Annotated in this window: 54 protein-coding genes and 4 tRNA genes (1 of these 58 running past the window's edge); 5 read left to right on the forward strand and 53 right to left on the reverse strand. The window is 55.3% G+C overall.

Going from position 1 to position 46,113, the window contains the following annotated elements:
• The 4 genes in view from IEQ42_RS16725 to IEQ42_RS16740 are tightly spaced (at most 17 nt apart) and all read left to right on the forward strand, a layout consistent with a single transcriptional unit that may run on beyond the window.
• Positions 1–459 carry the 3' portion of a DUF2491 family protein gene (locus IEQ42_RS16725; RefSeq protein WP_210704222.1) on the forward strand. It extends 192 nt beyond the left edge of the window, so only the last 459 of its 651 coding nucleotides appear in the window; its start codon lies off the left edge, out of view; it ends in the stop codon at positions 457–459.
• A 15-nt stretch (positions 460–474) separates the two neighbouring features.
• A complete protein-coding gene (locus IEQ42_RS16730; RefSeq protein ID WP_042561324.1) occupies positions 475–900 on the forward strand; it encodes a DUF350 domain-containing protein in 426 nt (141 codons plus the stop codon).
• Positions 901–917: 17 nt separating this feature from the next.
• Complete coding sequence (locus IEQ42_RS16735) at positions 918–1,610, forward strand: DUF1190 domain-containing protein (RefSeq protein WP_210704223.1); 693 nt, start codon at positions 918–920, stop codon at positions 1,608–1,610.
• Positions 1,611–1,612: 2 nt separating this feature from the next.
• A complete protein-coding gene (locus tag IEQ42_RS16740) occupies positions 1,613–2,770 on the forward strand; it encodes a glutathionylspermidine synthase family protein (RefSeq protein WP_210704224.1) in 1,158 nt (385 codons plus the stop codon).
• A 78-nt stretch (positions 2,771–2,848) separates the two neighbouring features.
• Here the strand turns inward: IEQ42_RS16740 and IEQ42_RS16745 are convergent, their stop codons facing one another.
• From IEQ42_RS16745 to IEQ42_RS16755, 3 genes are all read right to left on the reverse strand, one after another.
• Positions 2,849–4,054, reverse strand: a complete 1,206-nt coding sequence (locus IEQ42_RS16745; protein ID WP_210704225.1) for an acyltransferase family protein — start codon at positions 4,052–4,054, stop codon at positions 2,849–2,851.
• A 262-nt stretch (positions 4,055–4,316) separates the two neighbouring features.
• The gene (locus IEQ42_RS16750; protein WP_042561333.1) at positions 4,317–4,841 is read right to left on the reverse strand and encodes a single-stranded DNA-binding protein; all 525 of its coding nucleotides are present in this window, start codon (positions 4,839–4,841) and stop codon (positions 4,317–4,319) included.
• A gap of 9 nt (positions 4,842–4,850) precedes the next feature.
• Positions 4,851–6,248, reverse strand: coding sequence for an MFS transporter (locus IEQ42_RS16755; RefSeq protein WP_042561334.1), 1,398 nt, complete (start codon positions 6,246–6,248; stop codon positions 4,851–4,853).
• Between the two features lie 191 nt (positions 6,249–6,439).
• On the opposite strand from IEQ42_RS16755, the gene uvrA reads away from it, so the two are divergent.
• Positions 6,440–9,274, forward strand: a complete 2,835-nt coding sequence (uvrA, locus tag IEQ42_RS16760; protein ID WP_042561335.1) for an excinuclease ABC subunit UvrA — start codon at positions 6,440–6,442, stop codon at positions 9,272–9,274.
• A 60-nt stretch (positions 9,275–9,334) separates the two neighbouring features.
• On the opposite strand, the gene bfr is transcribed toward uvrA, so the two are convergent.
• The 50 genes from bfr to birA all read right to left on the reverse strand — a co-directional run bounded on the left by bfr (position 9,335) and on the right by birA (position 45,911).
• Positions 9,335–9,802: a bacterioferritin gene (gene bfr / locus IEQ42_RS16765; RefSeq protein ID WP_047303712.1), complete on the reverse strand. Its 468-nt coding sequence runs from the start codon at positions 9,800–9,802 to the stop codon at positions 9,335–9,337.
• A gap of 149 nt (positions 9,803–9,951) precedes the next feature.
• Positions 9,952–11,406, reverse strand: coding sequence for a catalase (locus tag IEQ42_RS16770; protein ID WP_210704226.1), 1,455 nt, complete (start codon positions 11,404–11,406; stop codon positions 9,952–9,954).
• Between the two features lie 240 nt (positions 11,407–11,646).
• The gene (rplQ, locus tag IEQ42_RS16775) at positions 11,647–12,033 is read right to left on the reverse strand and encodes a 50S ribosomal protein L17 (protein WP_042561338.1); all 387 of its coding nucleotides are present in this window, start codon (positions 12,031–12,033) and stop codon (positions 11,647–11,649) included.
• A gap of 42 nt (positions 12,034–12,075) precedes the next feature.
• Positions 12,076–13,077: a DNA-directed RNA polymerase subunit alpha gene (locus IEQ42_RS16780; protein ID WP_003186012.1), complete on the reverse strand. Its 1,002-nt coding sequence runs from the start codon at positions 13,075–13,077 to the stop codon at positions 12,076–12,078.
• A gap of 22 nt (positions 13,078–13,099) precedes the next feature.
• On the reverse strand, positions 13,100–13,720 hold the full coding sequence (gene rpsD / locus IEQ42_RS16785) for a 30S ribosomal protein S4 (protein ID WP_003176404.1): 621 nt from the start codon (positions 13,718–13,720) through the stop codon (positions 13,100–13,102).
• A gap of 18 nt (positions 13,721–13,738) precedes the next feature.
• The gene (rpsK, locus tag IEQ42_RS16790) at positions 13,739–14,128 is read right to left on the reverse strand and encodes a 30S ribosomal protein S11 (protein WP_002555466.1); all 390 of its coding nucleotides are present in this window, start codon (positions 14,126–14,128) and stop codon (positions 13,739–13,741) included.
• Positions 14,129–14,158: 30 nt separating this feature from the next.
• Positions 14,159–14,515, reverse strand: a complete 357-nt coding sequence (gene rpsM, locus IEQ42_RS16795; RefSeq protein ID WP_210704227.1) for a 30S ribosomal protein S13 — start codon at positions 14,513–14,515, stop codon at positions 14,159–14,161.
• Positions 14,516–14,644: 129 nt separating this feature from the next.
• On the reverse strand, positions 14,645–14,761 hold the full coding sequence (gene rpmJ / locus IEQ42_RS16800; RefSeq protein ID WP_002555468.1) for a 50S ribosomal protein L36: 117 nt from the start codon (positions 14,759–14,761) through the stop codon (positions 14,645–14,647).
• A 27-nt stretch (positions 14,762–14,788) separates the two neighbouring features.
• Positions 14,789–16,117, reverse strand: a complete 1,329-nt coding sequence (secY, locus tag IEQ42_RS16805) for a preprotein translocase subunit SecY (RefSeq protein WP_042561339.1) — start codon at positions 16,115–16,117, stop codon at positions 14,789–14,791.
• Positions 16,118–16,555, reverse strand: coding sequence for a 50S ribosomal protein L15 (rplO, locus tag IEQ42_RS16810; RefSeq protein ID WP_042561340.1), 438 nt, complete (start codon positions 16,553–16,555; stop codon positions 16,118–16,120).
• Between the two features lie 3 nt (positions 16,556–16,558).
• A complete protein-coding gene (rpmD, locus tag IEQ42_RS16815) occupies positions 16,559–16,735 on the reverse strand; it encodes a 50S ribosomal protein L30 (RefSeq protein ID WP_003176408.1) in 177 nt (58 codons plus the stop codon).
• Positions 16,736–16,737: 2 nt separating this feature from the next.
• Positions 16,738–17,238, reverse strand: coding sequence for a 30S ribosomal protein S5 (gene rpsE, locus IEQ42_RS16820; RefSeq protein ID WP_003176409.1), 501 nt, complete (start codon positions 17,236–17,238; stop codon positions 16,738–16,740).
• A gap of 3 nt (positions 17,239–17,241) precedes the next feature.
• Positions 17,242–17,592, reverse strand: a complete 351-nt coding sequence (rplR, locus tag IEQ42_RS16825; RefSeq protein WP_003186037.1) for a 50S ribosomal protein L18 — start codon at positions 17,590–17,592, stop codon at positions 17,242–17,244.
• Between the two features lie 10 nt (positions 17,593–17,602).
• The gene (rplF, locus tag IEQ42_RS16830; protein WP_003176412.1) at positions 17,603–18,136 is read right to left on the reverse strand and encodes a 50S ribosomal protein L6; all 534 of its coding nucleotides are present in this window, start codon (positions 18,134–18,136) and stop codon (positions 17,603–17,605) included.
• A gap of 12 nt (positions 18,137–18,148) precedes the next feature.
• Entirely contained in the window at positions 18,149–18,541 is a 393-nt protein-coding gene (rpsH, locus tag IEQ42_RS16835; RefSeq protein ID WP_007966178.1) for a 30S ribosomal protein S8, read from the reverse strand.
• Positions 18,542–18,750: 209 nt separating this feature from the next.
• The gene (gene rpsN, locus IEQ42_RS16840; protein WP_003228726.1) at positions 18,751–19,056 is read right to left on the reverse strand and encodes a 30S ribosomal protein S14; all 306 of its coding nucleotides are present in this window, start codon (positions 19,054–19,056) and stop codon (positions 18,751–18,753) included.
• A gap of 13 nt (positions 19,057–19,069) precedes the next feature.
• The gene (gene rplE, locus IEQ42_RS16845; RefSeq protein ID WP_003210069.1) at positions 19,070–19,609 is read right to left on the reverse strand and encodes a 50S ribosomal protein L5; all 540 of its coding nucleotides are present in this window, start codon (positions 19,607–19,609) and stop codon (positions 19,070–19,072) included.
• A 20-nt stretch (positions 19,610–19,629) separates the two neighbouring features.
• Positions 19,630–19,944, reverse strand: a complete 315-nt coding sequence (gene rplX, locus IEQ42_RS16850) for a 50S ribosomal protein L24 (protein ID WP_042561341.1) — start codon at positions 19,942–19,944, stop codon at positions 19,630–19,632.
• 11 nt (positions 19,945–19,955) lie between these two features.
• Positions 19,956–20,324: a 50S ribosomal protein L14 gene (gene rplN, locus IEQ42_RS16855; protein WP_002555479.1), complete on the reverse strand. Its 369-nt coding sequence runs from the start codon at positions 20,322–20,324 to the stop codon at positions 19,956–19,958.
• Positions 20,325–20,347: 23 nt separating this feature from the next.
• On the reverse strand, positions 20,348–20,614 hold the full coding sequence (rpsQ, locus tag IEQ42_RS16860) for a 30S ribosomal protein S17 (RefSeq protein ID WP_003194644.1): 267 nt from the start codon (positions 20,612–20,614) through the stop codon (positions 20,348–20,350).
• A gap of 2 nt (positions 20,615–20,616) precedes the next feature.
• Complete coding sequence (gene rpmC / locus IEQ42_RS16865) at positions 20,617–20,808, reverse strand: 50S ribosomal protein L29 (RefSeq protein WP_002555481.1); 192 nt, start codon at positions 20,806–20,808, stop codon at positions 20,617–20,619.
• Positions 20,808–21,221 (reverse strand): 50S ribosomal protein L16, encoded by a 414-nt coding sequence (gene rplP, locus IEQ42_RS16870; RefSeq protein WP_003232424.1) that lies wholly within the window; start codon positions 21,219–21,221, stop codon positions 20,808–20,810. Before rplP ends, rpmC begins: the two co-directional genes overlap by 1 nt.
• A gap of 12 nt (positions 21,222–21,233) precedes the next feature.
• Positions 21,234–21,920, reverse strand: a complete 687-nt coding sequence (rpsC, locus tag IEQ42_RS16875) for a 30S ribosomal protein S3 (RefSeq protein WP_003176422.1) — start codon at positions 21,918–21,920, stop codon at positions 21,234–21,236.
• A 13-nt stretch (positions 21,921–21,933) separates the two neighbouring features.
• Positions 21,934–22,266, reverse strand: coding sequence for a 50S ribosomal protein L22 (gene rplV / locus IEQ42_RS16880; RefSeq protein ID WP_003103908.1), 333 nt, complete (start codon positions 22,264–22,266; stop codon positions 21,934–21,936).
• A gap of 11 nt (positions 22,267–22,277) precedes the next feature.
• Positions 22,278–22,553 carry a 30S ribosomal protein S19 gene (gene rpsS, locus IEQ42_RS16885; protein WP_003228731.1) on the reverse strand — a complete coding sequence of 92 codons (276 nt, stop codon included), beginning with the start codon at positions 22,551–22,553 and terminating at the stop codon, positions 22,278–22,280.
• A gap of 16 nt (positions 22,554–22,569) precedes the next feature.
• The gene (gene rplB, locus IEQ42_RS16890) at positions 22,570–23,394 is read right to left on the reverse strand and encodes a 50S ribosomal protein L2 (RefSeq protein WP_042561342.1); all 825 of its coding nucleotides are present in this window, start codon (positions 23,392–23,394) and stop codon (positions 22,570–22,572) included.
• 14 nt (positions 23,395–23,408) lie between these two features.
• Positions 23,409–23,708: a 50S ribosomal protein L23 gene (gene rplW, locus IEQ42_RS16895; protein WP_002555488.1), complete on the reverse strand. Its 300-nt coding sequence runs from the start codon at positions 23,706–23,708 to the stop codon at positions 23,409–23,411.
• Positions 23,705–24,307: a 50S ribosomal protein L4 gene (gene rplD / locus IEQ42_RS16900; protein ID WP_003228735.1), complete on the reverse strand. Its 603-nt coding sequence runs from the start codon at positions 24,305–24,307 to the stop codon at positions 23,705–23,707. Before rplD ends, rplW begins: the two co-directional genes overlap by 4 nt.
• 12 nt (positions 24,308–24,319) lie before the next feature.
• Positions 24,320–24,955: a 50S ribosomal protein L3 gene (gene rplC, locus IEQ42_RS16905; protein WP_007253310.1), complete on the reverse strand. Its 636-nt coding sequence runs from the start codon at positions 24,953–24,955 to the stop codon at positions 24,320–24,322.
• A gap of 80 nt (positions 24,956–25,035) precedes the next feature.
• Positions 25,036–25,347, reverse strand: a complete 312-nt coding sequence (rpsJ, locus tag IEQ42_RS16910; RefSeq protein WP_003186070.1) for a 30S ribosomal protein S10 — start codon at positions 25,345–25,347, stop codon at positions 25,036–25,038.
• Between the two features lie 154 nt (positions 25,348–25,501).
• Positions 25,502–26,695: an elongation factor Tu gene (gene tuf, locus IEQ42_RS16915; protein WP_210704228.1), complete on the reverse strand. Its 1,194-nt coding sequence runs from the start codon at positions 26,693–26,695 to the stop codon at positions 25,502–25,504.
• 31 nt (positions 26,696–26,726) lie between these two features.
• A complete protein-coding gene (fusA, locus tag IEQ42_RS16920; protein ID WP_210704229.1) occupies positions 26,727–28,832 on the reverse strand; it encodes an elongation factor G in 2,106 nt (701 codons plus the stop codon).
• 30 nt (positions 28,833–28,862) lie between these two features.
• Complete coding sequence (gene rpsG / locus IEQ42_RS16925; protein WP_007916467.1) at positions 28,863–29,336, reverse strand: 30S ribosomal protein S7; 474 nt, start codon at positions 29,334–29,336, stop codon at positions 28,863–28,865.
• A 107-nt stretch (positions 29,337–29,443) separates the two neighbouring features.
• Positions 29,444–29,815: a 30S ribosomal protein S12 gene (rpsL, locus tag IEQ42_RS16930; RefSeq protein ID WP_003186084.1), complete on the reverse strand. Its 372-nt coding sequence runs from the start codon at positions 29,813–29,815 to the stop codon at positions 29,444–29,446.
• 216 nt (positions 29,816–30,031) lie between these two features.
• The gene (gene rpoC, locus IEQ42_RS16935; RefSeq protein WP_042561345.1) at positions 30,032–34,231 is read right to left on the reverse strand and encodes a DNA-directed RNA polymerase subunit beta'; all 4,200 of its coding nucleotides are present in this window, start codon (positions 34,229–34,231) and stop codon (positions 30,032–30,034) included.
• Between the two features lie 64 nt (positions 34,232–34,295).
• Positions 34,296–38,369: a DNA-directed RNA polymerase subunit beta gene (gene rpoB, locus IEQ42_RS16940; RefSeq protein WP_042561346.1), complete on the reverse strand. Its 4,074-nt coding sequence runs from the start codon at positions 38,367–38,369 to the stop codon at positions 34,296–34,298.
• Positions 38,370–38,589: 220 nt separating this feature from the next.
• The gene (gene rplL / locus IEQ42_RS16945; RefSeq protein WP_007916477.1) at positions 38,590–38,955 is read right to left on the reverse strand and encodes a 50S ribosomal protein L7/L12; all 366 of its coding nucleotides are present in this window, start codon (positions 38,953–38,955) and stop codon (positions 38,590–38,592) included.
• A gap of 78 nt (positions 38,956–39,033) precedes the next feature.
• Positions 39,034–39,534: a 50S ribosomal protein L10 gene (gene rplJ, locus IEQ42_RS16950; protein WP_007916479.1), complete on the reverse strand. Its 501-nt coding sequence runs from the start codon at positions 39,532–39,534 to the stop codon at positions 39,034–39,036.
• A gap of 198 nt (positions 39,535–39,732) precedes the next feature.
• Positions 39,733–40,428 (reverse strand): 50S ribosomal protein L1, encoded by a 696-nt coding sequence (gene rplA, locus IEQ42_RS16955; RefSeq protein WP_042561348.1) that lies wholly within the window; start codon positions 40,426–40,428, stop codon positions 39,733–39,735.
• Positions 40,428–40,859, reverse strand: a complete 432-nt coding sequence (gene rplK / locus IEQ42_RS16960) for a 50S ribosomal protein L11 (RefSeq protein WP_042561349.1) — start codon at positions 40,857–40,859, stop codon at positions 40,428–40,430. The genes rplA and rplK overlap by 1 nt, the downstream gene beginning before the upstream one ends.
• 117 nt (positions 40,860–40,976) lie before the next feature.
• Entirely contained in the window at positions 40,977–41,510 is a 534-nt protein-coding gene (gene nusG / locus IEQ42_RS16965; protein ID WP_007916492.1) for a transcription termination/antitermination protein NusG, read from the reverse strand.
• Positions 41,511–41,519: 9 nt separating this feature from the next.
• Complete coding sequence (gene secE / locus IEQ42_RS16970) at positions 41,520–41,888, reverse strand: preprotein translocase subunit SecE (protein WP_042561350.1); 369 nt, start codon at positions 41,886–41,888, stop codon at positions 41,520–41,522.
• Between the two features lie 45 nt (positions 41,889–41,933).
• A tRNA-Trp gene (locus IEQ42_RS16975) sits at positions 41,934–42,009 on the reverse strand.
• Positions 42,010–42,062: 53 nt separating this feature from the next.
• Positions 42,063–43,256, reverse strand: a complete 1,194-nt coding sequence (tuf, locus tag IEQ42_RS16980) for an elongation factor Tu (RefSeq protein ID WP_210704230.1) — start codon at positions 43,254–43,256, stop codon at positions 42,063–42,065.
• 84 nt (positions 43,257–43,340) lie between these two features.
• Positions 43,341–43,416, reverse strand: a tRNA-Thr gene (locus IEQ42_RS16985).
• Between the two features lie 26 nt (positions 43,417–43,442).
• A tRNA-Gly gene (locus IEQ42_RS16990) sits at positions 43,443–43,516 on the reverse strand.
• A gap of 25 nt (positions 43,517–43,541) precedes the next feature.
• A tRNA-Tyr gene (locus tag IEQ42_RS16995) sits at positions 43,542–43,626 on the reverse strand.
• A gap of 144 nt (positions 43,627–43,770) precedes the next feature.
• Positions 43,771–44,208, reverse strand: coding sequence for a hypothetical protein (locus tag IEQ42_RS17000; protein WP_210704231.1), 438 nt, complete (start codon positions 44,206–44,208; stop codon positions 43,771–43,773).
• A gap of 7 nt (positions 44,209–44,215) precedes the next feature.
• Positions 44,216–44,968 carry a pantothenate kinase gene (locus IEQ42_RS17005; RefSeq protein ID WP_210704232.1) on the reverse strand — a complete coding sequence of 251 codons (753 nt, stop codon included), beginning with the start codon at positions 44,966–44,968 and terminating at the stop codon, positions 44,216–44,218.
• Positions 44,958–45,911 (reverse strand): bifunctional biotin--[acetyl-CoA-carboxylase] ligase/biotin operon repressor BirA, encoded by a 954-nt coding sequence (birA, locus tag IEQ42_RS17010; protein ID WP_210704233.1) that lies wholly within the window; start codon positions 45,909–45,911, stop codon positions 44,958–44,960. Before birA ends, IEQ42_RS17005 begins: the two co-directional genes overlap by 11 nt.
• Positions 45,912–46,113: the final 202 nt, after the last annotated feature.

Raw genomic sequence — 46,113 nt, forward strand, 5'->3', positions numbered from 1 at the left:
GTCGATCTTGGCCAGTCCAACAAACTGCACCGCTATTACATGAACGACGAGGATTTCTGGGTGCAGATCCACGTCACCGGCGATGACCAGATCGAATCCGTCACGCTGTTCAACTACCTCACGTACGTGACCGTCAAAAGCGATGCCGAACTGCAGCGCCTGGCCGGCCCCAACAGCCTGATTGGCCTGCCGACCTACACCCACGAAGGCGTCGAATACACCCGCGAGTGGGGCACCGAACAAGGCCAGACCGAACTGGTGCCGATGACCGAACACGTGGTCAATGTGGACGAAAGCTACACCATCAACCACCACTCGATGCTTTACGCACGCGAGACCGGCCTGACCGATCGCCGCGAACTGTTGCTGTTCTCCGTCGAACAGGATGAAGAAGGCACCGTCAGTCTGAGCACCTCGCTGGGCATCTCGTTGTACACGACTGACCTGAGCACCATTTAAATAAGGAAGTTTTCCATGCTGGAAGTGCTGGCCGTATCCCTTAACAAGACCGCGTTGACCGGTTTCATCGTCTACCTGATCGGCGCCGTGCTGCTGTTCATGCTGTTTCAATTCGTCTACACCCGCGTCACTCCGCACAAAGAGTTCGAGCTGATTCGTTCAGGCAACGCGGCCGCTGCCGTCGCGCTGGCCGGTGCAATCATCGGTTTCGCCATTCCCGCCAGCAACGTGATTGCCTTCTCGGTCAACGTTGTCGACTTCGTGGTTTGGGCGGTGATCGCCGCAGTGGTGCAACTGCTGGCGTTCCTTGGCACGACCCTGGTGCTCAAAGGTACTTCGCAGCGCATCGCCAACGGTGAAATGGCCGCTGGCATCTACGTCGCCGCCGTGGCGATTAGCGTTGGCATGCTCAACGCTGCGTGCATGACGCCGTCCAACTGATCGGCAGGAAGCCTGAGATGAAACGAAGTAAATACGTTCAGTTGTCCCTCGCAGCATCGGTGGCCATGGCCATCTCTGGCGAAGCGGCGGCAGTCGATCAGCCCCGCAACTTCCAGAGCGTGGAACAGTGCGTCGATGCCGAAGTCGCCGCTGATGTTTGCTCGAATGCTTACGTTGCGGCCCTGACCGAGCACCGACGCATCGCTCCGGCGTACGACGACAAAGCCAAATGCGATGCGGATTTTGCCGCCGACTGGTGTCAGAAAAATTCCGATGGCCGCTTCGTGCCGAAACTCGGTGGCTTCAAAGTGCCGCAGCCCGGTGAAGCCGCGCAAAATCTTGATGCCATCGCCGACGCGCAGATGCCGGCGGGTGACACAACATCCAGCAACGCGACCCAGAGCACCTCGCACTACTCCGGTGGTGGCGGCGGCAATGGCATGTTGACCGGATGGCTGATCGGCAATGCGATGAGCAACAATTCCAACCGCACGGTTTACCGCGACCGCGATACACGCCAGACCTACAACACTTCGACGCAGTACCGCAAAATCGAATCGGCACCGCGCAGCCAACCGGACTACGAGAGCACCAGAAGCAAACCGGTGAACGTCGCCTCCTCGACTTCCCGTGGCGGCTTCGGCAGCCAGTCCAGCGCGCGCAGCGGTTGGGGTGGCTGGGGTAGCAGTTCCGGTCGTTCGAGCAGCTGACCATGAAAAAGATCCACTGCGCCGAGCGCCCCGACTGGAAACAGACAGCCGAGCGCCTCGGCTTCATGTTCCACACCATCGACGACGAGCCCTACTGGGACGAAAGCGCGTACTACCAGTTCACGCTCGCGCAGATCGAAAATGATCTGGAAGACCCGACCACCGAACTGCACGAGATGTGCATGGACCTGGTCGACCGCGTAGTGCGCAGTGAAGAGTTGCTTGATCGACTGAGCATCCCGCCTGCGTACTACGACATGATCCGCACGTCCTGGCTGGAAGGTCATCCGCATCTGTACGGACGCATGGACTTTTCCTACAGCGGCAACGGTCCGGCAAAACTGCTGGAGCTCAACTACGACACCCCAACCAGCCTCTACGAAGCAGCGGCGTTCCAGTGGGGCTGGCTGGAGCAATGCATCGAGCGCGGCACGCTGCCGAGCCAGGCCGACCAGTTCAACAGCATCGACACCAAACTGCATCAAGCCTTCGCCGAGTTGCAGCTCAAGCGGCCGTTCTACTTCTCCTCGATGAAAGACTCGGTTGAAGACAAGGGCACCACGGACTACCTGCGCCTGATCGCGGAAAAAGTCGGCATCGAATCACGGCACATCGACATCGAGGACATTGGCCTCAGTGCCGACGGCCGTTTCGTCGACCTGCAGGATCGCTGGATCCCGCACCTGTTCAAGTTGCACGCCTGGGAGTTCATCTTCCACGAGCCGTTCGGCGCGGCAATTGCCGCGTGCGATACGCAGTTTTTCGAGCCGGCGTGGAAGGCGATCCTGTCGAACAAAGGCGCGTTGCCGTTGCTGTGGGAGTTGCACGAGGGCCATCCGAATCTGCTCGCGGCACACCTCGATCCGAATCCGGCCAGCGCCGTGCCCAAGGGCTGGGTGCGCAAGCCGTACTTTTCCCGGGAAGGCGCCAACATCGAGCTGCAAACCGCGGACGGCTTGATCGTCAAAGAAGACGGGCCTTACACCGATGCACCGTTCATCCTGCAGGAGTTTGCGCCGTTGCCGAAGTTTGACGACAGCTACACGCTGATCGGCTCCTGGGTAATTGGTGATCAAGCGGCGGGGATTGGTGTACGTGAGGACAACAGTCTGATTACCAAGGATTCGAGTCGGTTCTTGCCGCACCTGATCCTGGACTGAGCCGTTAAAAGCGCAAATTTTCAGCAACAAAAAACCCGTAGCGTGAAAGCGCTACGGGTTTTTTGTTTCTGGCCCCGGTTATGAAAGCTCGGTAGAGCGAGCCGGCGTATCCGCCAGAGGCTTTTCTTTGGGCGCCTCGTGGGTGCCGATGCCGGCCATTCTGCGGCGCGAGATTTCCGCCCCCCGACGGCGCAGTGGCGTCTCGACAAAGCGGTAGTTCAACTCACTGCACACGGCCATGATCGCCAATGCGGTGAGCACCATTTGCACCGTGAACTCTGGGCCCAGCGCTACGCCCCGCTCGCTGGCCACGCGGCTCCAGATTTCAGTGCTCAAGTGGTAGGCGAACATATGGATGACGTACAACGCATAGGAGCGCGACCCCAGCCATTGTCCGAACCCGCTCAACATCGCCGGGCAGTAAATGTAGCCTTTTTGATAACTGGAGAGCCAGACCAGGATCAATGCATTCAGCGCAATCAGCCCGACCGCGATCGGCATCGAGATCATCTGGCCGGCAATGGCGCCGAGCATGTAAAACAGAAACAGCGTGATGCCCAGTCGCTTGAACAGGCTGTCGCCCAGCGCCACAGGCTCGATTTGCTTGTACAAGGACGTGCGCGTGAACAGGCACAACAGAATGCCCCACATCATCGCGTCCAGCCGGAACGAGAAAAGCATCGGGGCGGGTGGCGCGCCAAAGCCATTGCGATCCAGAGGAAACTGCACGGCAATCAGCGCGATCAAGGCGATTACCCGCCAGCGCGTAGAGGTGATCAGCAACAGGAACAGCGGGAAGATAAAGTAGAACTGCTCTTCCAGCGCCAGGCTCCAGTACACCGAATTCGGCCCCAGCAGCACGCCATACTGGTTCGCCAGATTGCCCGAGAATGTAGCGACTGCGGTAAAGCTGCGCAGGTTCTCGAACCACGACTGGAATGCATTCGACTGGTTGAAGAAGATCGAGAACGCCAGCGGTATCAGCACCCATAGCCACGCGGTGGGCAGCAGACGATAAGCGCGACGGATCCAGAAAGAAGTAGCAGCGACGCCGAACCGGTTCTGTTCGCGATTCTTGTCGAAGTAATCGAGATAGGCCTTGCTGACCACGTAACCGGAAATACAGAAAAACAGATCCACCCCTGACCAGGGTGAGTACACATTCAGCAAACTCCCAAAGAACCCCGCATGGAACGGCAACATCAGAGTGATGTGAGCCAAAACCGTCATCAGGATCGCCACGCCGCGCAGGTACTCGATTTCCTTGTTCTTGCTACTGCTCATGGGTTTCTCTTGTTGTTATGGAACAGCCCCTACACCGGGGGACCTGTTCTTGCAGAAAATCGACTGGATCGCCAGTCGCCGGGACGGATCATGGATCGGCTTGGCCCTGCCTTCAAGACTCAGTACAAAACTTTACTGGTGCAATCGCCGGGACTGTTCAGTCATCTCTAGGAGCGCCCGCCACTTTCAGCCCTGCCAAAACCACAAAACCCCCGCAATGCGGGGGTTCTGAGGTTAAATCCGGAGCGATTCAGGATACGAATCAGAACGGAATATCGTCATCAAAGCTGTCGAAATCCGGAGCTGGTTGCGGCGCGGCTTGCTGTGGAGCCGGGGCCGAACGCTGTTGCGGAGCCGACTGCTGCGGGCGTGGAGCCTGCTGACGTGGCGCTGGAGCGGACTGCTGATAGTTGTTGCCGCCGCCTTGTTGCTCGCCCTGTTGTGGACGGCCGCCGAGCAGTTGCATGGTGCCTTGCATGTCGACCACGATTTCGGTGGTGTAACGCTTGATACCGTCTTTTTCCCACTCACGGGTCTGCAGCTTGCCTTCGATGTAAACCTGCGAGCCTTTACGCAGGTATTCGCCAGCGATTTCTGCAACCTTGCCAAACATCGAAACACGGTGCCATTCGGTCTTCTCGACCTTCTGACCGGTTTGCTTGTCGGTCCACTGTTCGCTGGTTGCCAGACTCAGGTTGGTCACGGCGTTACCGTTAGGCAGGTAGCGAACTTCGGGATCCTGGCCGCAAGTGCCGACCAATATGACTTTGTTAACCCCACGGGCCATAACGTTCTCCTAGGCTTCGCAAGCAGCCCCGGCCGGGTTGTTCACCAGGCGTTCGAGGGTGTCGCGATCCACTAATTCTTTGTCCAGTTTGATGTAAACAGCCGCTTCATCAGCAACTATCACTGCATCGGTTACCCCTACGAGGGCCTTTAGGCGCTCGACCAGACCCGCTTCGCGGATCGCCTCGGGCGACAACGGCAAGCGCAGGCTCGTCACGTAGGGAGGTTCGCGCATGGTAACAGCAAAGGCCAGCCATATGGCAGCCAGCCCGGCACATCCAAGGAACACAACCGACAGACCGCCATGCTGAAACAACCAGCCGCCGAGTATCCCGCCGAGAGCCGAACCGAGGAACTGGCTGGTGGAATACACGCCCATGGCCGTGCCCTTCCCACCCGCCGGTGAAACCTTGCTGATCAGCGACGGCAATGAAGCCTCCAGCAGATTGAACGCGGTGAAAAACACCACCGTGCCAATCACCAGAGCCCGCAAGCTGTCACCGAACTGCCAGAAGAATAGCTCAGTCAGCATCAGCGTCATGACGGCGCCGAGCAAAACTCGTTTCATTTTGCGTTTCTTCTCGCCATAGATGATGAACGGGATCATGGCGAAGAACGAAATCAGCAGTGCCGTCAGGTAGACCCACCAGTGCTGCTCCTTGGGCAAACCGGCTTTTTCCACCAGTGCCAGGGGCAGCGCGACGAAGCTCGACATCAACATGGCATGTAACACAAAGATGCCCAGATCCAGGCGCAACAGATCCGGATGCTTGAGCGTCGGCAGCAACGCCTGCCGCGCCACTCCCGACTCACGATGCTGCAATGGCCCGGTGGACTTGGGCACCATGAACATGACGATCACGATTCCGACCAGCGCCATCGCGCCAGTGGCGAGAAACAATCCGGACAAGCCGAAGGCACTGGTCAGCAGCGGCCCGACCACCATGGCCACGGCGAATGACAGGCCAATGGTCATGCCGATCATCGCCATCGCTTTGGTGCGGTGTTGTTCACGGGTCAGGTCAGACAGTAACGCCATGACCGCAGCGGAAATCGCCCCGGCGCCCTGCAGGATCCGCCCGGCGATCACGCCCCAGATCGAGTCGGCCTGAGAGGCCAGCACACTGCCGAGGGCGAAGACGATCAGCCCCAGATAAATCACTGGCCGGCGGCCGATGCGGTCGGAAATAAACCCGAACGGAATCTGGAAAATCGCCTGTGTCAGGCCGTAAGCGCCGATAGCCAACCCAATCAGGGCCGGGGTCGCTCCTGCCAGATCCATGCCGTAGGTCGCCAGTACCGGCAACACCATGAACATGCCAAGCATACGGAAGGCGAACACCAGGGCCAGACCGCTCGCTGCGCGGGTCTCGCTGCCACTCATGCGTTCGCTGTGGGGATCGTGCATGGAAAAACCTCGTGTGAACCGGCGGCGATTCTACCAGTCCCATCGAAAGACGGGGTATATCGCGACGCTTTGCCACGCATAGATGAAACTCTCTTCATACAAGGCAAAAAACGCTTGGTTTGATAGTGTGCATCCATCCAGTATTTGCCCGTATACTCCTACGTTTTCGACGCCCGCCGAGCGAGGCCACTTTGGACAAGATCCTGATACGTGGGGCCCGTACCCACAACCTGAAGAACATCGACCTGACCCTGCCACGGGACAAACTGATCGTCATCACCGGCCTGTCCGGATCCGGCAAGTCTTCCCTGGCCTTCGACACCCTGTACGCCGAAGGTCAGCGCCGCTATGTCGAATCCCTGTCGGCCTACGCCCGGCAGTTCCTGTCGATGATGGAAAAACCTGACGTCGACACCATTGAAGGCCTGTCGCCGGCAATCTCCATCGAACAGAAGTCGACCTCCCACAACCCGCGCTCCACGGTCGGCACCATCACCGAAATCTACGACTACCTGCGCCTGCTCTATGCACGCGTCGGTACGCCGCGCTGCCCGGATCACGATATTCCCCTGGAAGCGCAGACCGTCAGCCAAATGGTCGACCTGGTACTGGCGCAACCGGAAGGCAGCAAACTGATGCTGCTGGCACCGGTGATTCGCGAACGCAAAGGCGAGCACCTGTCGGTTTTTGAAGAACTGCGTGCGCAAGGTTTCGTCCGCGCCCGGGTCAATGGCCGGATCTGCGAGCTCGACGAGCTGCCGAAACTGGATAAACAGAAGAAGCACTCGATCGATGTAATCGTCGACCGCTTCAAGGTTCGCGCCGATCTGCAGCAACGTCTGGCAGAGTCTTTCGAGACCGCACTGAAACTCGCGGACGGCATTGCCCTCGTGGCGCCGATGGACGACGAACCGGGCGAAGAGATGATCTTCTCCGCACGCTTTGCCTGCCCGATCTGCGGCCATGCGATCAGCGAACTCGAGCCCAAACTGTTCTCTTTCAACAACCCGGCCGGCGCCTGCCCGACCTGCGATGGCCTGGGCGTTAAGCAATTCTTCGACATCAAGCGACTGGTCAATGGCGAACTGACGCTGGCCGAAGGCGCGATCCGCGGCTGGGACAGGCGTAACGTCTATTACTTCCAGATGCTTGGCTCGCTGGCCTCGCACTATGGTTTCAGTCTGGAGAAGCCGTTCAACGAACTGCCGGCCGATCAGCAGAAGTCCATCCTGCACGGCAGCGGCTCGCAGAACGTCGACTTCAAATACCTCAATGACCGTGGCGATATCGTCAAACGTTCGCACCCGTTCGAAGGCATCGTGCCGAACCTGGAGCGGCGTTACCGCGAGACCGAATCGGCGAGCGTGCGTGAAGAGCTGGCCAAGTTTCTCAGTACCCAGTCCTGCCCGGATTGCCGAGGCACCCGCCTGCGTCGCGAGGCGCGGCACGTATGGGTCGGCGAGAAAACTTTGCCGGCGGTGACCAACCTGCCAATCGGCGATGCCTGCGAGTATTTCGGCACGCTGAAGCTGACCGGTCGTCGTGGCGAAATTGCCGACAAGATCCTCAAGGAAATCCGCGAGCGTCTGCAGTTCCTGGTTAACGTCGGGCTGGACTACCTGTCGCTGGACCGCAGCGCGGACACCCTTTCCGGCGGTGAAGCCCAGCGGATTCGTCTGGCCAGCCAGATCGGTGCTGGCCTGGTAGGCGTGTTGTACATCCTCGACGAACCGTCGATCGGCCTGCACCAGCGCGATAACGACCGGCTGCTCGGTACACTCAAACATCTGCGCGATATCGGCAACACGGTGATCGTGGTCGAACACGACGAAGACGCCATCCGTTTGGCCGATTACGTGGTCGATATCGGTCCGGGCGCTGGCGTTCATGGCGGCCATATCGTCGCCGAAGGTACGCCCGCCGAAGTCATGGCGCACCCGGACTCGCTGACCGGCAAGTACCTCTCGGGCCGGGTGAAGATCGCAGTGCCAGCCAAGCGCACGCCACGCAACAAGAAGCTGACCCTGTCACTCAAGGGGGCGCGCGGCAACAACTTGCGCAATGTCGATCTGGAAATCCCGATCGGCCTGCTGACGTGCGTGACCGGTGTGTCCGGTTCGGGCAAATCGACGCTGATCAACAACACGCTGTTCCCACTGAGCGCTACGGCACTCAACGGTGCGACCACGCTGGAAGCTGCAGCACACGACAGCATCAAAGGTCTGGAACATCTCGACAAAGTCGTCGATATCGACCAGAGCCCGATCGGCCGTACGCCGCGCTCCAACCCGGCGACTTACACCGGGCTGTTCACGCCAATCCGCGAACTGTTCGCCGGCGTGCCGGAGTCACGCTCGCGTGGTTACGGGCCTGGTCGTTTCTCGTTCAACGTCAAGGGCGGTCGCTGCGAAGCGTGCCAAGGCGATGGTCTGATCAAAGTGGAAATGCACTTCCTGCCGGACATCTATGTGCCGTGCGACGTGTGCAAGAGCAAGCGCTACAACCGCGAAACCCTTGAGATCAAGTACAAGGGCAAGAACATCCACGAAACCCTCGAGATGACCATCGAGGAAGCACGGGTGTTCTTCGATGCGGTACCGGCACTGGCGCGCAAGCTGCAAACGCTGATGGATGTGGGGCTGTCGTACATCAAGCTCGGACAATCTGCGACCACGCTGTCCGGTGGTGAAGCGCAGCGGGTCAAGCTGTCACGCGAGCTATCCAAACGCGACACCGGCAAGACCCTGTACATCCTCGATGAGCCGACCACAGGCCTGCACTTCGCGGATATCCAGCAATTGCTCGACGTGCTGCATCGCCTGCGCGATCACGGCAACACCGTGGTGGTGATCGAACACAACCTGGACGTGATCAAGACGGCTGACTGGCTGGTTGATCTCGGGCCTGAAGGCGGTTCCAAGGGTGGACAGATCATCGCCACCGGCACACCGGAGGAAGTGGCCGAGATGAAGCAATCTCACACAGGTTACTACCTCAAGCCGTTGCTGATCCGTGATCGTGCCTAAACAGCGGGCATGAAAAAGCCCCTGTCACCTCAACAGTGACAGGGGCTTTTTTATATCGCGTCAGGACGTGTGCGATTGCAGATAGTTCTCGAGACCGATCAGCTTGATCAGGCCCAACTGCTTTTCCAGCCAGTAGGTGTGATCTTCTTCGGTGTCGTTGAGCTGAATCCGCAGGATTTCGCGACTGACGTAGTCTTTGTGTTGCTCGCAGAGCTCGATGCCTTTACACAGCGCAGCGCGGACTTTGTACTCAAGGCGCAGATCCGCTTCGAGCATCTCCGGCACCGTGGTGCCGACATCCAGATCATCCGGACGCATACGCGGGGTGCCTTCAAGCATCAGAATCCGGCGCATCAACGCATCGGCGTGACCAGCCTCTTCTTCCATCTCGTGGTTGATTCGCTCGTAGAGCTTGGTGAACCCCCAGTCCTCATACATCCGCGAATGAACGAAATATTGGTCACGCGCGGCCAGTTCGCCGGTCAGCAACGTGTTGAGGTAATCGATTACGTCTGGGTGGCCTTGCATCGCCCTACATCTCCCTGCTTGAAAGGCTGTAGTTTGAACCAACCGGACCGGGAGGTCACCCTTTCTACGCAATAAAAGCGAAGATATTCTGAGAAATGAGGCCTAAATAACGCAAAAACCGCCCAAATGAGGGCGGTTCTGCTTCTCGTTTAGACTTCGTTAAGCTGTACGTTGAGCAGTTTTGCGATTGCGTCTCCATACGCCGGATCGGCTTTGTAAAAGTGCTGCAACTGGCGGTCTACGACATCAGACGAAACCCCGCCCATTGCCCCGGCAATGTTGCTGACCAACAGAGCTTTTTGCTCGTCACTCATCAAGCGGAACAGTGCACCGGCGTGGCTGTAGTAGTCGGTGTCTTCGCGGTGATCGTAACGATCAGCAGCACCGCTCAAGCTCAGGGCAGGTTCAGCATAATGCGACGCTTGCTTTGGCGACTCGATGTAGCTGTTCGGCTCGTAGTTGGGCGCCGCACCACCGTTGCTGCCAAAAGCCATCGAGCCATCACGCTGATAGGTATTGACCGGGCTGCGCGGAGCATTCACCGGCAATTGCTGGTGGTTGGTGCCGACACGGTAGCGATGGGCATCAGCGTAAGCGAACACACGACCTTGCAGCATACGGTCAGGCGAGAGACCGACGCCTGGAACCATATTGCTTGGGCCGAATGCAGCTTGCTCGACTTCGGCAAAGTAGTTCAGTGGATTGCGGTTCAATTCCAGCTCGCCCACTTCGATCAGCGGGAACTCTTTCTGCGACCAGGTCTTGGTGACATCGAACGGGTTCTCGAAATGCGCCGCAGCTTGAGCCTCGGTCATGATCTGGATGCACACGCGCCATTTCGGGAAGTCACCGCGCTCGATCGCCTCGAAAAGGTCACGCTGGGCGTAATCCGGATCGGTGCCCGCCAGACGCGCAGCATCTGCCGGCGTGAGGTTTTTGATCCCTTGCTTGGTCTTGTAGTGCCACTTCACCCAGTGACGCTCGCCCTGCGCACTGATCAGGCTGTACGTGTGGCTGCCGAAGCCATGCATGTGACGGTAGCCGTCGGGAATACCGCGATCAGAGAACAGAATCGTGACCTGGTGCAGTGCTTCGGGTGAATGCGACCAGAAGTCCCACATCATTTGCGCACTTTTCAGGTTGCTTTGTGGCATACGCTTTTGAGTGTGGATGAAGTCTGGAAACTTCAGGGGATCGCGAATAAAAAACACTGGCGTATTGTTGCCAACGATGTCCCAGTTGCCTTCTTCGGTATAAAACTTCAAAGCGAAACCACGAGGATCGCGCTCGGTATCAGCCGATCCACGCTCGCCACCGACAGTGGAGAATCGCAGAAAGGTCGGAGTTTGCTTGCCCACAGACTCGAACAACTTGGCGCTGGTGTACTGGGTGATATCGCCAGTAACAGTGAACGTACCGTAAGCACCCGAACCCTTGGCATGTACGCGGCGCTCAGGAATATTTTCACGGTTGAAGTGGGCGAGCTTCTCGAGCAAGTGAAAATCGTCGAGCAGAAGCGGGCCGCGCGGGCCGGCAGAGCGAGAATTCTGGTTATCAGCGACGGGAGCGCCACTGGCGGTCGTAAGCGTTTTCATCTGGCTCATACGGTCTTCTTCCTCTTTCAGTCTTCAAACTGCCGGCTAATCGGCTTGGTGGGAAGTATTGATGATCAACATGGCACCTACAAATTCATTACCTTGCAAACATCGATAGAAAATTACTAATGATCATTTCCCGCACATGATGACAAAAGAGAAGCGCCGCAAGCTTGTACGAATCAATCATTTTCTTACAGACACAAAAAACCGGGCACTAGGCCCGGTTCTTCGTTTCAGACTGACGTCTTACTCAGCGGATACAGCTTCACCGCCGGTAGCACGATCAACCAACTCGACGTACGCCATAGGCGCGTTGTCGCCAGTGCGGAAGCCGCACTTGAGGATGCGCAGGTAGCCACCCTCACGGGTAGCATAACGCTTGCCCAGGTCGTTGAAGAGCTTACCAACGATAGCTTTCGAACGAGTACGGTCGAAAACCAAACGGCGGTTAGCCAGGCTGTCTGTCTTGGCCAAAGTGATCAGCGGCTCAGCAACGCGACGCAGTTCTTTAGCTTTCGGCAGTGTAGTTTTGATCAGCTCGTGCTCGAACAGCGACACCGCCATGTTTTGGAACATGGCCTTGCGGTGCGAGCTGGTGCGGCTCAGGTGACGACCACTTTTACGATGACGCATGGTTCATTCCTTACCAAACACTACGTTCGGTGATTACGACGATCAGGCAGTCGCCTTGTCGTCCTTCTTAAGACTTGCAGGCGGCCAGTTGTCGAGGCGCATGCCGAGGGACAGACCGCGGGAGGCCAGAACGTCCTTGATTTCAGTCAAGGATTTCTTACCCAGGTTCGGAGTCTTCAACAGCTCTACTTCGGTACGCTGAATCAGGTCACCGATGTAGTAGATGTTTTCCGCCTTAAGGCAGTTAGCCGAACGTACAGTCAGTTCCAGATCGTCAACCGGGCGAAGCAGGATCGGATCGATCTCGTCTTCCTGTTCGACAACCACTGGCTCACTGTCACCTTTGAGGTCGACGAACGCAGCCAACTGCTGTTGCAGAATGGTTGCAGCGCGGCGAATTGCCTCTTCAGGATCCAGAGTACCGTTGGTTTCCAGATCAATAACCAGCTTGTCCAGGTTAGTACGCTGCTCGACACGGGCGTTTTCCACCACGTATGCGATACGGCGAACCGGGCTGAACGAAGAGTCAAGCTGCAAGCGACCGATGCTGCGGCTTTCGTCTTCATCGCTCTGACGCGAGTCGGCTGGTTCATAACCACGACCACGAGCTACAGTGAGCTTCATGTTCAGGGCGCCGTTAGACGCCAGGTTAGCGATTACGTGATCGGGATTAACGATCTCGACATCATGATCCAGCTGAATATCGGCAGCGGTAACCACCCCCGAACCCTTCTTCGACAAGGTCAGCGTAACTTCGTCACGACCGTGCAGCTTGATGGCCAGACCTTTAAGGTTCAACAGGATTTCAATTACGTCTTCCTGTACACCTTCGATGGCGCTGTACTCGTGGAGCACACCGTCAATCTCGGCCTCGACTACTGCGCAGCCGGGCATTGAGGACAACAGGATGCGTCGCAGCGCGTTGCCCAGGGTGTGGCCAAAACCACGCTCGAGAGGCTCGAGAGTGATCTTGGCGCGGGTTGGACTGACAACCTGCACATCAATATGGCGGGGTGTCAGGAACTCATTTACCGAAATCTGCATGGATGCACCTATTTTCTAGCCCTTACTTGGAGTAGAGCTCGACAATCAGGCTTTCGTTGATGTCGGCGGACAGATCACTGCGAGCAGGAACGTTCTTGAAAACGCCCGACTTCTTCTCAGTGTCTACTTCTACCCATTCTACGCGGCCACGTTGGGCACACAGATCGAGAGCTTGGACAATGCGAAGCTGGTTTTTTGCTTTCTCGCGAACTGCAACCACGTCACCAGCACGAACCTGATACGACGGAACGTTTACGGTCTGACCGTTAACGCTGATCGACTTGTGCGATACCAGCTGGCGGGATTCGGCACGAGTCGAACCAAAGCCCATACGGTATACAACGTTGTCCAGACGGCATTCGAGCAGTTGCAGCAGGTTTTCACCGGTTGCACCTTTCTTGCCAGCAGCTTCTTTGTAGTAGCCGCTGAACTGACGCTCGAGAACGCCGTAGATACGACGGACCTTCTGCTTTTCACGCAGTTGGGTGCCGTAATCGGACTGGCGACCGCGGCGTTGGCCGTGGATACCAGGTGCTGCTTCAATGTTGCACTTCGATTCGATCGCGCGCACGCCGCTCTTCAGGAAGAGATCGGTGCCTTCGCGACGAGCGAGTTTGCATTTTGGACCAATGTAACGAGCCATTCTTTACAATCTCCTGGATTACACGCGGCGCTTCTTCGGCGGACGGCACCCGTTGTGCGGGATTGGCGTCACGTCGGTGATGCTGGCGATCTTATAGCCACAGCCGTTCAATGCACGGACAGCAGACTCACGACCTGGACCTGGACCTTTGACGTTAACGTCGAGGTTTTTCAGGCCATATTCCAGCGCAGCTTGACCAGCACGTTCAGCAGCTACTTGAGCAGCAAACGGGGTGGACTTGCGGGAACCGCGGAAACCCGAACCACCGGAGGTAGCCCAAGAAAGCGCGTTACCTTGACGGTCGGTGATGGTCACGATTGTGTTGTTAAAAGAAGCATGGATGTGGGCGATGCCATCAACCACTGTCTTTTTAACTTTTTTACGAGGACGAGCAGCAGGTTTTGCCATGATTAATTTCCTGTCGATTCGCGTGGGCGATTACTTGCGGATCGGCTTACGCGGACCTTTACGGGTACGCGCGTTAGTCTTGGTACGCTGACCGCGCACTGGAAGACCACGACGATGACGCAGACCGCGGTAGCAACCGAGATCCATCAAACGCTTGATTTTCATGTTGACTTCGCGACGCAGGTCACCTTCAGTGGTGAACTTCGCCACTTCGCCACGCAACTGTTCAATCTGCTCGTCGCTCAGATCTTTGATCTTAGCGGCTGGGTTTACCCCAGTCTCTGCGCAAATTTTCTGCGCAGTAGTGCGACCAACACCAAAGATGTAGGTCAGCGAGATAACAGTGTGCTTGTTATCTGGAATGTTAACGCCTGCAATACGGGCCATTCAGTGGGACTCCAATTGACAGCTACCTACGCCCCGGAAGCCAAGAAATAGGGCGCGAGATAATATCGCTGTAATAACAAATAATCAACCCGGCAGCGCACTAGCTGCCGGGCTTCAAGCGGATCACACTCAGCCTTGGCGCTGTTTGTGACGCGGTTCCGCGCTGCAAATTACTCGAACAACACCTTCGCGGCGAATAATTTTGCAGTTACGGCACAGCTTTTTCACCGATGCACGAACTTTCATCACCAACTCCTCGAACCTTATGGGTACTCAGCGCAACATGCCGCTGCCGTAACCCTTCAGGTTGGCTTTCTTCATCAGGGATTCGTACTGGTGCGAAACGAGGTGCGATTGTACTTGGGACATGAAGTCCATCACAACCACGACCACGATCAGCAACGAGGTCCCGCCAAGGTAGAACGGAACGTTTGCCGCAACCACCAGGAACTGGGGCAACAGACATACGGCCGTCATATATAGAGCACCGAACAGGGTCAAACGGGTCAGAACGCCATCAATGTAGCGCGCCGACTGCTCGCCCGGACGGATACCCGGAATAAAGGCACCGGACTTCTTCAGGTTTTCCGCTACGTCTTTCGGATTGAACATCAACGCCGTATAGAAGAAGCAGAAGAAAATAATCCCTGCACTAAACAGCAGAATATTCAACGGCTGACCAGGAGCGATCGACTGCGAGATGTCCTGCAACCAGCCCAAACCTTCAGACTGACCGAACCAGGTACCCAACGAAGCCGGGAACAGCAAAATGCTGCTCGCGAAAATAGCCGGAATAACACCGGCCATGTTCACCTTCAGCGGCAAGTGGCTAGTCTGCGCAGCGAAGACCTTACGGCCCTGCTGACGCTTGGCGTAGTGAACAGCAATACGACGCTGACCACGCTCAATGAACACCACAAAACCGATAATCGCTACTGCCAGCAAACCGATCGCAACAAGGGCAAAAATGTTGATGTCACCCTGACGCGCAGACTCGAAAGACTGCCCGATCGCTCTCGGAAGACCGGCGACGATACCTGCGAAAATCAACATCGAGATACCGTTGCCAACACCACGCTCAGTAATCTGCTCACCCAGCCACATCATGAACATCGCACCAGCCACAAAAGTGGATACCGCGACGAAATGGAAGCCAAAGTCACCAGTGAACGATACGCCCTGCCCCGCCAGACCAATGGACATGCCAATAGCCTGAACGAGAGCGAGAACGACAGTGCCGTAGCGGGTGTACTGAGCAATCTTGCGACGCCCAGCTTCACCTTCCTTCTTCAACTGTTCCAACTGCGGGCTGACGGCTGTCATCAGTTGCATGATGATCGATGCCGAAATGTACGGCATGATCCCCAGTGCAAAGATGCTCATCCTTTCCAGCGCGCCGCCGGAGAACATGTTGAACAAGCTAAGAATGGTCCCCTCATTCTGTCGAAACAGTTCTGCGAGTCGGTCCGGGTTAATACCTGGAACCGGGATGTGTGCGCCTATTCGGTAGACGATAATCGCCAGGAACAGAAAACGCAGACGAGCCCAGAGTTCAGACATACCGCCTTTGCCGAGCGCAGAGAGAGCACCTTGCTTAGCCATTTATTCCTCGAACTTGCCGCCAGCTGCTTCGATAGCCGAACGCGCACCTTTGGTGGCGCCGATTCCCTTGCCGATAGTGACAGCGCGAGTCACTTCACCGGACAGCATGATTTTCACACGCTGTACGTTGACGTTAATCACGTTGGCATCTTTCAGGGACTGCACAGTGACGATGTCGCCTTCCACTTTAGCCAGCTCGGACAGACGCACTTCTGCGCGATCCATAGCCTTCAGGGAAACGAAACCGAACTTCGGCAGGCGACGATGCAGCGGCTGTTGACCGCCTTCAAAGCCTGGAGCAATGGTGCCACCGGAGCGGGAGGTCTGACCTTTGTGGCCGCGGCCACCAGTCTTACCCAAACCGCTACCGATACCACGGCCCGGACGATGCTTTTCACGACGGGAACCCGGCGCTGGACTCAGATCATTGAGTTTCATCGATTAACCCTCGACACGCAGCATGTAGTAAGCCTTGTTGATCATCCCGCGATTCTCGGGAGTATCCTGGACTTCTACAGTGTGACCGATGCGACGCAGACCCAGACCCTTAACGCACAATTTGTGGTTAGGGATGCGGCCGGTCATGCTTTTGATCAGCGTTACTTTAACGGTAGCCATGATCAGAAGATCTCCTTGACGGTCAAGCCACGCTTGGCGGCAATAGACTCAGGAGATTGCATAGCTTTCAGACCCTTGAAAGTGGCGTGAACCACGTTTACAGGGTTAGTCGAGCCGTAGCACTTGGCCAGAACGTTCTGAACGCCAGCAACTTCGAGGACAGCACGCATAGCGCCACCAGCGATGATACCGGTACCTTCAGAAGCAGGCTGCATGTACACCTTCGAAGCGCCGTGAGCGGACTTCATTGCGTACTGCAGAGTGGTGCCGTTCAGGTCAACTTGAATCATGTTGCGGCGAGCAGCTTCCATTGCCTTCTGGATCGCAGCAGGCACTTCACGTGACTTGCCACGGCCGAAGCCAACACGCCCTTTACCATCACCAACCACGGTCAACGCGGTGAAAGTGAAGATACGGCCGCCTTTAACGGTTTTGGCTACGCGGTTAACTTGAACCAGCTTCTCAATGTAGCCTTCGTCGCGCTTTTGGTCGTTATTTGACATAACTTAGAACTCCAGCCCAGCTTCACGAGCAGCATCAGCCAGCGCTTTAACGCGGCCGTGATACTTGAAGCCAGAGCGGTCGAAAGCCACTTGCGAGACGCCAGCGGCCTTAGCACGCGTAGCGACCAGCTGGCCAACCTTTGTGGCCGCGTCGATGTTGCCAGTGGCACCATCACGCAGTTCTTTATCCAAAGTCGAGGCGCTTGCCAGGACTTTGTTGCCGTCGGCCGAGATGACCTGGGCGTAGATGTGCTGCGACGAGCGGAACACGCAGAGACGCACGACTTCGAGTTCGTGCATTTTCAGGCGTGCTTTGCGAGCGCGACGCAGTCGAGTAACTTTTTTGTCGGTCATTTGCTATGCCCTACTTCTTCTTGGCTTCTTTACGACGGACGACTTCGTCCGCGTAGCGCACACCTTTGCCTTTGTACGGCTCTGGTGGACGGAAGTCGCGGATCTCAGCGGCCACTTGACCTACCAGCTGCTTATCGATGCCCTTGATCAGGATATCGGTCTGGCTAGGAGTCTCAGCGGTGATGCCTTCCGGCAGTTCGTAATCCACTGGGTGCGAGAAGCCAAGGGCAAGGTTCAAAACCGTGCCTTTTGCTTGCGCTTTGTAACCAACACCGACCAGCTGGAGCTTACGCTCGAAGCCTTGGCTTACGCCTTGGACCATGTTGTTTACCAACGCACGCGTGGTACCGGCCATTGCGCGAGTTTGTTGATCGCCATTGCGAGCAGCGAAACGCAGCTCACCAGCTTCTTCAACAATCTCAACGGACGAATGGATGTTCAGTTCAAGAGTGCCCTTGGCACCCTTCACCGAAAGCTGTTGGCCTGCGAATTTTACTTCGACACCGGCTGGCAGCTTAACGGGGTTCTTAGCGACGCGAGACATGCTTATCCCCCCTTAGAACACAGTGCAAAGAACTTCGCCGCCGACACCGGCAGCGCGCGCAGCACGATCCGTCATCACACCTTTGTTGGTGGAGACGATAGACACGCCAAGACCGCCACGAACTTTCGGCAGATCTTCAACGGACTTGTACTGACGCAGGCCTGGACGACTAACGCGCTTCACTTCTTCGATAACCGGACGGCCTTCGAAGTACTTCAGCGAGATGGACAACGACGGCTTAGCGTCGGTGGTGATCTGAAAATCCGCGATGTAACCTTCGTCCTTCAGGACTTTTGCTACAGCCACCTTCAGCGTGGAAGACGGCATGCTTACGACAGACTTTTCAGCCATCTGGGCATTACGGATTCGAGTTAGCATGTCCGCTAACGGGTCCTGCATACTCATGGGCTAGACGCTCCTAATACAGAAAAATTAGCCTTGCGGCTACTACTTGTCGCCGAGAACTTCCGGGCATGAAAAACACGGGCTCAGGCGAGCCGGTCATTCTAGACACACCCCAGAAATGAATCAAGCCCCAAAAGGGGCTTGATTCAAATTCAAGACCACCGATAGTCAGATTCTTGCAAACCCGACCATCGAGGCTTTGACAGCGATTACCAGCTGGCTTTAACCAGACCTGGAACGTCACCACGCATTGCAGCTTCACGCAGCTTGTTACGGCCAAGGCCGAACTTGCGGTAAACGCCGTGCGGACGACCAGTCAGGCGGCAACGGTTACGCATGCGCGAAGCGCTTGCGTCACGTGGTTGCTTCTGCAGAGCTACGGTAGCTTCCCAACGCGCTTCTGGACTTGCGTTCAGATCAACGATGATAGCTTTCAGCGCTGCACGCTTGGTGGCGTACTTGGCAACAGTGAGCTGACGCTTCAGCTCACGGTTTTTCATGCTCTTCTTGGCCATTTTCCTACTCCAATCAGTTGCGGAACGGGAATTTGAAAGCACGCAGCAGAGCGCGGCCTTCATCATCGTTCTTGGCAGTGGTGGTCAGGGTAATGTCCAGACCGCGGAGAGCATCGATCTTGTCGTAGTCGATTTCCGGGAAAATGATCTGCTCTTTTACGCCCATGCTGTAGTTACCACGACCATCGAAGGACTTGGCATTCAGGCCGCGGAAGTCGCGAACCCGAGGCAGGGAGATCGACAGCAGACGATCCAGGAACTCATACATACGCTCACGGCGCAGAGTCACCTTGACACCGATCGGCCATCCTTCGCGGACTTTAAAGCCAGCGATGGATTTACGAGCGTAGGTCACAACGACTTTTTGGCCGGTGATCTTTTCCAGGTCAGCAACAGCGTGCTCGATGACTTTTTTGTCGCCGATCGCTTCGCCCAGACCCATGTTCAGGGTGATTTTGGTAACGCGCGGAACTTCCATCACGTTCGAAAGCTTAAGTTCTTCCTTAAGCTTCGGAGCGATTTCCTTCCGGTAAATCTCTTTTAGTCGTGCCATGGTCTTCTACCTAGCAGTGTTCAAGCATCAACCGCTTTTTGGGTCGACTTGAAGACACGAATTTTCTTACCTTCTTCTACTTTGAAACCAACGCGGTCAGCCTTGTTGGTTTCGCCATTGAAGATGGCTACGTTAGAAGCGTGCAGTGGCGCTTCTTTCTCGACGATACCGCCTTGTACGCCCGACATCGGGTTAGGCTTGGTATGACGCTTGACCAGGTTCAGACCACCAACAACCAGACGGTTGTCAGCAAGAACCTTCAGCACCTTACCGCGCTTACCTTTGTCTTTGCCGGCGATCACGATGATCTCGTCGTCACGACGAATCTTTTGCATGTCGGATCTCCTTACAGCACTTCTGGGGCGAGCGAGACGATCTTCATGAACTTCTCAGTACGAAGTTCACGGGTCACTGGCCCAAAGATACGGGTGCCGATCGGCTCTTGCTTGTTGTTCAGAAGAACAGCAGCGTTGCCATCAAAGCGGATAATGGAGCCATCAGCACGACGTACGCCGTGACGAGTGCGGACTACAACAGCAGTCATCACCTGGCCTTTTTTCACCTTACCGCGAGGAATTGCTTCCTTCACGGTAACTTTGATGATGTCACCGATACCAGCGTAACGACGATGGGAGCCACCCAGCACCTTGATGCACATAACACGGCGAGCGCCGCTGTTATCGGCCACATCGAGCATGGATTGAGTCTGAATCATATAATTTCTCCGACCCCTAGTCCTTAGACTTCCACAGCGCGTTCGAGAACATCAACCAGTGCCCAAGACTTGGTCTTGGCCATCGGACGAGTTTCACGAATAGTGACTTTGTCGCCGATATGGCACTGATTGGTTTCGTCGTGCGCGTGCAGCTTAGTCGAACGCTTAACATATTTACCGTAGATCGGGTGCTTAACGCGACGCTCGATCAGAACGGTGATGGTTTTGTCCATCTTGTCGCTGACAACACGGCCAGTCAGCGTACGGACAGTTTTTTCGGCTTCAGCCATGATCACTTACCTGCCTGCTGGTTAAGCACAGTCTTCACGCGAGCGATGTCACGCTTAACTTGCGAGAGCAGATGAGACTGCCCCAACTGGCCAGTTGCTTTCTGCATACGCAGATTGAACTGGTCGCGCAGCAAGCCGAGCAATTGCTCGTTCAGCTGCTGTGCGGATTTTTCACGAAGTTCATTCGCTTTCATCACATCACCGTCCGTTTAACAAAGGCGGTGGCGAGCGGCAGCTTTGCAGCAGCCAGGGCAAAAGCCTCACGCGCCAGCTCTTCAGTTACACCCTCGATTTCATACAGGACTTTGCCTGGCTGAATCTGGGCTACCCAGTATTCCACGTTACCCTTACCTTTACCCATCCGAACTTCGAGGGGCTTTTTGGAAATCGGCTTGTCCGGGAATACACGGATCCAGATCTTGCCGCCACGTTTAACGTGACGGGTCAGAGCACGACGCGCTGACTCGATCTGACGAGCGGTGAGACGACCACGAGCTACAGACTTCAGCGCGAACTCGCCGAAGCTGACTTTGCTACCGCGCTGAGCCAGGCCACGGTTGTGACCTGTCATCTGCTTGCGGAACTTCGTACGCTTAGGTTGCAACATTTGGCGTACCCCTTACTTAGCAGCTTTTTTACGAGGCGCTGGTGCTTGTGGTTTCAGTTCTTCTTGGCGACCACCAATTACTTCGCCTTTGAAGATCCAAACCTTTACACCGATCACACCGTAAGTGGTGTGAGCTTCGTAGTTGGCATAGTCGATGTCGGCACGCAGGGTGTGCAATGGCACACGCCCTTCGCGATACCATTCAGTACGTGCGATTTCAGCACCGCCGAGACGACCGCTCACTTGGATTTTGATGCCTTTGGCACCAATGCGCATGGCGTTCTGAACAGCGCGCTTCATAGCGCGACGGAACATTACGCGACGCTCCAGCTGCTGAGCTACGCTCTGCGCAACCAGCATACCGTCGAGCTCCGGCTTGCGGATCTCTTCGATATTGATGTGCACAGGCACACCCATTTGCTTGGTCAGGTCCTGACGCAGTTTCTCAACATCTTCACCTTTCTTCCCGATAACGATACCTGGACGAGCAGTGTGGATGGTGATACGTGCAGTTTGCGCCGGACGATGGATATCGATACGGCTTACGGACGCGCTTTTTAGTTTGTCTTGGAGATACTCACGCACCTTCAGATCAGCGAACAAATAGTCCGCATAAGTCCGACCGTCTGCGTACCAGACGGAGGTGTGCTCCTTGACGATTCCCAGGCGAATGCCAATGGGATGTACTTTCTGACCCATCTCTTCGACTCCGTTACTTGTCAGCAACCTTGACAGTGATATGGCAAGACCGCTTGACGATGCGATCAGCACGGCCTTTGGCACGTGGCATGATGCGCTTCAGCGAACGCCCTTCGTTGACGAAAACGGTGCTGACCTTCAGGTCATCAACGTCTGCGCCTTCGTTATGCTCGGCGTTGGCTACGGCCGACTCCAGCACTTTCTTCATGATCTCGGCGGCTTTCTTACTGCTGAAAGCCAACAAGTTGAGCGCTTCGCCCACCTTCTTCCCGCGAATCTGGTCGGCGACCAAGCGGGCTTTCTGGGCGGAGATTCGAGCGCCCGACAACTTAGCGGCTACTTCCATTTCCTAACCCCTTAACGCTTGGCTTTCTTGTCTGCCACGTGCCCACGATAAGTGCGGGTACCGGCAAACTCGCCCAGTTTGTGGCCGACCATGTCTTCGTTAACGAGAACTGGGACGTGTTGACGACCGTTGTGTACTGCGATGGTCAGACCGACCATTTGTGGCAGGATCATGGAACGACGCGACCAAGTCTTAATTGGTTTGCGATCGTTCTTTTCCGCCGCCACTTCGATCTTCTTCAGTAGGTGAAGATCAATAAAAGGACCTTTTTTCAGAGAACGTGGCACTGTCGTATCCCTCTATTTACTTGCGACGACGGACGATCATTTTGTCGGTACGCTTATTACCACGAGTCTTCGCGCCCTTAGTCGGGAAGCCCCATGGCGATACCGGATGACGACCACCAGAGGTACGACCTTCACCACCACCATGTGGGTGGTCAACCGGGTTCATGGCAACACCACGAACGGTTGGGCGAACGCCACGCCAGCGTTTGGCACCAGCTTTACCCAGCGAACGCAGGCTGTGCTCGGAGTTCGAGACTTCGCCCAGGGTCGCACGGCATTCAGCCAGGACTTTACGCATTTCACCGGAGCGAAGACGCAGGGTAACGTACACACCTTCACGAGCGATCAGCTGCGCCGAGGCACCAGCGGAACGAGCGATCTGTGCGCCTTTACCTGGCTTCAATTCGATGCCGTGTACGGTGCTACCAACTGGAATGCTGCGCAGTTGCAACTGGTTGCCTGGCTTGATCGGAGCCAAAGCACCCGAAATCAGCTGGTCGCCAGCACTCACGCCTTTAGGGGCGATGATGTAACGGCGTTCGCCGTCTGCGTACAACATAAGAGCAATGTGAGCAGTACGGTTTGGATCGTATTCAATACGCTCAACAGTGGCTGGAATGCCATCTTTGTCGTTGCGACGGAAGTCGACCATACGATAATGCTGCTTATGACCACCACCGATGTGACGGGTAGTAATACGGCCATTGTTGTTACGACCACCAGTCTTCGATTTTTTCTCGAGCAGCGGTGCGTGAGGAGCGCCTTTATGCAGCTCCTGGTTGACCACCTTGACCACAAAACGGCGGCCAGGGGAAGTCGGTTTGCATTTAACGATTGCCATGATGCACCCCTTCCTTACTCAGCACTGCTGCTGAAATCGAGATCTTGGCCTGGCTGAAGGGAGATAACTGCCTTCTTCCAGTCATTGCGCTTGCCCAGACCGCGAGCTGTGCGCTTGCTCTTACCCAGAACGTTCAGGGTAGTAACACGCTCAACTTTCACGCTGAACAGGCTTTCGACGGCCTTCTTGATTTCCAGCTTGGTTGCGTCAGTTGCAACCTTGAAAACGAACTGGCCCTTCTTGTCAGCCAGAACCGTAGCCTTTTCGGAAACGTGCGGGCCAAGCAGAACTTTAAATACGCGTTCCTGGTTCATCCCAGCAGCTCCTCGAATTTCTTCACGGCCGACACGGTGATCAACACCTTGTCGTATGCGATCAGACTAACTGGATCGGAACCTTGAACGTCACGTACATCTACGTGCGGCAGGTTACGAGCAGCCAGGTACAGGTTCTGATCAACAGCGTCCGACACGATGAGAACATCGGTCAGGCTCATGTTGTTCAGCTTGCCCAGCAGATCTTTGGTTTTCGGAGTTTCAACAGCGAAATCCTGAACCACGACCAGACGATCAGTACGCACCAGCTCAGCAAGGATGGAACGCATTGCTGCGCGATACATCTTCTTGTTCAGCTTCTGGGAGTGATCCTGCGGACGAGCTGCGAAAGTGGTACCGCCGCCACGCCAGATTGGGCTACGGATAGTACCGGCACGAGCGCGGCCAGTACCTTTCTGACGCCATGGGCGCTTACCGCCACCACGAACGTCGGAACGGGTCTTTTGCTGCTTGCTACCTTGACGGCCGCCGGCCATGTAGGCCACGACTGCTTGGTGAACCAGCGTCTCGTTGAATTCGCCGCCAAATGTCAGTTCGGAAACTTCGATCGCTTGAGCGTCATTTACATTTAATTGCATGTCAGCTTCCCCTTAACCGCGAGCCTTGGCTGCTGGACGTACAACCAGGTTGCCGCCAGTAGCGCCAGGAACAGCACCCTTGACCAACAACAGATTGCGTTCAGCGTCCACGCGCACTACTTCCAGGGACTGCACGGTCACGCGCTCAGCGCCCATATGACCGGACATTTTTTTGCCCTTGAATACACGACCAGGAGTCTGGCACTGGCCGATAGAGCCTGGGACGCGGTGGGATACGGAGTTACCGTGGGTGTTATCTTGCCCGCGGAAATTCCAACGCTTGATCGTACCCTGGAAGCCCTTACCCTTGGACTGACCGGTTACATCAACCAGCTGACCAGCGGCGAAGATTTCAGCGTTGATCAGATCGCCAGCCTGGTAGTCGCCTTCTTCAAGACGGAACTCCATGACAGTGCGACCAGCGGCAACATTCGCCTTAGCGAAGTGGCCAGCTTGAGCAGCTGTAACACGCGAAGCACGACGCTCGCCTACAGTGACTTGCACTGCACGATAGCCATCGGTCTCTTCAGTTTTGAACTGGGTGACGCGATTCGGCTCGATCTCAATGACCGTGACCGGAATGGAGACACCTTCTTCGGTGAAAATACGGGTCATACCGCATTTACGACCGACTACACCAATAGTCATGTTGTAAACCTCATGAGTGTACGGGGCTTTCACCCGCTATGGCCGCCCATTTCAGAGCGTTACACGACTAAGACCGAGTCTTAGCCGAGGCTGATCTGCACTTCCACACCGGCCGCAAGATCAAGCTTCATAAGTGCATCAACGGTTTTATCCGTTGGCTGGACGATATCCAGAACGCGCTTATGAGTACGGATCTCGTACTGGTCACGCGCGTCTTTGTTGACGTGCGGGGAGACCAGAACGGTGAACCGCTCTTTACGGGTAGGCAGTGGAATTGGACCACGCACTTGAGCACCAGTACGTTTCGCGGTTTCCACGATTTCCTGGGTGGATTGGTCGATCAGGCGATGGTCAAAAGCCTTCAACCTGATACGGATTTGCTGATTTTGCATTGGATTTCAGACTCCGGCTGCTATTCCCACCGAGCGCAATACGCCCGTTAAAAGGAGGCGCAATTCTATAGACGCCCCAGATTGGTGTCAACCCAATAAAAAAAGCCCCCGCTAAGCGGAGGCTTTCTTCAATTCATCATTTAACTCAAAAGAGTTAGGCGATGATTTTGGCTACGACGCCAGCGCCGACGGTACGACCGCCTTCACGGATAGCGAAACGCAGACCGTCTTCCATTGCAATGGTCTTGATCAGGGTGACAACCATTTTGATGTTGTCGCCCGGCATTACCATTTCAACGCCTTCCGGCAGCTCGCAGTTACCGGTCACGTCAGTGGTCCGGAAGTAGAACTGTGGACGGTAGCCTTTGAAGAACGGAGTGTGACGACCGCCTTCTTCTTTGCTCAACACGTACACTTCAGCTTCGAAGGTAGTGTGCGGCTTAACCGAACCCGGCTTAACCAGAACCTGGCCACGCTCTACGTCGTCACGCTTGGTGCCGCGCAGCAGCACGCCGCAGTTCTCGCCAGCACGACCTTCGTCGAGCAGCTTACGGAACATTTCAACACCGGTGCAGGTGGTGACAGTAGTGTCACGCAGACCAACGATTTCCAGTGGATCCTGAACGCGAACGATACCGCGCTCGATACGGCCAGTTACAACAGTACCGCGACCCGAGATCGAGAATACGTCTTCGATTGGCATCAGGAACGGCTTGTCGACTACGCGAATCGGATCCGGAATGTAGGTATCCAGAGTCTCAACCAGCTTACGAACGGCAGTGGTGCCCATTTCGTTGTCGTCTTTGCCTTCCAGAGCCATACGAGCCGAACCGATGATGATCGGAGTGTCGTCGCCTGGGAAGTCATAGGTGGACAGCAGGTCGCGAACTTCCATCTCAACCAGTTCCAGCAGCTCAGCGTCGTCTACCAGGTCAGCCTTGTTCAGGAAAACCACGATGTACGGAACGCCAACCTGACGGGACAGCAGGATGTGCTCACGGGTTTGTGGCATCGGACCATCAGCGGCCGAGCAAACCAGGATTGCGCCGTCCATCTGGGCAGCACCGGTGATCATGTTCTTCACATAGTCAGCGTGACCTGGGCAGTCAACGTGAGCGTAGTGACGGATCAGCGAGTTGTATTCAACGTGCGCGGTGTTGATGGTGATACCACGAGCTTTTTCTTCTGGTGCGCTGTCGATCTTGTCGAAGTCAACGATTGCAGAACCGAAAACTTCGGAGCAAACGCGAGTCAGAGCAGCAGTCAGAGTGGTTTTACCGTGGTCAACGTGACCAATGGTGCCAACGTTGACGTGCGGTAGGGAACGATCAAATTTTTCTTTAGCCACGACAATTAACTCCTAGCCTAAAGGGGCTGAATCAGCCTTGTTTTTTGGTAACAGACTCGACGATGTGCGACGGGGCTGTATCGTATTTTTTGAATTCCATAGAGTAGCTTGCGCGACCCTGGGACATGGAACGAACGTCGGTCGCATAACCGAACATTTCACCCAGCGGAACTTCGGCACGAATTACTTTGCCGGAGACCGTGTCTTCCATACCCTGGATCATGCCGCGACGACGGTTAAGGTCGCCCATCACATCACCCATATAGTCTTCAGGCGTAACAACCTCTACAGCCATGATCGGCTCGAGCAACTCACCACCACCCTTCTGGGCCAGTTGCTTGGTCGCCATGGAAGCAGCCACTTTAAACGCCATCTCGTTGGAGTCGACGTCGTGGTAAGAACCATCGAACACGGTAGCCTTCAGGCCGATCAGCGGATAGCCGGCAACAACGCCGTTCTTCATCTGCTCTTCGATACCCTTCTGGATAGCCGGGATGTATTCCTTAGGAACCACACCACCTACTACTTCGTTCACGAATTGCAGACCTTCCTGACCTTCGTCAGCAGGAGCAAAACGAATCCAGCAGTGACCAAACTGGCCACGACCGCCGGACTGGCGAACGAACTTGCCTTCGATTTCGCAGTTCTTCGTGATGCGCTCACGATAGGAAACCTGAGGCTTGCCGATGTTGGCTTCGACGTTGAACTCACGGCGCATCCGGTCAACCAGGATGTCCAGGTGCAGCTCGCCCATGCCGGAGATGATCGTTTGACCAGTCTCTTCATCAGTTTTAACGCGGAAAGAAGGGTCTTCCTGAGCAAGCTTGCCCAGAGCGATACCCATTTTTTCCTGGTCATCCTTGGTCTTAGGCTCTACGGCAACCGAAATAACCGGCTCCGGGAAGTCCATACGAACCAGAATGATTGGCTTGTCAGCGTTGCAGAGGGTTTCACCAGTGGTGACGTCCTTCATGCCGATCAGGGCCGCGATGTCACCAGCGCGCACTTCCTTGATCTCTTCACGGGCGTTTGCGTGCATTTGCACCATACGACCCACGCGCTCTTTCTTGCCCTTAACCGAGTTGATTACGCCGTCGCCGGAGTTCAACACGCCCGAGTAAACGCGGACAAAGGTCAAAGTACCCACGAATGGGTCGGTAGCGATCTTGAACGCCAGAGCCGAGAACGGCTCCAAATCGTCTGCGTGACGCTCCAGCTCGATTTCCTCGTTATCCGGGTCAGTACCCTTGATAGCAGGAATATCGGTTGGCGCAGGCAGGAAGTCGATAACGGCGTCGAGAACCAGGGGAACACCCTTGTTCTTGAAGGAAGAACCGCAAACGGCCAGAACGATTTCGCCGGCGATAGTACGCTGACGCAAAGCAGCTTTGATCTCTTCGATCGTCAGCTCTTCGCCTTCCAGGTACTTGTTCATCAGCTCTTCGCTGGCTTCGGCAGCAGCCTGAACCATGTTGTCGCGCCATTCGGCAGCCAATTCCTGCATATCTTCAGGAACAGGCTTACGAACAGGAACCATACCTTTATCAGCATCATTCCAGTACACAGCTTCCATGTTGATCAGATCAATCTGACCCTGGAAGTTGTCTTCTGAACCGATAGCCAACTGGATTGGCACCGGAGTGTGACCCAGACGCTTTTTGATCTGTTCGATCACGCGCAGGAAGTTCGCACCGGCACGGTCCATCTTGTTCACGTAAACAAGACGCGGGACACCGTATTTGTTGGCCTGACGCCATACGGTTTCCGACTGAGGCTCAACACCCGAAGTACCGCAGAACACAACGACAGCGCCGTCGAGTACGCGCAGGGAACGTTCAACTTCAATGGTGAAGTCTACGTGGCCCGGGGTATCGATTACGTTGAAGCGATGCTCGTCTTTGTACTGCTTAGCAGAACCTTTCCAGAAGGCGGTAATGGCAGCAGAAGTAATGGTAATACCACGCTCCTGCTCCTGAACCATCCAGTCTGTGGTCGCGGCGCCGTCATGCACCTCGCCCATTTTGTGACTTTTGCCGGTGTAAAAAAGGACGCGCTCGGTGGTAGTGGTTTTACCAGCATCCACGTGAGCGACGATACCGATGTTACGGTAGCGACTAATCGGAGTAGTACGAGCCATAAAGCCCTCGCAAAATTAGTGAAGCTAAAATTAGAAGCGGTAGTGCGAGAAAGCTTTGTTGGCTTCTGCCATACGGTGCACGTCTTCACGCTTCTTAACAGCAGCACCTTTACCTTCAGCAGCATCCAGCAGCTCGCCAGCCAAGCGCAGAGCCATAGACTTCTCGCCACGCTTGCGCGCGAAGTCTACCAACCAGCGCATTGCCAGAGCGTTACGACGGGAAGGACGAACCTCGACCGGAACCTGGTAAGTAGCACCACCAACGCGGCGCGACTTCACTTCGACCAGCGGAGCGATGGCGTCGAGTGCTTTTTCGAAGAGTTCCAGGGGATCGGTGCCAGCCTTACGGGTTGCAACGGTTTCCAGGGCACCATAAACGATACGCTCGGCAACGGCTTTCTTGCCGCTTTCCATAACGTGGTTCATGAATTTGGCGAGGATCTGGCTTCCGTATTTCGGATCGTCCAGAATCTCACGCTTTGCTGCTACGCGACGTCTTGGCATGATAAGCCCTCAAGCGGTCTTCAGGTTAGCTCGGGACAGATCCAAAGGATGCGTGCCCGACCTTACTCTTATCGACTCAATAAAATAAAAATCTGCAAAACGACCGATTACTTCGGACGCTTGGTACCGTACTTCGAACGACCCTGGTTACGACCTTTAACGCCGGAAGTATCCAAAGAACCGCGAACGGTGTGGTAACGAACACCTGGCAAGTCTTTTACACGGCCGCCACGAATCAGTACGACGCTGTGTTCTTGCAGGTTGTGGCCTTCACCGCCGATGTACGAGGAAACCTCGAAACCGTTGGTCAGACGCACACGGCATACTTTACGCAGTGCCGAGTTAGGTTTTTTCGGCGTGGTGGTATACACACGGGTGCATACGCCACGACGTTGCGGGCAGTTCTGCAGCGCAGGCACGTCGGATTTCTCGACGATACGCTTACGCGGCTGACGTACCAGCTGGTTGATAGTTGCCATCTACTAGCTCCACTGTTGTCTTGCGACGCTATTGTCTTGCAAGAAAAGCAAAATGGCAGGAACGAATTCCCGCCAAATTTAGGGGTACAAGAGTCTAAAGAGGATCTTGCCCCCAGTCAAGGCAAGGCCCCGACCTCCCCACTCATCGAACCTCGACAAATTGTCTCGATTCGATGAACGGTGCGATCAGGGCCTTACGCTCATATATCGCAGAACTCAGTTACCGCTCGAGTTCAGCGCTTCGGTCAGTGCAGCTTCCACTTCACTGGCGCTTACGCGCAACGGCTTGTCTGCTTCACGACGACGCTTGCGCTCGCTGTGATATGCCAGACCGGTACCGGCCGGGATCAGACGACCCACGACTACGTTTTCTTTCAGGCCGCGCAGGTAATCGCGCTTGCCGGTAACGGCCGCTTCGGTCAGTACGCGGGTGGTTTCCTGGAAGGAAGCCGCCGAGATGAACGATTCGGTCGACAACGACGCCTTGGTGATACCCAGCAGAACGCGAGTGAACTTGGAGACAAATTTGTCTTCCGCGCCCAGACGCTCGTTCTCTACCAGTACGTGAGTCAATTCCATCTGGTCGCCCTTGATGAAAGTGGAATCGCCGGATTCAGCGATTTCAACCTTACGCAGCATCTGACGCAGAATGGTCTCGATGTGCTTGTCGTTGATCTTCACGCCTTGCAGACGGTAAACGTCCTGGATCTCGTTAACAATGTACTTGGCCAGCGCGCTTACACCCAGCAAACGCAGGATGTCGTGCGGATCGCTAGGACCGTCAGAGATAACTTCGCCGCGGTTTACCTGTTCGCCTTCAAACACGTTCAGGTGACGCCACTTCGGAATCAGCTCTTCGTACGGATCAGTACCATCGTTCGGGGTAATAACCAGACGACGCTTGCCTTTGGTCTCTTTACCGAACGCGATGGTCCCACTGACTTCAGCCAGAATCGACGCTTCTTTCGGACGACGAGCTTCGAACAAGTCGGCAACACGCGGCAGACCACCAGTGATGTCACGAGTTTTCGAAGTTTCTTGCGGGATACGAGCGATAACATCACCGATCGCAATCTTCGCACCATCCGCAACACCGACCAGGGCGTTGGCTGGCAGGAAGTACTGAGCGATAACGTCAGTGCCTGGCAGCAACAGATCCTTGCCGTTGTCGTCGACCATCTTCACTGCTGGGCGAATTTCTTTGCCGGCAGCTGGACGATCTTTCGCGTCGAGCACTTCAATGTTGGTCATACCGGTCAATTCGTCAGTCTGACGCTTGATCGTGATGCCTTCTTCCATGCCCACGTAGGTCACGGTACCTTTCATTTCGGTAACGATTGGGTGAGTGTGCGGATCCCACTTGGCCACTATTGCGCCAGCGTCGACCTTGTCACCCTCTTTAACCGAAATCACAGCACCGTATGGCAGCTTGTAACGCTCACGCTCACGACCGAAGTCATCAGCGATTGCCAGCTCACCAGAACGGGACACAGCAACCAAGTGACCATCCACTCGCTCAACGTGCTTCAGGTTGTGCAGACGGACGGTACCGCCATTCTTCACCTGAACGCTGTCGGCTGCGGAAGTACGGCTTGCCGCACCACCGATGTGGAACGTACGCATCGTCAGCTGGGTACCCGGTTCACCGATGGACTGGGCAGCGATTACGCCGACCGCTTCACCGATGTTCACCTGGTGACCACGAGCCAGATCACGGCCGTAGCACTTGGCACAAATGCCATAGCGGGTTTCGCAGCTGATCGGCGAACGCACGATCACTTCGTCGATGCTGTTCAGCTCGATGAACTCGACCCACTTCTCGTCTACCAAAGTGCCGGCAGGAACGATAACGTCCTCGGTACCTGGCTTGAATACGTCACGGGCAATAACACGACCCAATACGCGTTCACCCAACGGCTCTACAACGTCACCGCCTTCAATGTGCGGAGTCATCAACAGACCGTGTTCGGTGCCGCAATCGATCTCGGTTACAACCAGATCCTGCGCCACGTCTACCAGACGACGAGTCAGGTAACCGGAGTTCGCAGTTTTCAACGCGGTATCCGCCAGACCTTTACGAGCACCGTGAGTAGAGATGAAGTACTGAAGTACGCTCAAACCTTCACGGAAGTTCGCAGTAATCGGCGTTTCAATGATGGAACCGTCCGGCTTGGCCATCAGACCACGCATACCGGCCAGCTGACGAATCTGTGCTGCGGAACCCCGCGCACCCGAGTCAGCCATCATGTACATCGAGTTGAACGATTCCTGGTCGACTTCGACGCCATGACGGTCGATGACTTTCTCTTTCGAGAGGTTGGCCATCATCGCCTTGGAGACTTCGTCGTTCGCTTTCGACCAAAGGTCGATCACTTTGTTGTACTTCTCGCCCTGGGTTACCAGGCCGGAGGCGTACTGGCTCTCGATCTCTTTCACTTCGTCGGTAGCAGCACCGATGATGCGGGCTTTTTCATCCGGGATAACGAAGTCGTTAACACCAATGGAAACGCCGGAGATGGTCGAGTAAGCGAAACCGGTGTACATCAACTGGTCAGCGAAGATCACGGTCTCTTTCAAACCAACCACGCGGTAGCACTGGTTGATCAGCTTGGAGATCGCCTTTTTCTTCATCGGCAAGTTGACGACGTCGTAAGACAACCCTTTCGGCACAACCTGGAACAGCAGCGCACGGCCGACGGTAGTGTCGACGATACGGGTACCGCTCACGCTGTTGCCGTCACGGTCGTTGACGGTTTCGTTGATACGTACTTTAACCTTGGCGTGCAGTGCGGCTTCGCCAGCACGGAACACACGGTCAACTTCCTGCAGATCCGCAAACACACGACCTTCGCCCTTGGCGTTGATCGCTTCGCGAGTCATGTAGTACAGACCCAATACAACGTCCTGCGACGGAACGATGATTGGCTCACCGTTGGCTGGCGACAGAATGTTGTTGGTCGACATCATCAACGCACGCGCTTCCAACTGAGCTTCCAGTGTCAGCGGTACGTGCACAGCCATTTGGTCGCCGTCGAAGTCGGCGTTGTACGCGGCGCAGACCAGAGGGTGCAGCTGAATAGCCTTACCTTCGATCAGTACCGGTTCAAACGCCTGGATGCCCAGACGGTGAAGGGTCGGTGCACGGTTGAGGAGAACCGGGTGTTCACGGATCACTTCAGCGAGAACGTCCCAAACCTCTGGCAGTTCGCGCTCGACCATTTTCTTGGCCGCTTTGATGGTGGTCGCGAGACCACGCATTTCAAGCTTGCCGAAAATGAACGGTTTGAACAGCTCGAGAGCCATCTTCTTCGGCAGACCGCACTGGTGCAGACGCAAGGTCGGGCCTACGGTAATTACCGAACGACCGGAGTAGTCAACACGCTTACCGAGCAAGTTCTGACGGAAACGACCTTGCTTACCCTTGATCATGTCAGCCAGGGATTTCAGAGGACGCTTGTTCGAACCGGTGATAGCGCGGCCACGACGACCGTTGTCGAGCAGTGCATCGACAGCTTCCTGCAACATACGCTTTTCGTTACGCACGATGATGTCCGGAGCGGACAGATCGAGCAGACGCTTCAAGCGGTTGTTACGGTTGATCACTCGACGATACAGATCGTTGAGGTCGGAAGTCGCGAAACGACCACCATCCAGCGGGACCAGTGGACGCAGATCTGGCGGCAGAACCGGCAGAACGGTCAGCACCATCCATTCTGGAAGGTTGCCGGAACCCTGGAAGGCCTCCATCAACTTCAGACGCTTGGACAGCTTCTTGATCTTGGTTTCGGAGTTGGTTTGCGGAATTTCTTCACGCAGACGGCCAATCTCGTGCTCCAGGTCGATAGCGTGCAGCAGTTCGCGGACAGCCTCGGCACCCATGCGGGCGTCGAAATCGTCACCGAACTCTTCCAGCGCTTCGAAGTACTGCTCGTCGTTCAGCAGCTGACCTTTTTCAAGGGTAGTCATGCCCGGGTCAATAACGACATAGCTCTCGAAGTAGAGAACACGTTCGATATCACGCAGGGTCATGTCCATCAGCAAACCGATACGCGACGGCAGCGATTTCAGGAACCAGATGTGGGCAACCGGCGAAGCCAGTTCGATGTGCGCCATGCGCTCACGACGAACCTTGGCCAGTGCAACTTCAACGCCGCACTTCTCGCAGATCACACCACGGTGCTTCAAGCGCTTGTACTTACCGCACAGGCACTCGTAATCCTTTACCGGGCCAAAGATCTTGGCGCAGAACAGACCGTCACGCTCAGGTTTGAACGTACGGTAGTTGATGGTTTCCGGCTTTTTAACTTCGCCGAACGACCATGAGCGGATCATCTCAGGCGAGGCCAATCCAATACGGATGGCGTCGAACTCTTCGACTTGACCCTGGTTTTTCAGCAAATTCAGTAGGTCTTTCAAGGCCTTTCCTCCTGGCGGAGCAGAGAGCGGGCAATCCTGCCCCGCTCTCGATTCGCGTCACGTGTTATTCGGTTTCCAGATCGATATCGATGCCGAGGGAACGAATTTCCTTGATCAACACGTTGAAGGACTCGGGCATGCCCGGCTCCATACGGTGATCGCCATCCACGATGTTTTTGTACATCTTGGTACGGCCGTTCACATCGTCCGACTTCACTGTGAGCATTTCTTGCAGAGTGTAAGCGGCACCGTAAGCTTCCAGTGCCCAGACCTCCATCTCCCCGAAACGCTGACCACCGAACTGTGCCTTACCACCCAGCGGCTGCTGGGTAACCAGGCTGTACGAACCGGTAGAACGAGCGTGCATCTTGTCGTCTACCAAGTGGTTCAGCTTCAGCATGTACATGTAGCCAACGGTAACTGGACGCTCGAACTTGTTGCCGGTACGGCCGTCAGTCAGCTGCATCTGGCCGCTTTCCGGCAGGTCTGCCAGTTTCAGCATGGCCTTGATTTCACTTTCCTTGGCGCCGTCGAACACTGGGGTGGCCATTGGAACACCGCCACGCAGGTTCTTCGCCAGATCCAGGATTTCCTGATCGGAGAAGCTGTCCAGATCTTCGTTACGACCGCCGATCTGGTTGTAGATCTCGTCCAGGAAAGTACGCAGTTCTGCGACTTTACGCTGCTCTTCGATCATACGGTTGATCTTCTCGCCCAGACCTTTGGCCGCGAGGCCCAGGTGGGTTTCGAGGATCTGACCAACGTTCATACGCGAAGGTACGCCCAGTGGGTTGAGGACGACGTCGACCGGGGTGCCATTGGCATCGTGCGGCATGTCTTCAACCGGCATGATCACGGAGACCACACCTTTGTTACCGTGACGACCGGCCATCTTGTCGCCCGGCTGGATGCGACGACGGATTGCCAGGTAAACCTTGACGATTTTCAGCACGCCTGGAGCCAGGTCATCGCCCTGCTGCAGTTTGCGCTTCTTGTCTTCGAACTTGTCGTCCAGCAGACGGCGACGATCAACGATGTAGGCCTGAGCCTTCTCGAGCTGCTCGTTCAGAGCATCTTCAGCCATGCGCAGTTTGAACCACTGACCATGCTCAAGACCGTCGAGAACTTCGTCGGTGATGTCCTGGCCTTTCTTCAGACCTGCGCCGCCTTCAGCCTTGTGGCCTACCAGAGCGGAACGCAGACGTTCGAAAGTCGCGCCCTCAACGATACGGAACTCTTCGTTCAGATCCTTGCGGATCTCGTCCAGCTGGGTCTTCTCGATCGACAGAGCACGAGCATCACGCTCAACGCCGTCACGAGTGAAGACCTGTACGTCGATGACAGTACCTTTGGTACCGGTAGGTACACGCAGGGAGGTGTCTTTAACGTCGCTGGCTTTTTCACCGAAGATTGCACGCAGCAGTTTTTCTTCTGGAGTCAGTTGGGTCTCGCCTTTCGGAGTGACCTTACCTACCAGAATGTCGCCTGCGCCAACTTCAGCACCTACGTAAACGATGCCTGCTTCGTCCAGCTTGTTCAGTGCAGCTTCACCCACGTTAGGGATGTCCGCAGTGATTTCCTCTGGCCCAAGCTTGGTGTCACGCGCCACACAGGTCAGTTCCTGAATGTGGATCGTGGTGAAGCGATCTTCTTGAACAACTCGTTCCGACAGGCAGATGGAGTCTTCGAAGTTGTAACCGTTCCAGGCCATGAACGCGATGCGCATGTTCTGACCCAGTGCCAGCTCACCCATATCGGTGGACGGACCATCGGCCATGATGTCGCTACGCTGAACCCGATCACCTTTACGCACCAGCGGACGCTGGTTGATGCAGGTGTTCTGGTTGGAGCGGGTGTACTTGGTCAGGTTGTAGATGTCGACACCAGCCTCGCCGGTTTCAACTTCGTCATCAGCAACACGAACCACGATACGGCTGGCATCAACGGAGTCGATCACGCCGCCACGACGAGCCACGACGCAAACGCCGGAGTCACGAGCTACGTTACGCTCCATGCCGGTACCTACCAGCGGCTTGTCAGCGCGCAGAGTCGGTACAGCCTGACGCTGCATGTTCGAACCCATCAACGCACGGTTGGCGTCATCGTGCTCGAGGAACGGGATCAGCGACGCTGCAACCGAAACTACCTGCTTCGGCGAAACGTCCATCAAGGTGACTTCTTCAGGCGCCTTGACGGTGAATTCGTTCAAGTGACGAACAGCTACCAGCTCGTCGATCAGCATTTTCTTGTCGTTCATCGCGGCCGAAGCCTGAGCGATCACGTGATCAGCTTCTTCGATGGCGGACAGGAACACGATCTCGTCGGTAACCAATGCGTCTTTCACCACGCGGTACGGGCTTTCCAGGAAGCCGTACTGGTTGGTGCGCGCATAGGCGGCCAAGGAGTTGATCAGACCAATGTTCGGACCTTCCGGCGTTTCGATCGGGCAAACACGACCGTAGTGCGTCGGGTGTACGTCACGAACCTCAAAGCCTGCGCGTTCACGAGTCAGACCGCCAGGGCCGAGTGCAGACACACGACGCTTGTGGGTGATCTCGGACAGCGGGTTGTTCTGGTCCATGAACTGAGACAGCTGGCTGGAACCGAAGAACTCTTTCACCGCCGCAGCCACTGGCTTGGCGTTGATCAGGTCTTGCGGCATCAAGCCTTCGCTTTCAGCCATCGACAGACGCTCTTTGACCGCACGCTCAACACGTACCAGGCCAACGCGGAACTGGTTCTCGGCCATTTCGCCTACGCAGCGAACACGACGGTTACCCAGGTGGTCGATGTCATCGACGATGCCTTTACCGTTACGGATGTCGACCAGAGTCTTCAGTACCGCGACGATGTCTTCCTTGCACAACACGCCCGAACCTTCGATTTCGGTACGACCGATACGACGGTTGAACTTCATCCGGCCGACCGCAGACAGGTCATAACGCTCAGGGCTGAAGAACAGGTTGTTGAACAGGGTTTCGGCTGCGTCTTTGGTTGGCGGCTCGCCTGGACGCATCATGCGATAGATCTCGACCAGCGCTTCCAATTGGTTGCTGGTGGAGTCGATCTTCAGCGTGTCAGAAACGAACGGACCGCAGTCGATGTCGTTGGTGTACAGGGTCTCGATGCGAACAACCTGAGCCTTGGCGATTTTGCCGAGGATCTCAACGTTCAGCTCGGTGTTGCACTCAGCCAGGATTTCGCCGGTGGCTGGATGCACGATGACCTTGGCGGTGGTGCGACCGAGGACGTAGTCCAGAGGCACTTCCAGCGTCTTGATACCGGCTTTTTCGATCTGGTTGATGTGGCGCGCAGTAATACGACGGCCGGCTTCAACGATGACCTTGCCTTTTTCATCCTGGATATCCAGAACGGCAATTTCACCACGCAGACGCGATGCAATCAGTTCCAGGCTGAGGGTTTCGCCGCTCAGGTGGAATACGTTGGTGGTGTAGAACGCGTCCAGTACTTCTTCGGTGGTATAACCGAGCGCGCGCAGCAGTACCGATGCCGGCAGCTTGCGACGACGGTCGATACGCACGAATACGCAGTCTTTCGGGTCGAACTCGAAGTCCAACCACGAACCGCGGTAAGGAATGATACGCGCGGAGTACAGCAGTTTGCCGGAGCTATGCGTCTTGCCGCGGTCGTGATCGAAGAACACGCCCGGGGAACGGTGCAGCTGGGAAACGATTACACGCTCGGTACCGTTGATTACGAAGGTACCGTTCTCAGTCATCAGGGGAATTTCACCCATGTAGACTTCTTGCTCTTTGATGTCCTTGATCGCTTTGTTCGACGATTCTTTGTCGAAAATGATCAGGCGCACTTTTACCCGCAAAGGTACGGCGAAAGTTACACCGCGCAATACGCATTCTTTGACATCAAATGCCGGTTCGCCCAGGCGATAACCGACGTACTCCAGCGCAGCATTGCCGGAGTAGCTGATGATCGGGAAAACGGATTTGAAGGCCGCATGCAGGCCCACGTCGCGGAACTGATCTTTAGTCGCTCCCGCTTGCAAGAATTCACGATACGAATCCAGCTGGATGGCCAGGAGGTAAGGCACATCCATGACGTCCGGCAACTTGCTAAAGTCCTTGCGGATACGTTTTTTCTCAGTATATGAGTAAGCCATCAGCGTTCCCCAGCTTGGTCACCTGCTTGTTTGGCCCCTCCCGACGGGAGCAGCCAGAAAATCGTGCAAACCCCATGGTTTGCTCCACCACATCGGGTGGTTACAGCTCGTTATCAGCACCGACCCAGTCGGCTGCCAATAACGGAAAAAGGCCGGTGGCAAGAGCCACCAGCCATCAGCCTGTCGCTTGACGCTCGGGCTGGAGGAGCAAAGTCGATGCTTATTTCAGCTCGACTTTAGCGCCTGCTTCTTCCAGCTTCTTCTTGGCGTCTTCAGCAGCTTCTTTCGAAACGCCTTCAGCTACAACCTGAGGAGCGCCGTCTACTTTCTCTTTGGCTTCTTTCAGGCCCAGACCGGTCAGTTCACGAACTGCCTTGATCACGTTAACCTTCTTCTCGCCAGCTTCCAGCAGAACAACGTTGAACTCGGTTTGCTCTTCAACAACAGCGGCAGCAGCAGCTGGACCAGCAGAAGCAGCGGCAGCGGATACGCCGAACTTCTCTTCCATTGCCTTGATCAGCTCAACGATTTCCAGAACCGATTTTTCGCCGATTGCGTCGATGATTTGTTCGTTAGTCAGAGACATGACTTATTTCCTGAATTGGGGGACAGCCTGCAGGCCATCGAAATAAACAAAAATACGCGAGAGTTGAAACGCTGAGCCTTAAGCTGCAGCTGCTTCTTTCTGGTCGCGAAGTGCCGCCAGAGTACGAGCCAATTTGCTGGTAGCGCCTTGAATCACGCTCATCAGCTGAGAAATTGCTTCGTCACGGGTCGGCAGGCTTGCCAGCACGTCGATCTGATTAGCTGCGAGGAACTTGCCCTCGAACGCAGCTGCCTTGATCTCGAACTTATCCTGACCTTTGGCAAATTCCTTGAACAAACGGGCAGCAGCGCCAGGATGTTCGTTGGAGAATGCAATCAAGGTCGGGCCAGTGAACACGTCGTTGAGAACACTGTATTCAGTGTCAGCAACAGCGCGCTTGAGCAAGGTGTTACGTACAACACGTACGTAAACGCCAGCTTCACGAGCCTCTTTACGGAGTCCGGTCATTGCGCCTACTGTTACGCCACGTGCATCAACCACGACAGCGGACAGAGCGACTTTGGCAGCCTCGTTGACTTCAGCGACGATGGCCTTCTTGTCTTCGAGATTAATTGCCACGGGTTTAACTCCTGCTTGTTACCGTTTCATTCGATCGAAACCGAATGTCGTTTTGGTGTCTGATTCGGTAAGGAACCGGGAGCACCATCTGCGTAGGCTTATGGTTTAAGACTTGCGTCGCCTACGGTCTTGGATAGCCCCCGCCAGGCAGGGACCCCAATCTTTCAACTGGCGCGAATAACCGCGCCAATTTTTGTCTTACGCGTCCAGCGAGCTCTGATCAATGATCAGACCTGGGCCCATAGTGGTGCTCAGGGTAACGCGCTTGACGTAGATACCTTTCGAAGAAGCTGGCTTGATACGCTTCAGATCAGCGATCAGGGCTTCAACGTTTTCCTTCAGCTTGACGGCGTCGAAGCCCATCTTGCCAACGGAAGTGTGAATGATGCCGTTTTTGTCAGTGCGATAACGAACCTGACCAGCTTTTGCGTTCTTAACCGCAGTAGCTACGTCTGGAGTTACGGTACCAACCTTAGGGTTAGGCATCAGACCACGTGGACCAAGGATCTGACCCAACTGACCTACAACGCGCATGGCATCCGGGGATGCGATCACTACGTCATAGTTCAGGTCGCCGCCTTTCATTTCGGCAGCCAGGTCGTCCATACCTACACGGTCAGCGCCGGCAGCCAGAGCGGCCTCAGCAGCAGGACCCTGGGTGAACACAGCAACGCGAACGGTCTTGCCAGTGCCGTGCGGCAGCACAGTAGCGCTACGAACAACCTGGTCAGATTTACGCGGGTCAACACCGAGGTTTACAGCAACGTCGAACGACTCGCTGAACTTGACAGTCGACAGCTCAGCCAGCAAAGCAGCGGCGTCTACAATGTTGTAGGCCTTGCCTGCTTCGATTTTGCCGGCGATAGCCTTTTGACGCTTGGTCAGCTTAGCCATTACACACCCTCCACGTTAAGGCCCATGCTACGAGCAGAACCGGCGATAGTACGCACGGCTGCATCCATATCAGCTGCAGTCAGATCCGCGTTTTTGGTTTTCGCGATTTCTTCCAGCTGAGCACGGGTAACAGTGCCAACCTTAACGGTGTTCGGACGAGCGGAGCCGCTGGTCAGACCGGCAGCCTTCTTCAGCAAAACCGAAGCAGGGGTGGATTTTGTTTCGAAAGTGAAGCTACGGTCGCTGTAGACAGTGATGATCACTGGAGTCGGCAGACCTGCTTCAATACCCTGAGTACGGGCGTTGAAAGCCTTGCAGAATTCCATGATGTTCACGCCGTGCTGACCCAGAGCAGGACCAACAGGTGGGCTTGGGTTAGCCTGAGCGGCCTTCACTTGCAGCTTGATGTAAGCGGTAATTTTTTTGGCCATGAGGCACTCCAATTACGGGTTCGAACGCCTCGAAAGGCTCCCCGGTTACTTGCGCGTATATCCCAGTGACGACAAAACCCCACAGCCTAAGGCTGCGGGGTTGGGATGCTTGCTCAGCTAGACCTTTTCGACCTGACTGAACTCCAACTCTACCGGAGTAGAGCGACCGAAAATGAGCACTGCCACTTGGATCCGGCTCTTTTCGTAGTTAACTTCTTCAACGACACCATTGAAATCAGCAAATGGGCCATCGTTGACTCGTACTGTTTCACCCGGCTCGAAGAGAGTCTTCGGCTTAGGCTTGTCGCTACCATCAGCAACACGACGCAGAATTGCTTCCGCCTCTTTATCAGTAATCGGTGCAGGCTTATCAGCAGTACCGCCGATAAAACCCATCACCCGAGGAGTATCCTTGACCAAGTGCCAAGTACCCTCGTTCATGTCCATCTGCACCAGCACATAGCCTGGAAAGAATTTACGCTCACTTTTGCGCTTCTGGCCATTACGCATTTCAACCACTTCTTCAGTGGGAACCAGAATTTCGCCGAAGCCATCTTCCATGCCAGCCAGCTTTACTCGCTCAACGAGCGAGCGCATGACATGCTTCTCGTAACCCGAGTAAGCATGCACAACGTACCAACGCTTAGCCACGGGACACCCTTAGCCGACAATCAAGGAAACAAGCCAACCGAGCAGGGAATCAAGCCCCCACAACAGCAACGCCATAACCAGAACAACAGCCACCACAATCAAGGTGGTCTGCGTGGTTTCTTGGCGAGTTGGCCACACGACTTTACGAATCTCGGTACGAGCTTCCTTAACCAGTACAAAGAAAGACTTGCCCTTCGCAGTCTGCAGACCTACAAAGGCAGCTACAGCAGCAATGACAAGCAAAGCCAGTACACGGTACAGGATCGGCGAAGCAGCGTAATACTGATTGCCAACAACGCCTACAACTACCAAAGCGACTACTACAAGCCACTTGAGCAGATCGAAGCGAGAGCTTTGTGCTTCAGCCTTAGGAGTCATCTATGAAGATCCTGTGAAAAGAAAGCCAGACACACCGAGTGAATCTGGCAGGTCAGGAGGGAATCGAACCCCCAACCTACGGTTTTGGAGACCGTCGCTCTGCCAATTGAGCTACTGACCTAAAACAAAATCAGGTCGACCATTATGCCGGCCCGAAAAATACATTACAACCGCTTATTCGATGATTTTAGCTACGACACCAGCGCCGACGGTACGACCGCCTTCACGAATGGCGAAACGCAAACCGTCTTCCATTGCGATGGTTTTGATCAGAGTGACAACCATTTTGATGTTGTCGCCCGGCATTACCATTTCAACGCCTTCCGGCAGCTCGCAGTTACCGGTCACGTCAGTGGTCCGGAAGTAGAACTGTGGACGGTAGCCTTTGAAGAACGGAGTGTGACGACCGCCTTCTTCTTTGCTCAACACGTACACTTCAGCTTCGAAGGTAGTGTGCGGCTTAACCGAACCCGGCTTAACCAGAACCTGGCCACGCTCTACGTCGTCACGCTTGGTGCCGCGCAGCAGCACGCCGCAGTTCTCGCCAGCACGACCTTCGTCGAGCAGCTTACGGAACATTTCAACACCGGTGCAGGTGGTGACAGTAGTGTCACGCAGACCAACGATTTCCAGTGGATCCTGAACGCGAACGATACCGCGCTCGATACGGCCAGTTACAACAGTACCGCGACCCGAGATCGAGAATACGTCTTCGATTGGCATCAGGAACGGCTTGTCGACTACGCGAATCGGATCCGGAATGTAGGTATCCAGAGTCTCAACCAGCTTACGAACGGCAGTGGTGCCCATTTCGTTGTCGTCTTTGCCTTCCAGAGCCATACGAGCCGAACCGATGATGATCGGAGTGTCGTCGCCTGGGAAGTCATAGGTGGACAGCAGGTCGCGAACTTCCATCTCAACCAGTTCCAGCAGCTCAGCGTCGTCTACCAGGTCAGCCTTGTTCAGGAAAACCACGATGTACGGAACGCCAACCTGACGGGACAGCAGGATGTGCTCACGGGTTTGTGGCATCGGACCATCAGCGGCCGAGCAAACCAGGATTGCGCCGTCCATCTGGGCAGCACCGGTGATCATGTTCTTCACATAGTCAGCGTGACCTGGGCAGTCAACGTGAGCGTAGTGACGGATCAGCGAGTTGTATTCAACGTGCGCGGTGTTGATGGTGATACCGCGAGCCTTTTCTTCCGGGGCGCTGTCGATCTTGTCGAAGTCAACGATTGCGGAACCGAAAACTTCGGAGCAAACGCGAGTCAGAGCAGCAGTCAGAGTGGTTTTACCGTGGTCAACGTGACCGATGGTCCCAACGTTGACGTGCGGTAGGGAACGATCAAACTTTTCCTTAGCCATCGATATCACCCCTATCAGAAGAATTAAGCAAACAACAAAAGCCATTAAAACAAAGGCAGATATTTTCATATCTGCCTTGTTATATGGAGCTCTTGAGCGGATTTGAACCGCTGACCTCACCCTTACCAAGGGTGTGCTCTACCAACTGAGCTACAAGAGCGAAACACTTTGCACAACCTGCAAACTTGGAGCGGGTAGCGGGAATCGAACCCGCATCATCAGCTTGGAAGGCTGAGGTTCTACCACTAAACTATACCCGCAGAGCTTGCAGCTCACGCTAAAATCTGGTGGAGGGAGAAGGATTCGAACCTTCGAAGTCGTAGACGTCAGATTTACAGTCTGATCCCTTTGGCCGCTCGGGAACCCCTCCTAATCAGGCCGGCATTTTATACTATGCCAAACCCTTGTCAAGCAATTTCTCATTTAAAAACCTGAGGTTAGCTGCTTTGACATCGCCCTACTTCGTCAACCTTTGAAAGGTCTTCACTGCGGAGCGGGCGCCATTCTATTCAAACTATTCAGCAGGTGCAACCCCCTCACACCGCATTATTTTATGTTTTAACTCATTGAATTCGTTGGAAAGGTTCTGCAACTGCGCATCCCCCAGCAAACGCTGGCTTTCAGGTGCAATACGCATCCAGAAACCCGCTGCAGGAGACCCCTCAAGCGATGGTTGAGCCTTGATATCCATTTGAGCCAAACGCTCGCCTAGCACCGCAACCATCTCCTGACGAGCAAAACCACCGAGATAAAGGCACTGACTTTCAGTTCTTTGCGGACCAGACTTCTCCTTGGAGGTCGTTCCGCCTTCACTCAGCAGACGAATATCCTGCCGTGAACCCTTGTACAAACTCAGCGGCGTTACGTCCTTTGCCCGCAATGGCGCTTCCTGTTGATGCCAGACGTAATAGAAAATATTGAGAACAAGAAGCAGCAGGAACATCCAACGCATACATACCTCAAGACAAAGGACACGCCACAGCTAAACCGACGAATACAAGATCGGGAACAAACCTTGCCCCGGGCGCCACACCTGCAACAAGATCCGCATCGCCACCTGTTATAAATACAGTGAAGCCCTCCCCCCAATAGGATCGCGCCATTTCCAATTGGGTAAGCACGAACCCCCTCAACATCAGTGAGCATCCACGCTCTACAGCCTCAACAGTACTTCGCCCCGGCGCCAGGCTAGTCAGCGCACGCTCAGCAGCAACATCGTCATAGCGAATTTTTCGAGTATGGGTGCGCAATTGGTTGCGCATCAACGGCATACCAGGACAAATGAAACCACCAAGATGTTCTCCATCTATCGCGATAAAGTCCGCTGTAACTGCCGTACCAAAGTCCAGCACGAGGCATGGGCCTTTAGCCAGATGGAAAGCACCCAGCATCGCCAACCAGCGATCCAGACCTAGACGCTCGTAATCTTCGTAACCGTTTCTAACACCTGACATTTCACGAGCAGGTTTCGCACAGACAACTGAAACACCGAAGTCTCGCTCAAGCATCTCAATTAAGGCACCAGTCTCGGCAGCAGTACGAACACTCACCATGCGACAACTTCTTAGCGACAGGCCGCTCAGCTCGCGCAAACTTTCGCAAAGCGCCAGGTCCGAATCAACCACTCCCTCCGCGACCAACACAAGAGCCTCAGCACCACTCAGCACTCGCCATTTTATGAAGCTGTTTCCGCAGTCGAGCTCAAGAATCATCACGCAACCTCAGGCTGAGCTCGCCACCACTAAAGACCTTTTCCACGCCATTCACCTTTAATCGCAGCGCACCCTGGTTATCAATTCCGAGCACTACCCCATCTATTTGACTGACACCAGCAATCAAGGACACCGATCGCTCTTGCCACAAATGATTTTCTTGCCACTCAGCTTGAAGAGCCGAGAAACCATCTATTTGTTGACGCTGTATGTATGCCAGCAATTGTTCGCCCAACTCTGCCACTAGAATATTGCGATCACTGCTTTTACCGGTCTCAAGCCGCATGGACGTCCATTGCTGATCAACCTCCTCTGCAACCTGCATATTCACGTTAACGCCTATACCCAGAACCACGTGACAGACATCCGCCGGATCTCCAACGAGCTCCAGCAGGATGCCGGCAATCTTCTTATTGCCAACCAGAACATCATTGGGCCACTTCAAACCAGCGCCAATCACTCCCAGCTTTCGTAGGGTTTGCAAAACTGCCAGCCCAACGACAAGGCTCAGCCCTTCAAGCTGGCGCATACCTCCATCAATCCGCAGAACAAGACTGAAATAAAGGTTTTCGGCAAACGGGCTAACCCACTTACGCCCCCTGCGCCCACGCCCGGAGGTCTGTCTTTCGGCAAGCACCAAAAATGGAGCCTCTTGCCCCAAGCCAATGGCGCGCAGCGCCTGAGCGTTAGTGGAGTCGGTAGTGTCCAGGACTGTGATTGGCCAGACTGCGTTCATTCCTGCCATTTTAAGAGGATCGAGCAACATCAGCGGAGCAGCTAGCTGATAGCCACGCCCCCGAACTTTGTGGATGGATAGCCCAAGCTCAGCTTCGAGGTGCTGAAGCTGCTTCCATACCGCACTTCGACTAACTCCCAAGGCAGCGCCAAGGTCCTGACCAGAATGAAATCGTCCATCCTTCAGAAGATTCAACAACGTCAGCATGCAAAGTCTCGCCTCACAATGAGGCCCGAATGATAGCTATGCCCCGGGCCGTTGCATAGAAATCAAGCAGGCACATTTCCTGCGGGCAAAACAAAACCCCAACTGCTTTCGCAATTGGGGTTTCGGAATTTAATCTTGACGATGACCTACTCTCACATGGGGAAACCCCACACTACCATCGGCGATGCATCGTTTCACTGCT

It is taken from the genome of Pseudomonas iridis, from assembly GCF_017980685.1.
GTDB lineage: Bacteria > Pseudomonadota > Gammaproteobacteria > Pseudomonadales > Pseudomonadaceae > Aquipseudomonas > Aquipseudomonas iridis.

What these genes read in the sequence shown, in the direction of transcription:
- IEQ42_RS16745 (WP_210704225.1), bottom strand. Translation starts at nt 4,054, where the DNA reads ATGAGCAGTAGCAAGAACAAGGAAATCGAGTACCTGCGCGGCGTGGCG.
- birA (WP_210704233.1), bottom strand. Translation starts at nt 45,911, where the DNA reads ATGCTGACGTTGTTGAATCTTCTGAAGGATGGACGATTTCATTCTGGT.
- IEQ42_RS16755 (WP_042561334.1), bottom strand. Translation starts at nt 6,248, where the DNA reads ATGCACGATCCCCACAGCGAACGCATGAGTGGCAGCGAGACCCGCGCA.
- rpsH (WP_007966178.1), bottom strand. Translation starts at nt 18,541, where the DNA reads ATGAGTATGCAGGACCCGTTAGCGGACATGCTAACTCGAATCCGTAAT.
- rplE (WP_003210069.1), bottom strand. Translation starts at nt 19,609, where the DNA reads ATGGCACGACTAAAAGAGATTTACCGGAAGGAAATCGCTCCGAAGCTT.
- rpsL (WP_003186084.1), bottom strand. Translation starts at nt 29,815, where the DNA reads ATGGCAACTATCAACCAGCTGGTACGTCAGCCGCGTAAGCGTATCGTC.
- rpsN (WP_003228726.1), bottom strand. Translation starts at nt 19,056, where the DNA reads ATGGCCAAGAAGAGCATGAAAAACCGTGAGCTGAAGCGTCAGCTCACT.
- IEQ42_RS16780 (WP_003186012.1), bottom strand. Translation starts at nt 13,077, where the DNA reads ATGCAGATTTCGGTAAATGAGTTCCTGACACCCCGCCATATTGATGTG.
- tuf (WP_210704230.1), bottom strand. Translation starts at nt 43,256, where the DNA reads ATGGCTAAGGAAAAGTTTGATCGTTCCCTACCGCACGTCAACGTTGGG.
- rplV (WP_003103908.1), bottom strand. Translation starts at nt 22,266, where the DNA reads ATGGAAGTAGCCGCTAAGTTGTCGGGCGCTCGAATCTCCGCCCAGAAA.
- secY (WP_042561339.1), bottom strand. Translation starts at nt 16,117, where the DNA reads ATGGCTAAGCAAGGTGCTCTCTCTGCGCTCGGCAAAGGCGGTATGTCT.
- rpsG (WP_007916467.1), bottom strand. Translation starts at nt 29,336, where the DNA reads ATGCCAAGACGTCGCGTAGCAGCAAAGCGTGAGATTCTGGACGATCCG.
- rplN (WP_002555479.1), bottom strand. Translation starts at nt 20,324, where the DNA reads ATGATTCAGACTCAATCCATGCTCGATGTGGCCGATAACAGCGGCGCT.
- rpoB (WP_042561346.1), bottom strand. Translation starts at nt 38,369, where the DNA reads ATGGCTTACTCATATACTGAGAAAAAACGTATCCGCAAGGACTTTAGC.
- rplQ (WP_042561338.1), bottom strand. Translation starts at nt 12,033, where the DNA reads ATGCGTCATCGTAAAAGTGGTCGTCACCTGAGCCGCACCAGCTCGCAC.
- secE (WP_042561350.1), bottom strand. Translation starts at nt 41,888, where the DNA reads ATGACTCCTAAGGCTGAAGCACAAAGCTCTCGCTTCGATCTGCTCAAG.
- IEQ42_RS16770 (WP_210704226.1), bottom strand. Translation starts at nt 11,406, where the DNA reads ATGAGCCAGATGAAAACGCTTACGACCGCCAGTGGCGCTCCCGTCGCT.
- rplA (WP_042561348.1), bottom strand. Translation starts at nt 40,428, where the DNA reads ATGGCTAAGCTGACCAAGCGTCAAAAGGCTATCGCCGGCAAAATCGAA.
- rpmJ (WP_002555468.1), bottom strand. Translation starts at nt 14,761, where the DNA reads ATGAAAGTTCGTGCATCGGTGAAAAAGCTGTGCCGTAACTGCAAAATT.
- rplO (WP_042561340.1), bottom strand. Translation starts at nt 16,555, where the DNA reads ATGAAACTCAATGATCTGAGTCCAGCGCCGGGTTCCCGTCGTGAAAAG.
- bfr (WP_047303712.1), bottom strand. Translation starts at nt 9,802, where the DNA reads ATGCAAGGCCACCCAGACGTAATCGATTACCTCAACACGTTGCTGACC.
- IEQ42_RS16730 (WP_042561324.1), top strand. Translation starts at nt 475, where the DNA reads ATGCTGGAAGTGCTGGCCGTATCCCTTAACAAGACCGCGTTGACCGGT.
- IEQ42_RS16750 (WP_042561333.1), bottom strand. Translation starts at nt 4,841, where the DNA reads ATGGCCCGTGGGGTTAACAAAGTCATATTGGTCGGCACTTGCGGCCAG.
- IEQ42_RS17005 (WP_210704232.1), bottom strand. Translation starts at nt 44,968, where the DNA reads ATGATTCTTGAGCTCGACTGCGGAAACAGCTTCATAAAATGGCGAGTG.
- rplK (WP_042561349.1), bottom strand. Translation starts at nt 40,859, where the DNA reads ATGGCCAAAAAAATTACCGCTTACATCAAGCTGCAAGTGAAGGCCGCT.
- rpsJ (WP_003186070.1), bottom strand. Translation starts at nt 25,347, where the DNA reads ATGCAAAATCAGCAAATCCGTATCAGGTTGAAGGCTTTTGACCATCGC.
- rpsK (WP_002555466.1), bottom strand. Translation starts at nt 14,128, where the DNA reads ATGGCAAAACCTGCTGCTCGTCCTCGTAAAAAAGTTAAAAAGACAGTG.
- rplL (WP_007916477.1), bottom strand. Translation starts at nt 38,955, where the DNA reads ATGTCTCTGACTAACGAACAAATCATCGACGCAATCGGCGAAAAATCG.
- rplD (WP_003228735.1), bottom strand. Translation starts at nt 24,307, where the DNA reads ATGCAATTAAATGTAAATGACGCTCAAGCGATCGAAGTTTCCGAACTG.
- rpmD (WP_003176408.1), bottom strand. Translation starts at nt 16,735, where the DNA reads ATGGCTACCGTTAAAGTAACGCTGATCAAAAGCATGACCGGCCGCATC.
- rplX (WP_042561341.1), bottom strand. Translation starts at nt 19,944, where the DNA reads ATGCAAAAGATTCGTCGTGACGACGAGATCATCGTGATCGCCGGCAAA.
- rpsD (WP_003176404.1), bottom strand. Translation starts at nt 13,720, where the DNA reads ATGGCTCGTTACATTGGTCCAAAATGCAAACTCGCTCGTCGCGAAGGC.
- rplF (WP_003176412.1), bottom strand. Translation starts at nt 18,136, where the DNA reads ATGTCTCGCGTCGCTAAGAACCCCGTTAAGCTGCCAGCCGGTGTCGAA.
- rplC (WP_007253310.1), bottom strand. Translation starts at nt 24,955, where the DNA reads ATGACTATTGGTGTAGTCGGTCGTAAATGCGGTATGACCCGTATTTTC.
- rplB (WP_042561342.1), bottom strand. Translation starts at nt 23,394, where the DNA reads ATGGCAATCGTTAAATGCAAACCGACTTCCCCTGGCCGCCGTTTTGTG.
- rplW (WP_002555488.1), bottom strand. Translation starts at nt 23,708, where the DNA reads ATGAACCAGGAACGCGTATTTAAAGTTCTGCTTGGCCCGCACGTTTCC.
- IEQ42_RS16735 (WP_210704223.1), top strand. Translation starts at nt 918, where the DNA reads ATGAAACGAAGTAAATACGTTCAGTTGTCCCTCGCAGCATCGGTGGCC.
- rpmC (WP_002555481.1), bottom strand. Translation starts at nt 20,808, where the DNA reads ATGAAAGCGAATGAACTTCGTGAAAAATCCGCACAGCAGCTGAACGAG.
- rplP (WP_003232424.1), bottom strand. Translation starts at nt 21,221, where the DNA reads ATGTTGCAACCTAAGCGTACGAAGTTCCGCAAGCAGATGACAGGTCAC.
- fusA (WP_210704229.1), bottom strand. Translation starts at nt 28,832, where the DNA reads ATGGCTCGTACTACTCCGATTAGTCGCTACCGTAACATCGGTATCGTC.
- IEQ42_RS17000 (WP_210704231.1), bottom strand. Translation starts at nt 44,208, where the DNA reads ATGCGTTGGATGTTCCTGCTGCTTCTTGTTCTCAATATTTTCTATTAC.
- rpsC (WP_003176422.1), bottom strand. Translation starts at nt 21,920, where the DNA reads ATGGGTCAGAAAGTACATCCCATTGGCATTCGCCTGGGAATCGTCAAG.
- rpsM (WP_210704227.1), bottom strand. Translation starts at nt 14,515, where the DNA reads ATGGCCCGTATTGCAGGCGTTAACATTCCAGATAACAAGCACACTGTT.
- rpsE (WP_003176409.1), bottom strand. Translation starts at nt 17,238, where the DNA reads ATGTCAAATAACGACCAAAAGCGCGACGAAGGCTACATTGAGAAGCTG.
- rpsQ (WP_003194644.1), bottom strand. Translation starts at nt 20,614, where the DNA reads ATGGCTGAAGCCGAAAAAACTGTCCGTACGCTGACTGGCCGTGTTGTC.
- rplR (WP_003186037.1), bottom strand. Translation starts at nt 17,592, where the DNA reads ATGACCGACAAAAAAGTTACTCGACTGCGTCGCGCTCGCAAAGCACGC.
- IEQ42_RS16740 (WP_210704224.1), top strand. Translation starts at nt 1,613, where the DNA reads ATGAAAAAGATCCACTGCGCCGAGCGCCCCGACTGGAAACAGACAGCC.